Raw genomic sequence first — 57671 nt, 5'->3', positions numbered from 1 at the left:
AAGCGGTAGCCAAGGTGATAGATAAAATGCAGGAGCTATTTGATTCAGAAAAAAAACAAGTATTGATTAGCCATTTTTTTGTAATGGGAAGTGTAAAATCTGATTCGGAAACGAAAATCGAAGTAGGCGGGTTGGATTCGATCCCTGGTGAACTACTTACACCGTTTGATTATGTAGCACTAGGACATTTGCATAATCAAGCTGCTTTGAGACAGGATAATGCTCGCTATAGCGGTTCCCCATTGAAATTCTCTTTATCTGAGATCAACCAAAAAAAAGGCGTATGGATCGTTGACCTGACAACAGGCCTGGAGTTGAATTTTAGGGAGATCGAACCCCTGCATGATATTGAAGAAATAACAGCGAGTTTCAAAGAATTGCTGGATCCTGCCTTTTATCAGTCCGTCAATCGGGAGAATTACATCTATATCTATCTCACTGATAGAACGATCATCCCGAATATGATGAACCAGCTTCGGCAAATATATCCTCGTATTTTGGGGATTGAACGGGCAAACGGTCGAGCAGAACAAACAAAGCGCAAACGAAAAGTACTAGAAATGAAAGATCCTCAAAAATTAGCAGAAGCATTTTTTAGTGAAATGACGGAAGAGCAGCTAACTGCAAACCAAGAAAAATGGCTCGGAGAAACGTTGCAAGAAATCATGGAAATGGAATGATCAAGAATGAAACCGAAAAAATTACAACTTAAAAATTTTGGTCCTTTTATCAATGAGACCGTAGATTTTTCACGTTTGACAGAAGCACCGCTTTTTTTGATCAGCGGGAAGACAGGAGCTGGCAAAACGACGATTTTTGATGGGATCACCTTCGCACTTTTTGGTGAAACTTCCGGAAGACTTCGCTCTGGAAAAGAGATGCGTTCTTTGTTTGCTACACCAGACGAAGAAACAAGCGTGACTTTTTCTTTTGAACATCAGCAGATGAGCTATGAAATCGAACGAAAACCAGAACAAGTTTTAGCAAAACGAAAAGGAAACGGAACAAAAAAACAGGCAGCCAAAGTAACGTTGACCATTTTTGATGGGAAAGGAAAAGAAATAAAACAAATCACAAAACGTACAGAAGCAGATCAGTTGATCAGAGAACTGATGAATCTCGATGCGAAACAGTTTTCTCAAATCGTTTTACTACCCCAAGGAGAATTCCGTAATTTTTTGGTTTCATCAAGCAGTGATAAAGAGACTGTTTTACGTCATTTATTCGGTACTCAATTTTTCCAACAGTTCAATGAGCGATTAAAAGAAAAAGCAAAACAACAGCAACAAAAATTGGATCATTTAGAGCAAGAGCTGCATCTTCTGCAAAAAAGGTTTGTTTTAGTCAAAGAAGAGGAACCAGCAGCAGGGTTTGAAGCCGTTTTAGCCCAATGGACAAACCATCAGGCAATACTCGAAAAACAAATCACGGAAGAAAAAGAAGCTCTAACGGAACTTCAGGAAAAACAAAAGCAACTAGAAAATTCCTACTATCGTTTTGAAAGCTTGAAAAAAAGTTATGAAGAAAAAACGATATTAATAAACAAGCAAAAGGAATTAGCTGCTCAAAAAGACGAAATAGAGGAAAAGAAACGATGGATTGGGTATTATGAATTTACGCAACGATTAGTCGAACCAATCCAGCGCCTACAAGAAATAAAAGTTGAAAAAATAGAACTGTCACAAAAAAGTAGTGAGCAAACAAAGAAACTAGCGATGACTACGCAGAATTATGAAGAGTGGCAAAAAAATGAAGCAAACCGCGTACGCCGACAAACAAAAATCAAAGAAGCTGCTCAAAAACTGCAAAACAAACAGATGATGGTGCCAATTGTCGAATCCTTACGTAGTAAAAAACAAGACGCAGAACAATTAACAATTTCATTGGATAAAGAAGAATTGAATGCCGAGAAGCTGTATCAAAATCTCGCTATCTATCAGGAAAGAACTCGAATTCTTCAAGAAAATTTACTGGATCAGGAAAAACTGCAAGAAGATCGTCTTGCTTTTGGACAGTTAAAATATCTAGATGAAAAGCAGCAAGAAATAGAAAAACAAAAAGCAAAAGACACTGGGTCGCTCGCACAGATAAGAGAAGAACTCAAAAAAGCAACTGAAGAAATAACAAAAAATAGTCAGCTATTGAAAGAACAGACAGAACAAGCAGAACAGCTGAAAAGCCAATGGGCAAAGCAGCAAATTGCTCGTCTTCAGCTTTTTTTGCGTCCAGGGGAGCCATGTCTTGTTTGTGGATCAACGGAACACCCCATACAACAATTAAAACACGAACAGCCAAATAAGGAAGATATCTTAAAAGTAGAACAACAACTGGCAGAAGCTGAGTCTGCTGTAGAAAGAACTCAGCAAATCATTGCCAAAAGTGAAGCACATGAAAATAATCTTCAACAACAATTATCAGATTTAGAACAAAAAATCATGGCAACGAATATACAATTGGCTGAACAAGAAGAACACTTGCAACAGGCTTTGAAAAAGGCATTTCCTGAGATAACAGAACAAAAAACAAAAACAACTCTTGTAGTAATCGAACAATCTTTAGATAGACGAAAAAGCAAGATGGCCAATGCAAGAATAGAGCTGGAAGAAATAAGACAACAAGCAGAAAAGCTCGAACAACAATTAGCTGTCTACAAACAGCAGCAGACAGAAAAAAATAATCAGCTCCAGCAACTGCAAGGAGAAATCAAAAGTTTAGAACAACAATTGCAAGATACGGATAGTAACTGTTTAGAAGAGGAGATACGACGACTTGAAAAACAGTTAGAAGAAGACTCGAATCAACTAGCTGTTGAGCAGAAAGCAGGAGTGCAATTGTTGCAAGATCTTCATACGCTTCGGACACAGCTTGATCTTCAACATGAACAAATAGAAAAAATAGATGAAAAAATAGAAAAGGAACAAGAAAGAATAGCTAAAAAGTTAGAAAGCCAGTCGTATTTTTCAACAATTGAAGAAATCTGTGCATTTGCACAACAGCAAGCACAATATAAAGAAAACCAACGTACAGTTACTTCTTATCATGAAGAGCAATTAGTGACAGCTGACCGGCTGCGTCAATTAGAAAATATCCAGCTAACTGAGACATTCCCAGATACAGAAGAGATCAGCCAACAGTTAGAAGAAATAAGACGTATGATCGAAATAAAGCAAGAAAAGATATACGGTTTACAAGAACAAAAAATTAGTAATCAAAAAATCTACGATGAATGTCTTTCGATTTATCACACAAGCCAGACGAAATTAGATGAGCTTACGCAATTACAGCAGCTTTCGCAAACATTCAACGGAGAAAATCCTAAGAAGACTAGTTTGGAACGGTATGTGCTTCAGGTTTATCTTCAAGAAGTGTTACAAGTAGCAAATGATCATCTCCAACGTTTAACGAAAAATCGTTATCAATTTGAGCTAGCGGATACCATTGGCAGTTATCGAGGGAAAACCGGATTAGAAATCAATATCTATGATGATCAGGCAGGTATGTCTCGAAGTGCGCATACCCTGTCTGGCGGTGAGAGTTTTATTGCAGCACTTTCTTTAGCATTAGCTCTTGCCGATGTGATCCAGACACAAGCTGGTGGTGTAGCAATCGATGCATTGTTTATTGATGAAGGATTTGGGTCATTAGATGAAGAAGCTTTGGAAATGGCAATGGAAGCTTTAGAAACGATCGAAAGTGAAGGAAGAATGATCGGCATCATTAGTCATGTAAGAGAATTGAAAGAACGAGTATTACAACAAATAAGAATTGATACAGAAGGTAGCGGACAAAGCAAAATACGCTATCAACTTGGATAAAAAGGGAGATTGGTAACTATGAAATGGAGTATTCCAGAAAAAGTCATTGCACGTGGACGTCAATACTTGCAAGAAGGCCGAGTGTTATCGGTTGTCCCTGACCAAGAAGAAAACGTGTGGCATGCAGAAGTCTTGGGCAGTGAATTGTATATGGTTGATTTGGATGGTACAGCAAAAGAGATAGATTACTGCCAATGTCCCTATTGGGAGGAACATAAATATTGTAAGCATACAGTTGCTGTGGAACTTTATTTACGGTCGAAAAATCTATCTCGTATCATGAAAAAAGACCAGCCAATGCTAGAACCGGTAAAAGCAACAAGTGAGGGAGAAATCATTGCAAAAGGTTTTTCTCGTCTAAAAACACAAAACAATCCTCAAGCGGTGCAACCTTTGATTATTGAATACCAAGTAGAAACGATTGAGACTAATCAGTATCACCCAGAGCTTTCTATTTTGGCACTTTACTTGCGTATCGGTTCATTGGCATCACCGAAAAAAACATATATCGTAAAAAACATCTATGATTTTTTACAAGCTTACACAGAAAAAGAAACTTACACTGTTAATAAACAGTACCAGTTTCGTCTAGATAAACGGGCGTTTCAAAAAGAAGATCAAAAAATACTCACGCATCTTGCAGGAAGTGCTCAGACGCATCAATTATTAGGTACGAACGGCTTACAAGTCAAAGGAAAACTAGATAAAAGATATCTGCTTCTCCCAGTAGAACAAGCCCGCTTCCTGTTAGAGCAGATGAATCAGACTACACGTTTGCATCTGCAGATAAATGAACAAAACGATCAAGGAATACAATTTTCCGATCAAAACAAACCTTTATCATTCAAAGTGGAAAAATTTGGAGAAGATTATTTGCTGCAAGCATTGAATGATTTTGATTTTTTCTTTATGCATTATCAGTGGGGAGTTATCCAAGGGACATTTTATTCTCTGACGAAATATCAACAAACGGTTTATCAAACTTGGAAACAATTGATTCGCCGATTGGAGAAACCAGAAGTAGTGTTCAAGAAAAAAGAATTACCGTCTTTGTTTAAAGAGATTATCCCTCTGCTGTCAGAGATCGGCGACGTAGCTATTGCCCCTGCAGTAGAAGAGGAAGTAGCAGATATCCCCGTCGAATTTATTTTCTTTTTCCGAAAAGCAAAAGGAAAAATCCAAGCTCGAGTCGATTTCGTCTATGGTGAAGTCATCTATTCGACTGACCCGAAGCATGAGGTCTCGACAGAACAGGCTTTTCAGGTGTTACGTGACACAGTAGAAGAGAAACGAGTACTTGATCTATTCAGAATGTATCGCTACCAGAAAAATGAAACTGGTTATGAACGTCCATTGCCAAGCGGGGAAGAACTATATGCCTTTTTCCGCACAGAACTATCTGTCTTCCGTCAGTTTGGTGAAGTCAGACTTGGAAGAAAATTGCGAGAGTTGTATTTAGATGCGCATAAACATCAACCGAAAATCGAAGTAACCGAGACCGGTTCATGGCTCGATATTCGATTCGATGTGACAGGGATAGAGGAGCAAGAAATCGATCATGTCCTGCAAAGCTTGCTGAGAAATGATGCTTTTTATACATTAGAAAATGGTCAGGTTCTTTCTTTTGATTCAGAAGAATTTCAACAAACAAGCCAAGTGTTGCAACAATTACGGGAATCGATACGTACAGAAGAAGGAACGATCCATGTACCTAAAAATCAAGGATTGATCATTCAAAATCAATTGGAAAAAAGCAATGCTACTTTTAGTGAATCGTTCCAAACGATGGTACAAGATCTCATTCATCCAGAAAGATACCAGGCACAGCTTCCCAAAGGATTGAATGCAACGATGAGAGATTATCAAAAGCAAGGTTTTCGATGGTTGAAGATGTTAGGTCATTATCAGTTTGGCGGTATTTTAGCCGATGAAATGGGACTTGGGAAAACACTACAGACAATTGCCTTTTTACTTTCGGAAAAAGAAGAACGGAAAAGCTTCTCTGCTTTGATCGTAGCGCCTGCGAGCTTAATTTACAACTGGCAGGCAGAGGTGAGAAAATTCGCCCCTTCTTTAAGTATCCAAGTAATCAATGGGAATAAAAAAGAACGTGAAGAATTACTGGCTAAAGACACAGATATCCGAGTGACTTCTTATGCCAGCTTAAGACAGGATCTAGCTAATTATCAGTCGCAAAAAATTGATTATTTGATTCTTGATGAGGCACAAATGGTCAAAAATAGCAGTACGAAAACTGCACAAGCATTGAGAGAATTAGCTGTACCTCAGCGGTTTGCACTGAGTGGGACACCAATCGAGAATAATTTAGAAGAATTGTGGTCATTGTTTGCAACGATTATGCCAGGATTTTTCCCGACTAAAACAAAATTCAGGGAACTTGCCGCAGAAGAAATTGCGCAAATGATTCGACCGTTTATTTTACGGCGAGATAAACAAACTGTGTTGAAAGACTTGCCGGAAAAAACAGAGATGAATCTATATTCTGCACTTACAGAAGAACAAAAAACTGTTTATTTAGCTTACTTGCGTCAAATGCGTGAAGAAATCACATCAATGGATTCTGAAGCATTCAAGAAAAACCGGATCGGGATACTTGCTGGTCTGACAAGACTGCGACAAATTTGCTGCGATCCTCGTCTGTTTATTGAAGATTACCAAGGCGGTTCCGGCAAGCTCGAACAAGTAAAAGATCTACTGGTAGCTGCCAAAGAGAACAAACGAAGAGTTTTGCTGTTTTCTCAATTTACAGGGATGCTGACTATCTTGCAAGAAGAGTTAGCCGAGCTAGGGATCTCGACATTTTATTTAAGAGGCAGTACGAAACCACAAGATCGGTTAAGTATGGTAGACGCATTTAATGCTGGCGAAAAAGATGTTTTTCTGATTTCCTTAAAGGCTGGGGGAACTGGATTGAATCTCACGGGAGCAGATACGGTCATCTTGTATGACCTTTGGTGGAATCCTGCCATTGAAGAACAAGCTGCTGGACGTGCACATCGGATCGGACAAAAAAATGTGGTAGAAGTGTGGCGTATGATCTCTGAAGGAACGATTGAGGAACGCATGGATTCACTCCAGCAAGAAAAACGCGAACTGTTCCAAAAAGTGATCCAAGGTAATGAAGAACAGTTGACGAAACTGACTGAAGAAGACATCCGCATGATTTTAAGTGTAGGAGAAATCGAGGAGTAAGAGACTCGAAAAAGCGTTCAGTAATGGGTAAGAAAGCCTTTCTAAAGAAGCGATTGTTTATTTGATTTAAAAAATAGCAAGGAGGCTGGGATTCCATTTTATCCCAGCTTCCTTGCTATCATTTTTTTATTTCTATTTTTAAAGGTTATACAAAGATTGTCTTCATTGTCTCTAACAGCTGATCAAAAGAAGAAATCTCGATATCGCAAATTGGAGTCTGTTCAATTTTGCGTTCTCGATGGTTGAACCAAAGCGCTTGCCAGTTAGCACTTTTTGCACCTAGAACATCATTGTCGTAATTATCGCCAACGTATAAGGTCTCTTCTGGAAGCATATGAAATTCTTTCTCAGCCAGCTGAAAAATCTCTTTTTCTGGTTTTTGGAAACCTGTTGCTTGAGAAATGAGCATATTGCGGGAAGGAATCCAATTGTTCAATTGAAGTTGCTTCAGTTTTTTTGTCTGATGGTCAGTCGGCCCATTTGTGATAATTCCTAATGGGACATTCTTTTCCTTCAAGAAATCGAGGGTTTTTTTGACCTCCTCATGCAAGCAGATATTATCAAGTTCTTCCTCGTAAATTTTTTGAAATAAGAGGCCATCTTCTTCCGTAATATGAGGGTAGTCTAAATCTTTTAGTGATTGGCTGATCCGATGTGCTCGCATATATTCTAGTGTCCAATCTCCTGCCATTACTTTTGGGAAGTTTTCATCACTATGATGGCGGAACCGGATATATAGTGGATGCATATCTGCATCTGAAACAAGCGGAACGACTCTTTTGACCGCGTTTCGAAATGGCTGCTGCTGATCATACATCGTATCATCAACATCAAACACAACTGATTTAATCAAAATTTTACACGCCTTTCGGTTTTCATTGATTTTTTCACAAATCCTTGACTATTGTAACAGAAAAAATTGTCTAAAAAAGCTGATAAATAAAGGTTTTTCTTACTATATTTCTATTTCCTTGACAGAATAAGGTTTTTATATTTCAGTTTTTTTCACTAAAAATCGTGAAACACGTCAATAAGTTTGATGAACAAATTAATCATTATGGTAGAAGTCGATTGATTTATTTTAATGCAATCTCTGTGGAATTTTCGAAAGATTTATTTTTTTAATACAGTCTCAATATAACTATTCAAACATAAAATAACGTTATTTGATTTATTTGTTTATAGTAAATTTTATTTAGTAATCATTGCTTTAAAATACTACGCTTATATAACAGAGAAAATAAGCGTTATAATAAAGAACAGTATTATTTAAAATGACAGAAAACATTACTATTAAAGAAATAAAAAACATAAAAAATCTTAAGAAATCGGTTTCATTTAGCTTTTGAGATAAAATAATAGTACAGTTTTATACGCTGTTTCATATGTTTAGAAAATTTGAATTAGATTTGAAAACTCTAATTTTTAAATGATAAAAAAAGCGAGAATGCTGGTTTTACTGTATATTAACCTTAGATAACTTTCATTTTTTTAAAAAAATTATGAAAAAAAGGTAGCTATTTAAAAGTTGATTATGTATAATAGAAACAGATGGGAGATTATTATGATCTTCTGTTACAAAAAAGTGATTCTTATCACGAAAAGGAGTGGTGCACGTTGTTAACATTATATACTTCCCCAAGTTGTACTTCCTGCAGAAAGGCTCGTGCGTGGTTGCAAGAACATCAGATTCCATTTGTTGAACGTAATATTTTTTCAGAACCATTGAACAGTTCTGAATTAAAAGCGATTTTACAAATGACAGAAGACGGAACAGAAGAAATCATCTCGACACGTTCCAAAGTATTCCAAAAACTGAACATGGATTTAGATGATCTGCCGTTACAAGAATTATTGGAACTTGTGCAAAACAATCCTGGATTGCTTCGCCGTCCAATCATGATTGATGATAAACGTCTGCAAGTTGGTTTTAATGAAGATGAAATTCGTCGGTTCCTACCGCGCGATGTACGACAATTAGAATTACGTCAAGCACAATTGATGGCTGGATTATAGAAGGATAATACGAAACTTGGAAAAGACTATTACAAAGATAGTTTTTCCAAGTTTTTTTGTTTTTACAAAAAGTATTCTTGATTAGATGTATAAAAAGGTAGTAGAAGATGATGATTGCACGAAAAATAGAGAGGGAAAATTAGCTGAAAAGTCGGCTATATAGTATTCGTCTGCCAAAAATGTTATAGTTAAATAAGATAGCTTGAAAGGTTGAAAAATCCGCTGGTTTTATTAAATTCGCTTAACAGCGAGATTTTTTTTCTTTACATTTAAGCTGATTTCGCTACAATGAATCTATATTAAACATTGTGGCAAAGTGAGGTGTAGCAAAATGGAAATGGAACATATTAATGAAAATACGATCCGTGTACTAATTGGTCATGAAGATTTAGAGGAACGGGGCGTTTCATTTTTGGATTTACTTGGCAATCACAAAGAAATCGAAAATTTCTTTTATAGTATTTTGGAAGAAGTTGATATCGAAGAGGAGTTCCGAGGAAGCGAAGCTGTCACTTTCCAAGTTTTGCCAAAAGGAGACGGATTAGAACTGTTTATCAGTAAAAATCTTCCGGATGAAGAAATTTCTCAATCAGAAGATTCTACTGTTGATTCAGAAGATGTGAGTGACTTTCTTCGTCAGCAGATTATTGGCAGCGATCCGGAGGAAGAATTATCTGGAAGCGCCCTAGAAGAACAGGAAAGACAAGCAACTTTTGCTTTTGAAGATTTTGAACAAGTGATCCAACTTGCAACAGATGTCGAACTAGAGTCTGCTTGGACTGATTTGTATTTATTCGAAGAGCGCTATTACCTAGTCGTTCACTTCTGGATGGAAAATCTCAACCAAGTGGATGTAGAGAATCAGATTGCTCGAATTTTGGAGTTTGCTGAAAAGAGCGATCGTACACCAGAAACATTGAATGAATATGGACAATGTCTGATGGCGCGTAATGCTATCGAGCGAACGAAATTTTATTTTGTATAAATCAGCATTATAGTAAGAGACTGTGACAAAAATTGTGTCGCAGTCTTTTTTTCGTATAAATGTGTTCAAAAGCTTGCATCTGCGGTAACAAGCCCAACCAAACGAAAAATATTGGGAACTATTTTTGTTTAGCTGTTCTTATTACTTGATGCAGAATAGCTTTTTCACGCCCTCTTTTTTCGTGTAAATAAATTCTTAGACGTAAATAAGTTCAGAGGGAGAAAAATGCTGCTTGCAATGAATGAATATAATAAGTGCTGTTTTGCTAAACATGCAGAAAAAGGAAAGAAATATTATTGTCGTGGCTGTCGAAAAAGAGTGATTTTGAAAAAGGGAAAGAAAAAATGTGCTCATTTTGCCCATCAAAAATCAGATAACTGTTCGGTCTTTAGTGAAAGAGAATCAAAAGAGCACTTACAGTTAAAGGAATGCTTCATGGATTGGCTGGGACAGTCAGTAGAACCAGTATTTTTGGAAGCCTATTTGCCGAGGTTGCGGCAAAGGCCGGATATTTTGTTGGCGAATCTAGCAATAGAAATCCAATGTTCTAGACTGTCTCACCAGAGATTTATTGAAAGAACCCAAAATTATTTGAATAACAGTTACCAAGTATGGTGGATACTTGGTAATTCTTTTCTTGGACAATCGCAATTCTCATTGATAGAAAAAAGTTGCTGCTACTATAATAGAAAAAGAGGAGTGCATTGCTGGAAAGCTGATCTCAAGAAACAAAAGCTTTATTTGTATCATCATATTACAGAGACTGTATCAGGGCATATTTCCTTTTGCAGTAGCTGCTGGACTTTTTCTAGTAGGGACCTTAAAGAAATATTCACTAGTAACGAAATTAAAATGAACCAAATGAAAAAAATAGAAAAAGTGAGTGAAGATGGGAAGAAATGGCTGACACGCCAACTTATTCACAAGCAAAAGAATACAGTATCCATACAAGAACAATGCTACTTGCGTCATAAACATCTTTTGCATCTATCATCGTGGATCTATCAAAAAAGTCGGTTTTTCTTTTATTTACAAGAACAGGTTTTTCTTTATCGAATGTTGTACGAAGAAGCCTTGGAAAACCAGAAAGTTCCTGATTTCAACTCATGGCTTTGCCAAATAAAAGAACATAAAAGGGAATGGCTTTTTCCTATGATTGATGAAGAGATGGTCTATCAGCAGTTTTTTAACGAATGCATACACTTGTCTTCTTTGAAAAAATAGTAAGTATAAAAATAGGCTAGGAATCGGTTTTCTATGTAAAACAAGATTTAGTTATGCTAAAATTGATGGAAGCAGACACATGAATGAGTAGAAAAGTTAGATGCTGTGACATGTGGATGTTAGACTATGATCTATTTTGATAGATAGAGCTAAGGGAAGAAAAGGAGTGGATTTCATGGAAGTAAAGCAGTTGCCAAAACGAGAAGAATTGCCTGAAAATTTAACTTGGGACTTGACCAAGATCTTTTCAAGCGACCAAGAGTTTGATGAGAAATATTTGGAATTATCAGAAGAGTTAAAACAATCTGAAAAACACAAAGGAACACTTGATCAAGGCGCTTCTCAATTTTTAAATGCGATTGAATTCGTATTGAGGGTTTATCGCCAAACTGAAGTCATTTATGTATATGCGCACCTTAAAAACGATCAAGACACTGGAAATACAGATTACCAAGCGCTTTATGCAAGAGCAAGCAGTCTGTTTTCGAAAGTTAGTGAAGCCGTTTCCTGGTTTGAACCAGAAATATTGCAATTGTCAGATGACCAGATTTGGCAATATTTCAAAGAAGAACCAAAATTGGAAGTCTATCGCCATTATATCCAGCAAATAGTAGATAATCGAGCCCATGTCTTATCTGCTGAGCAGGAATCTCTTCTTGCTGGAGCAGGTGAAATCTTTGATGCTTCAAGTGATACATTTGCTGTTTTGAATAATGCAGATCTAGTTTTTCCAACGATTGAAGGAGAAAATGGTGAAATAGTCCAATTATCTCATGGCGTGTATGGTCAGTTGCTAGAAAGCACGGATCGAAGGGTGCGCGAAGCAGCATTTAAGGGATTGTACAGTGTTTACGAACAATTTAGAAATACATTTGCTTCTACTTTAGGCACACATATAAAAGGACATAATTTTAAAGCGAAAGTCCGTAATTACAGCTCTGCCAGAGAAGCGTCTTTGAGCAATAATCATATTCCTGAAAGTGTATACGATACTTTGGTAGACGTGGTAAACAAGCATTTGCCTTTGTTACATCGATACATGGAATTACGGAAACGTTTATTAGAAGTGGAAAAACTGCACATGTATGATCTTTATACACCGGTCTTAGGGGAAGCTCCAATTACCTTTACGTACGAAGAAGCAAAAGAAAAAGCTTTAGAAGCACTGAAACCAATGGGTGAAGAATACATGGCCATCGTAGAAAAAGCATTCTCTGAACGTTGGATCGATGTTGTCGAAAATAAAGGGAAACGAAGCGGTGCTTATTCTTCGGGAAGCTATGACACAAATCCATATATTTTATTGAATTGGCATGATACGCTGGATCAGCTATTTACGCTTGTCCACGAAATGGGACATAGTGTTCATAGTTATTTCACTCGTTCGAACCAGCCTTATGTGTACGGCGACTACTCCATCTTTTTAGCAGAAATTGCTTCGACAACGAATGAAAATATCCTAACGGAGTATTTATTGGAAACAGAAAAAGACCCTCGTGTACGGGCTTATGTACTCAACCATTACTTGGATGGGTTTAAAGGAACAGTTTTCCGCCAGACACAATTCGCTGAATTCGAGCATTTCATGCATACGGAAGATGAAAAAGGTGTGCCATTGACTAGTGAATACCTAAGTGATAGTTATGGTAAATTGAATGCAAAATATTATGGTCCAGCAGTCGAAGAAGACCCAGAAATTAAATTCGAATGGTCACGGATACCGCATTTTTATTATAATTACTATGTTTTCCAATACTCGACTGGCTTTTCTGCTGCTTCAGCACTGGCGAAGAAAATACTAAACCAGGAACCAGAGGCACTAGAGAACTACTTGGCTTACCTAAAAGCAGGTAACAGCGATTATCCTGTGGAAGTAATGAAAAAAGCAGGAGTTGATATGACACAGGCTGCATATATTGAAGATGCAATGTCGATGTTTGAACAACGTCTAAATGAATTAGAAGAATTGATCGATCGTTTATAAGGCTTTCTATTTTTGATTTTCTCGAATAGAAACGAAAAAAATACGTCGGCTCTCTTGTAAGGGAGTCGACGTATTTTTTTAATTAGAAAGCAAGTGTAAATGGCTAGTTCTTGAATGGAACTGAGAATCATTTGTATGTAAATGTTCACCATTAAAAACTTGATATGAGTTATCTGTTGTTTTACACAGCTCTGTGATTCTCCAAAGGCTACTTGTACCTTTTACTTCTACTAAAACACCAAAATCACGGTCGCAGGCATAATTGTAAACGACTGCAGAAGGGTGTTTTGTGATGCCCATTTCCCGAGCAATTTTTTGATCAGAAAAGAATACTTCTTTAACGAAGTCAGACTGACGATCTTCTTTAAACATATTCAAATCGCCGCCGATTTCTTCAAATATGGATTCAGCAAGTTCTTGAGAATATGGTATGTCATTACAGCCGACTGCTTCTTGCAATTTGATCAAAAAACGGCGGCCTTTTTTCTTTCCTTGAAACTGCGCCGCTTTGCAGTCCAATGCTGCAGAATAAGTCATTGAGAATAAGTGATTACGTTCCTCAAGATTGTTCTGAGAAATTCCTTTTTGTTGCATGACATCCCCAATTGTCTGCAAATTGACCAAAGGAAGAAAGCGAAATTGCATCTTTTCTTTTGATGGTGTCCCGTACTCTTCTTCGATAAATTGTAATAACTGTTGTTCCATTTCGAAACAGTATTCCCCTAAAGGATTAACAAATAAATAGATTTCGATCATATGAATCTCCCCCAAAATAGATTCTATACAACTAGTGACTAGATTCTTTCACATCCTATAACTTAACAGAAAAAAGTAAAAAAATGAACTCAAGTGCCTTGTGAAAATGAAAGGTTTCTAATTTTTAGCTTCAAGCATACGTTGGATCTTGTTCTTAGCAGGACGATAAGGTAAAGAAAAACGTTTTAAAAAATTTATAAAAGCAATTTTTCCCACAGATGCATCCCCTACCTCTAGTTCCAGTTCAAAATCGTGTAGATTGTCTCCCCAGCTTTCATCAATAGCTAAAAGTCCTTCTTCAATAGGGAATTCAGCCCGTTTTGTTGTAAGCTTTCCGGTTTGGATTAATGAAGCAGGATCGATATTCAAATCAGAAAGTTTTTGAAAAACTGCGCCTGAACGAGGCAGACGTTTTTCGAAGATAAATGCTTCTGCTTCTTCTGTTATAAAGGTATCCGTTGTTTCGAGACGCCCTTTTTCAGCAGGTGTTTTTAATGTATATTCAGCTTGATGACCAACGAAACGGATCCGTAGGCCACAATTTTGTTTCTTCAGCTGTTCATCAACGGTATCGAAATAAATATTAGTCTGTACACGGAAATCTTTATCTGTTAATTGATAGTGAGCGATGAATATCTCGTACTCTTGCTTTGTCAGCATAGATTTATATTCGATTTCAAGCATTTGTGTCATTTGATCGACTCCTTTTTGTCTATTTTGCCTAATTTTCTTTTTTTGGTCAATGCATAAATCAAGAGTACGAAAAAACTTTGCATATATGGTAGAATAAACAATGAATGTTAATGAAGTAGAGGTATCAGCTATGGAACGAGATTGGGAAGCATTTTTAGCACCATATGAACAAACTGTATCAGAATTGAAAGTGAAACTGCGGGGGATCCGCAAACAGTTCCGTGAACAAAATCGACATGTCCCGATTGAATTTGTCACTGGGAGAGTCAAGCCAGTCGATAGTATTGTAACAAAATCACAATTACGGCATATTCCAATGGGACGTTTAGAAGAAGAAATGTCTGATATTGCCGGGTTAAGGATCATGTGTCAGTTTGTAGAAGATATCCATCAAGTTGTTGAGATCATCCGTAAAAGAAAAGACATGAAAGTTCTCCAAGAACGAGATTACATCACAAATAAAAAAGCAAGTGGCTACCGTTCTTATCATCTGGTGATCGAGTATCCTGTACAGCTGATCAGCGGTGAGAAGAAAATTTTGGCGGAAATCCAGATTCGGACTCTTGCGATGAATTTCTGGGCAACGATTGAGCATTCGCTGAATTATAAATATCAAGGCGTTTTTCCAGAAGAAATGAGTGAACGACTTCAGCGTGCGGCAGAAGCTGCCTATCAGTTGGATGAAGAGATGTCCAGTATCCGTGAAGAAATCCAAGAAGCACAGCGGTTATTCTCCCATGGAAGAGGAAAATCAGATGATGTCTACTATCGAACGCTTTTGAAGAAAGAAAGCGAAAGAGAGGAGGCAGGGGATGAAAGTAGCGATCGTTCATAATAAAGAAGCAAAGACTATAGAAGTGACAGAACGTTTGAACGCACTTTTAGAACAAGCAGGGATTCAACGAGATGATCATGAGCCAGAATTGGTCATCTCAGTCGGCGGAGACGGCACATTATTGTCGGCGTTCCATCACTACAGTCATTGTCTGAATGATGTGCGTTTCTTGGGCGTGCATACAGGTCATTTAGGGTTTTACACGGATTGGCGGGATTACGAGCTGGAAGAACTAGTAGACAGCTTACGAACGAACCGGGAACAAAGTGTTAGTTATCCCTTGCTGGATGTTCGGATCAGTTATTTGGATGAAACACCGGACCAGCATTTTTTAGCACTGAATGAATCAACGATTAAACGGGCCAATCGTACGATGGTAGCCGATGTATACATCAAAAACGAGCTGTTTGAAAGTTTTAGAGGAGATGGATTGACGATTTCTACGCCTACTGGTTCGACAGCATATAATAAAAGTGTCGGCGGTGCTGTGATCCATCCTAGTATCAATGCCTTTCAGTTGGCAGAGATTGCTTCACTGAATAATCGAGTGTTTCGTACTTTGGGTTCTCCGATCGTGATTGCCCATGATGAATGGCTAGAAATAAAATTGGAAAATACAGAAGATTATCTTGTAACGGTTGATCAATTGAATGTCGCAAAAGCAAATATCCGCTCAATTTATTATCGAATAGCAGAAGAACGGATCCATTTTGCTTCTTATCGACATATGCATTTTTGGCATCGTGTGAAAGATGCCTTTATTAGTGAGGATTGATATGCAGTTTACATGGGATTATGAGAAAGATCATTCTCAGCAAGTAAAATATTTTTTAAAAGAAAAAGGGATCTCAAAGGGTCTGTTAGCGAAAATAAAATTTCAAGGCGGTCAAATCAAAGTTAATGATCAAGTAGAAAATGTCTTGTTTTCTCTAGCTAAGGATGATAAGGTAACCATTGTGATTCCTGCTGAAGGAGAACATGAAACCGTACTTTTGGATGAAACACCGATCGATATCGTGTATGAAGATGAACACGTTCTGGTAGTAAATAAACCAGCAGGCGTTTCGTCTATTCCTGCCCAATACCATCCAAATGGGACAATGGCTAATCGTGTAAAGGCTTATTATAAAAAACAAGGTTACGAAAACCAAGTAATCCATGTGGTGACGCGACTAGATCGGGATACATCTGGTTTGATGCTTTTTGCAAAGCATGGATTTGCGCACGCAAAATTAGATATGCAACTTCGTGAAAAGAAGTTTGTGAAAAAATATCAGGCCTTAGTCAGTGGAAGGCTTTCAGATTTATCGGCACATGGACATATCGATTTGCCGATCGCCCGAGATTATTCTTCGCTATTGAAGCGAATGGTCTCTGATGAAGGACGTTCGGCACAGACTGAGTACTGGATAGAGAAGCGACTAACAGAAATCGCGTTAGTTGATATCCAGCTGCATACAGGAAGGACACATCAAATAAGAGTTCATTTTTCCGCAATTGGCTGTGCCCTGCTCGGTGATGATATGTATGGCGGGCGAATGGATCTGGGAATAAAAAGACAAGCCCTTCATTGTTATGATCTGCGTTTTTACCATCCATTTACAGAAGAGTTGCTGGAGTTCAAGCAGCCTTTAGCCGCAGACATGGAGGCAGTTGTGAGACGGTTTGAAGAATAAGGCGAGGTGAGATTGGTTTGGATGAAAATCAAGAATTAGAGGAAAGATTTGCCCAGTTGACTCAAGATTTAAGGGAAAATAATATTCAGGCATTCAGAAACAGTTTTTTAGAGATGCATATCTATGAGCAGGGGCAATTCTACCAATCTCTTACAGAAGAGAACAGGCAGCTGATCTATTCCTATCTGTCGCCTAAAGAATTAGCGGATATGTTCGATGTGATTGAAGAAGACAACGAACATATGAAAGAATACCTAGATGAAATGCGTCCTAGCTATGCAGCTGATATGCTTTCTGAGATGTATACAGATAATGCTGTTGACTTGCTTAATACGCTGGATAAAAAGCAAATTGCTAAATATTTAAGTTTGATGTCGGCAGACGATGCCAGTGAAATCAAGGAACTTCTCCATTACGAGGATGAAACGGCTGGCGCGATCATGACAACTGAATTTGTTTCGATCGTAGCCAATCAAACTGTTCGCTCTGCGATGTACGTGCTGAAGAACGAAGCAGATGTAGCTGAAACAATCTATTACATCTATGTCGTTAATCAAGAAGGTCAGCTAGTAGGGGTTATTTCTCTGCGCGACCTAATCGTGAATGATGACGACGCAATGATTTCTGATCTGATGAGCGAACGAGTGCTTTCAGTTCATGTAGGCGACGACCAAGAAGATGTGGCACAAACATTTAGAGATTATGACTTCTTAGCTCTTCCTGTTACCGATTATGATGATCATTTGTTAGGAATCGTCACAGTCGATGATATCATCGACGTTATTGATGATGAAGCTGCTAGCGATTATTCAGGACTTGCCGGGGTCAATGTGGAAGAAATTAATGAAAATCCAGTAAAGGCAGCGTCTCGACGTTTGCCTTGGCTGATCACTCTGTTGTTTTTAGGTATGTCGACCGCTTCTTTAATCAGTCACTATGAAGACTTGGTAAGTGAAGCGAGTATTTTAGCAGTCTTCATTTCGCTGATTACAGGAACTGCCGGTAATGCTGGAACCCAGTCGCTAGCTGTGGCTGTTCGTCGACTTGCGATTTCTGATGAGAAAGATCATGGATTTGTTCGACTTGTTTTGGCTGAAGTCTTGACCGGCGTTGTCACAGGAGCTGTTACGGGGATCACGATTTTTCTAATCGTAGGTTTTTGGAAACATAATTTTATCTTGGGGTTTGTCATAGGGATGGCTATGCTATTTGCAATCACAGTGGCGAATCTTGCAGGTAGTTTAATCCCGATGCTAATGGATCGTCTAGGATTTGATCCAGCAGTAGCAAGCGGTCCCTTTATCACGACTTTGAGCGATTTGACGAGTGTACTGATTTATTTCAATATTGCTTCTTTATTTATGGGCTATTTTATGTAAAAAAACAAAAACATTTGCAATAAGCATTATGCCTGTTGCAAATGTTTTTTTGTTTATAAGATTATAACTGAAGATCCACGATTTTGGTTCCGTGTACTTCGCTTACGTTCAATTCTTTAGCTACATGTGCTGCATTCTCTGCAGTGACACCACCACCAGGCAAAATGATTAAGCGGCCATCTGTATAGGCAATCAATTCTTTAAGCCGTGGGAAATTTTCTACAATAGTTTTGTCAGCAGGACCGCCATGAGTCAAGATACGGTCAACACCATGTTCTACCAGCCAATCGATTGCTTCGAATTGCCGATCTTCAGGAATACTGTCAAAAGCCATATGGAAGGTGATCTGCAACCCTTCTGCTGTTTCGATCAATAGTTCTAAGGCCTCTTCGTCTAGCCAGCCTGAAGGAGTAAGACAACCAAATACTACGCCATCCGTCCCTAATTTCTTTGCTTCAATCAAATCAGTATGCATGATTTTCAATTCGATATCGTTATAGACGAAGTCGCCCCCTCTAGGACGAATAATCGTCATTACGGGGATATCTTTTTCCCCAGCATAACTTAACGTTTCTTCGATCACACCAGTACTCGGGGTTGTGCCACCGACCGCTAAGTTGTCACACAATTCGATCCGATCGGCTCCTCTAGCAATTGCTAGAGGAATAGATGTGTAGTTTTCAGCGCAAAATTCTTTGATCATCTAATCTTCTCCTTTATCTTTCACTTTCTTCTAGGCATTGTATCATATTTTTAGCAGTTGCCAAAGTGAGCATCTAACGGTAAGATAAAACAGAAATGAGGGGGAACTATGTTAAAAAAAATTGACCGAGGACGCCAGTTTTTGGCAGAAAATCATCAGCTGTTCCGCTGTCCGGTTTGCCAAGAAGAAGTAAAAAAGTCTGATAATGGCTTGATATGCAAAAATAATCACCGTTTTGACCTTTCCAAAAAAGGAACACTTTATTTTTTATCCCATGCGGTTAAAACAGAATACGATCAAGGAATGTTCGTTCCAAGGCGTAGAATGATCCAATCTGGCATGTATCAGCCCGTTATTGAGACTATTGCGCAGCATTTACCTGAAGAAGTCTCGCTATTAGATGTTGGCTGCGGAGAAGGTAGCTTCTTGAATGAACTTTCAAAATTGAAAAAGATTCAAAATGCTGTTGGATTTGATATTTCAAAAGAAGGAGTCTACGCAGCTACAGAACAATCTGCCGAAGCATTTTGGTGTGTAGCTGATTTGACCAATTTGCCGTTTGCTGATCAAACATTCAACGCGGTTTTAAATATCTTTTCGCCTTCTCATTACCAAGAATTCCAACGTGTACTCTCAGAAGATGGAGAAGTGTTGAAGGTGGTGCCACAAGAAAATTATTTAAAGGAACTACGTCAGGCTTTTTATCCGAATCAACCTGAAAAACAGAGTTATTCCAATGAACGTGTAGTAGCCAAGTTTGCTGAAGCAATGAAATTAACTGAACGTCAGCGTGTAACCTATGAATTTGAGATACCAGAGGAAAATCAAAAAGATCTTTTGGCCATGTCACCTTTAGAATGGCAGGTAGAAGAGCGAATCAAAGCAGACTTATATAAGAATCCTTTGAAGAAGATTACAATTGACATAGAATTATTAAAAGGAACTAAGAGAAAACGTTTTTCTAGCAGTTTTTAATGAGTAGAGGTTGCAAAAAAAAGTTGAGGGTGTTATATTAGCAACAAGTTGTTTTTTCATTGGTTTTTATCAGGTTCCTGTTCTGATAAAAGTTAGTGAGAAGAGCTTCACTAACGTAACGACTCGCAGTGACTGACACCGAGTTGATACGTTTTTTTTTATGCAAAAATCAAATTGTCAGAAAATAGAAACGAACATAAATATGAGAGGAATGATCCTGATGAATCATATCGTTTTATTTGAACCATTAATCCCTGCAAACACTGGAAATATTGCCCGTACGTGTGCAGCCACGAATACTCCGCTTCATTTAATCGAGCCACTAGGTTTTTCAACTGATGACAAACATCTAAAACGGGCAGGGTTGGATTATTGGAATGATGTAAATATTACTTACCACAGTAATTTAGAAGCTTTTTTAACATTTTTAGGTAATCGTAAACTACATTTGATCTCAAAATTTGCCCATAAAGTATATAGTGACGAAAATTTTGCTGATGGAGAAGAGCACTTCTTTTTATTTGGAAAAGAAACAACCGGTTTGCCAGAAACATTTATGCGTGAAAACGAAGAAAAGTGTTTACGCATCCCTATGAATGATGAGCATGTCCGCTCATTGAATTTATCGAATACAGCTGCAATGATAGTGTATGAAGCACTTCGCCAGCAAGGATTCCCTAATTTAGAATTGACGCATCACTATGAAAATGACAAGCTGGATTAGACAGTTTATTATAGAGTAAAATAAAAGAAAGACAGGAGTTTGCTGCGTATGGAACTATATTTTACCCGACATGGGAAGACACAATGGAATCAGGAAAGACGTTTTCAAGGGAGCAATGGCGATTCTCCGCTTTTGCCACAAAGTTACGAAGAAATCAAAGCATTTGGGAAAAAGGTAAAATATGTTCCTTTTAAAGCAATTTATTCCAGTACAGCAAAGCGAGCACGTGATACAGCAGAAGGTATCAACAAAGAGCTTGCTCGTCCGGTAGAGATTTTTTATACAGATAAGCTAAGAGAACTAGGGCTGGGTACTTTAGAAGGTCAGTCGATCGATGAAATGTACCAGAAATATCCGGATAATCTGCCGAATTTGCGTAATCATTTAGATCTGTATGATCCTTCTCCTTTTCACGGAGAAACGATTGAATCGGCAATCACACGTATCGAAACTGTTGTAGCAGATGCGGTTGCCCAACATAAAGATGGCCCACTTTTATTCGTAGGACATGGAGCTTCTTTAACTGCAGCCATTCAATGGATGACAGGAAAAGAGCTAAGTGAGTTGCGTGAAATGGGTGGATTGTTCAATAGTAGTTTGACGATTTTAGAGACTGAAGAGCCTTGCAGATTATTGCCATATGAACTGAAAGTATGGAACCAAACAGATTTTTTAGGAACTGAAACAGCACCAGAACCTTTACTATAGAAGAAGGAGGCGGCTTCCGATGCAGCCAGAAGAAATGCCTTATTTCGTTGGTACAGTTGCCGCGATTTTTTTTCAAAATCCTAGTAATTTTTACAAAGTGCTTTTGGTACACATCAGTGAAACCACAGCTGATTACCGTGAAAAAGAGATTGTAGTCACCGGAAGTTTCGGCGATATTCAAGAAAATGAGACTTATCGTTTTTATGGAGAATTAGTGGATCATCCTAAATACGGAAGGCAGCTTAAACTCGAAAGATATGAGCAAGAAAAGCCAACAACTGCAAATGGGATCGTAGCGTATCTTTCCAGCGAAAAATTCCCAGGAATCGGGAAGAAAACAGCAGAAAAAATTGTAGAATTGCTGGGAGAAGATGCTATCGAAAAAATCATTGCTGATCCTTCGGTATTAAAACAAATCTCCGGTTTGACGAAGCCAAAAAGAGAAATGCTTGCTGAGACGATTCGGCTAAACCACGGGATGGATCAAGTGATCATGGGACTGAATCGTTACGGGTTCGGTAGTCAGTTAGCTTTCAGTATCTACCAGGCCTATAAGAACGAGTCTTTGGATATCATCGAAGAAAATCCGTACCAGCTAGTCGAAGACATAGAAGGAATCGGGTTCAAACGTGCAGATAATCTAGCCGAACAAATCGGTATTGCAGCAGATTCACCGAGAAGAATTCGAGCAGCTATCTTGCATCAGATTTTTCAGCATGCAGTTCAAACAGGAGATACATACGTACCGGCGGAGACATTGCTTCAGCAAACGATCCGTATTTTAGAAACAAGTCGCCCAATTGAAATCCAGCCTGATCAGGTTGCTACTGTAATTATCCAACTTGTTGAAGAAGGAAAGATACAACAAGAAGAGACTAATCTTTACGAAAACAGTTTGTACTTTTCTGAATGGGGGATCGGTAATTCGATCCAGCGCCTTCTCAGTCGTAAAAAAGAAATCCATTATCCTGAAAAAGAAGTGCAGAAGAATATTCGGCGTATCGAAAAAATATTCGGCATACAGTATGGACCTTCGCAAGAACAAGCTATCGCTGAAGCAATCCGTTCCCCTCTATTTATTTTAACAGGAGGACCAGGTACGGGGAAAACTACTGTGATCAACGGAATCGTCAATCTTTTTGCAGAGTTGAACGGACTGGAATTGGATCCTTCAAAATATACCCAAGAAATTTTTCCTATTCTACTTGCAGCACCAACTGGCCGAGCAGCTAAACGAATGAACGAAACGACAGGTCTGCCTGCCAGTACGATCCATCGTCTTCTGGGGCTGAATGGACGGGAAAAAACACCTTCAGTCAGTACGAAAGAATTAGAAGGCGGACTTTTGATTGTTGATGAGATGTCTATGGTCGATACATGGCTGGCTAACACATTATTCAAAGCGATTCCGACGAATATGCAAGTTATCTTAGTAGGAGACAAAGATCAGCTTCCCTCTGTCGGTCCTGGTCAAGTACTCCATGATCTTTTGGAAATCGAACAAATTCCCAAAATGGAACTCAATCAGATTTATCGGCAAGGTGATGGTTCTAGTATTATTCCTCTTGCCCATGAGATCAAAGAAGGACGTCTGCCAAAAGATTTCACAAAGAATCAAAAAGATCGTTCCTATTTCCGAAGTGATGCTTATCAAATTGAACCCTTGATCTCTAAAATTGTGGAAAAAGCGAAAAATAAGGGATTCCGTGCACAAGATATCCAAGTATTAGCACCAATGTATCGGGGACCTGCAGGGATCGATGCGTTAAATAAAATGATGCAGGAGATATTCAATCCAGGGAAACCTGGAAAAAAGGAAGTACATTGGAACGACACCGTTTATCGGATAGGAGACAAAGTCCTCCAATTAGTCAATACTCCCGAATTGAATGTATTCAATGGAGATATGGGAGAAATCACGGGTATCATCTTGGCAAAAGATTCTGAAGATAAAGTGGATGAATTAGTTATCCAGTTTGATGCAAATGAGGTCACTTATAAAAGAAACGAATGGAATAAAATCACTCTTTCTTATTGTTGCTCAATCCATAAATCACAAGGCAGTGAATTCAAGATGGTTATTTTGCCCATGGTCCATCAATATCAGCGGATGCTTCAGCGTAATTTGCTCTACACGGCAGTGACTCGCAGTAAGGAACTGTTGATTTTGTTAGGGGAAGAGCAAGCCTATGTCACTTGTGTAGCGAATGAATCAGCAAGCCGGATGACTACGTTGAAATCAAGGATCATGGATAATGATAAAATGAATATCACTCTCCGGACCAAACTAGCAGCTTATGAAGATTCTTTGGTCGGAAATGATCCATTTGAAGATGGGAACTATACAAAAGAGCCACGGGTTGTAAAAGAAAAGCTACCTGTAGAAGATGACAGTGGGACGAATGAAACGAAAAACCAAGTAATGGAAACAGTGGAACCAGATCTGTTTTCTTCATTTGTTGGAGAAGAAAAGAAAGAAGAGGTAGAACCTGCTGTTTCTAAAGATTTCGTTCTTACAGCAGAAGTGATCGATAACCAGTTAGTAGATCCGATGATTGGTATGGAAAACAGTTCTCCCTACGATTTTATACCGGCAAAAAATGCTTGATTTTAAAGATGAGAAATAGCTAAAAATGATCGTTGGTTAGCGTTTTCTTTTGTTTTTTCAGTGTGATATGCTAAGCTGAAATCAAAAGGGGGGCGTTACTTTATGGCTAAAGAAACCGAAGATAAATTAGCGAAATTAGCAAAAGAATCTGGCAATGACTTTAAAAAGTTAGATGAGATGGAAAAAGAATTCAAATTGAATGAAAGTCCTGATGTAGAACGAGACGATCGTGAAGAATCAAAACTAGAAAAAACGTTAGACAAGGCGCCTATTTTTCCGCCTAACACGCCGAACAATCCAACGAATCCTGGCAGCCCTGCGAATCCTTGATTCTTTCAATCGTGAGGAAATGGTTTGCGGGACAATTGAATAGAAGATGTGAAAAAAACCTGAATGATGCGAAGGAGCATCATTCAGGTTTTTTTGTGTTAGATAAGACTTATTGCAAATGCTGATAAAAATAGATAGCCAATTGCGTGCGATCCCGTAAATCTAGCTTTTCTAGTAATTGGCTGATGTAATTGCGAACAGTGCCGTCACTCAAGTACAAGGCATCTGCAATTTCTTTATTGTTTTTCCCGGCAGCTACTTCTTTGATGATTGCAAGCTCACGTTCACTAAAAGAAGCATAAGCATGACTATCAATCGTCGGTTTATTCTTCATCATTTGAGTGAAAGTCTCGATGATTTCATTACCAAATACGGCCTGTCCATTATAAGCGGATTTGACAGAAGGAATAATCGCTTGCAAGTTCTGTTTGATTAAATACCCTTTGACACCGATGGAAAATGCTTCGCGGATGTATTCTTCATCTTTGAATGTCGTCAAAAGCAAAAGGATGGCTTTGGGAAATTTAGCCAAAATTTCTTTGGCAGCATCGATGCCCGTTTGTTTAGGCATGCGGATGTCCGTCAGCAAAACATCGGGACGATGGGTTTCGTATAAGACTAGCGCATCCTTGGCACAATGACCAATGCCTAACACACGGATCTCTTTCGTGCTTTCTAAAATGGTTTGTAACGATTTCGTCACAAATGGATCATCATCAATAATGACTACTGTTATCATTGGTGTCCCTCCCTTGGTAAAATGATCGTTAACTGAAATTGCTGGTTTTCTTGGAAAATATGGACTTGTCCCTTTTGTTCTTGAACACGTTGACGCATCGTTTTCAAACCAATACCGGGAGCAGAATTTTTTTGTGGGCTGGTGCCATCATTCGTGATTTGCAAGCGATAAAAGGCCGGCAACGTTCGAAAATGTAAAACAACGGTTTTGGCATGACTATGTTTGATACTGTTGGTTAAGGCTTCTTTGATGACCATTAAGAAGCAGTTTTGCTGCGTTTCATTCAATCCTTCAAACAAGTTTCCTTCAATCGTAACAGAAGAAGGAAAATCAGCGATCAGAAACTCTAAGGAGTGTTGAAAAGAGATCGATGTCTCATGGAGGTCATGGACACTTTGACGAATCCGATCCATCCCAGTGTGAACGGTGGCACTTAAATTTTCTAATGGTTCTTTTAGTTTTGGTTCTTGATTGATCATTTCAAGCGCACCAATTTGTAAAATCGCACTTGACAGCAGATGACCGACATTGTCATGGATGTCTCGGGCAATTCGGTTCCGTTCTTCCACAATTTGCAAGGCTAATTGTGTTTCTTGTGACAGGGCCAATGCTTTATTTTGTTCCGATAACTCTTGTTGTTTTTCCCAATGAGTATCTTTGGAGACAATGTACTTTTTCTCAAGATCGGTCGTTCGTTGATCTTTTTTTCGTAAGTAAAAGGAAAAAAACAGCAAAATTACGACAAAGGCGACCTTGATGGGGGGATGATTACCAACCGTCGAAATCAACAAAAAACCTAACAAAAACAAGTAATCAAGGTGGCTTTCTTCAGGGGCGATCACTCGCATCGTCGCTGGCAGAAACAGGACAAGATCAGGTAAAAAGGCACATAAAAGAAATAGAATAACTTGGAAAATCCAATTTGGCTTTGTAGGCAGTAAATAACTGACACCAGTGAATAAAACGGCGATCAATAAATAGATAACTTGCATAGCAACGAATCCTTGACTTACCAGCAAAAGCAATGAGATAACCAGTAGAAAGCTAGTTTCGTTGAGTAGCCGAGATTTATGCATAGCAGACTCCTTCATTGTGACAAATGTCATGTGTGGTTTAGCCAATCGTCACTAGTTTCTTTTCTTGCACTTTATTATAGTCAGATCAACAAGAAATTTGGAAGGAGTTTTTCATGATGATTATCGAAATTGATAAATTAGTCAAACGCTATGGAGATTTTGTAGCATTGAATCATTTTGATCTGCAAGTACAAGAAGGAGAAGTCTTAGGTCTGTTAGGACCAAACGGCAGTGGGAAATCGACTGCCATCAACTGTATGCTTTCTTTGTTAAATTATGACAAAGGAACCATTAAATTGTTCGGGACAACAATGACTCCTGAAAATTATGCTGTCAAGGCAATGATTGGGGTCGTTCCTCAAGACGTTGCGGTCTTTGACGAACTAAGTGTGCAAGAAAATATCGATTATTTTTGCGGTTTATATGTTTCCGAAAAAGAGAAAAGGAAAGCCTTGATTGAAGAGGTGATTCAATTAGTGGGATTAGAAAAATATGTTTCGTTTCGTCCAGGAGAACTTAGTGGTGGCTTGAAACGTCGGTTGAACATCGCATGTGGGATTGCCCACAAGCCGCGGTTAATTTTTTTAGATGAGCCGACAGTAGCTGTAGACCCCCAAAGTCGGAATAAAATTTTAGAAAGTATCAAGGAGCTGAATCGACAAGGAGCAACCATTGTCTATACAACACATTACATGGAAGAAGTAGAAATTCTTTGCGACCAGATCGTGATCATGGATCAAGGACAGGTGATTGCTAAAGGAACCAAAGAATCTCTAAAAGATATGGTACGGACGGCGGATCGTTTGACGATCGACATCCCATTACTCCCAGAAAACGTGTTGTCAGCGATTCAGCGAACAATAGCTTCTGATGGAATCGCTTATAAAAAAGGTCAGCTCCAAGTAACAACTACTGAACTAAATACAGTATTGTTGCCGATTCTTACAATCTTACAAGAAGAAAAGATCAGTTACGGAAAAATAGCAACCAAAGAAGCGTCCTTGAATGATGTCTTTTTAGAGATTACTGGCAAGGATTTGAGAGACTAGAGGAGGGGAAATAATGTTTTGGCATTTTTATAAATATCGCACAAAAATACTGCTGCGAAATAAATCCATGTTGTTTTGGACATTGGCCTTTCCAATTCTTTTAGGATTGATGTTTATGGCGGCCTTTGGCGAGATTGATCAAGGTGGCAATCTCGAAACGATTAATACTGGAATTGTAATCAAAGCGGATCAAACAGCGCTTTCGGAAAATTTTACCACAGTCTTAGAACAAGTCGAAGTCAATGATAAACCATTATTTGAAGTACAGGAACTATCGGAAGTAGAAGCGAATGAAAAGCTAAATGCAGATGATTTGGCTGGTTTTTATCTCATTGATGGTTCATCTGTTTCGCTCCATGTGGGTCAAGCAGGAATGAGTCAGACGTTGATGAAAAACGTCATGGATCAATTTTTACAGCGTATTGGTATAATTTCGAGTAAAGTGGCAGAAGTGGAGAACGTTGATCTCGCGCCCATCATGACTGTTTTTGAACAAGAAGTATCTTTTCAAGAAGTTCATGCAGGTCGTAATATGAGTTTCAAAAGTTTTTATTTCTTCACTCTGATTGGAATGGCGATTCTCTACGGGACGATGTGGGGGGTCCGCAATGTACAGGATCAGCAAGCAAATCAATCGTCAAATGGTATTCGCTTGTCCTTGATTCCTAGAAAGCAATCGTTAGTTTCAATCGCTAATTTGGCAGCAAGCTTTACGATTGTTTTGACAGAGATTTATATTATGTTAGCTGTCTTTCGTTTTATCTATCAAGTAGACTTTGGTGAACGTTGGCAATGGTTGATGATTGTTACCGCTCTGGGGTCGTTGTGTGCGATTTTGTTAGGTACATTGGTTGGTAATTTGATACCAAAAATGAATCTGGTGCAAAAGGATAGCATCTTGATTTCAGTGACGATTGCGATGAGCTTTTTTGCTGGTATGATGGGGTCGGAACAAGTGAAGTATTGGATTGATCTTCATATTCCGATTGTTGGTCAATTAAATCTCGTCAACTTGATCAGCGAAAGTTTGTATAAACTTTATTTCTACACTGATTTGGCTAGTTTTTATACCAATCTTCTATGGTTGATCGGATTTATTTTCCTTTTTGCGTTAGGAAATGCTTGGATGGAAAGAGGGGTGCGTTATGACGCTTTATAAAACGATTTGGACATTGCTTAAAGCAAATAAATCGAATTTACTGATAGGTGTAATTATCACTGTTGTTGCCACATTCTTTTTTGCGCAAAATATTGATGTTGAAAATACCTCTCTGCAAGATGCGAAAATCGCCTTGATTAGTGAAGAAGAGTCGCCTGTAGTCGATGGCCTTCGTAAATATTTGAATGACAAGGAAACAGTCGTTACATTGGATGGAACCTCACAAAAAGAAATCGATGATGCTCTTTATTTTAATCGTGTAAACATTATCTTACATCTGCCTGCAGACTTTACCGAACAAGTCGAAGTAGGAAAGATGCCGACGATCAAGATACAGAGTCGCCCAGATGCCTTTTCTAAAACAGTTGTTACACAGCAAGTGAACACCTTTTTGCAAACACTGATTCTGTTTCAAGAAGAAGATAAAACAATCGATGCAGCTATGGAACAGACACAAATGGCACTCTCGGTTACTGGAGAAGTTGAGCTAAGTGCGGGATATAGTCAGCGGATGAAAAAGCTGTTGACGGGCACAACCTTTAATTTCTTGTCTTATGGGTTGTTTCTATCCATTTTTAGCGGTTTCAGCGTCATCAATCTAGCGTTTAATCGCAAAGAGATCAGTAAACGAAACCAGAGTGCGCCCATTACCAAACGAAACTTGAATCGCAAAGTAACCTTTAGTTTGATTAGTTACTCGCTGCTGTTGTTCAGTGGCTTCTTACTTCTAATGGTTCTGTTAGTGATCCACACCTCGTGGGATATAACGGTATGGTATCATATTTTAAATACTTTCTTGTTTTTATTGCCGATCATTAGCTTTTCGGCTTGTATCACTTCATTGGTAAAAAACTCAGAAACCAGCGGTGGGATCAAAGATATTTTTATCACAGGCAGTTGCTTTATCGGTGGGGTGTTTGTACCAGCAGAATACTTGCCAGAAATGGTTAGCAAAATAGCGGCATTCACACCAACATATTGGTTTGTTCAAAATAATAACTTGATCAGTGAAACACTCAGTTACAATCAAACATTTGCAGAATCTTTTTGGTTCAATGGTTGTGTCTTAGTTGCTTTTGCTGCGGTGTTTTCAATGATCCAATTTATTTTGGGTAAAGAAAGAAACTATCGATGGCAACCCAATTGGGCAAAGAATTAACTGCATAGTAAAAAAAGGACTGTGACAAAAGTCGTGTCACAGTCCTTTTTTCCGAATAAACGGTGTTCCAGATGTAGCTTCTGACAAAACCTCTTTTATTAACACCAAAACAACTGTTTAGTTGTGGTTATTGTGATATCAAAAGGTCGTTTTTCCATTTCTTCTCCATCTTCTTGACCATGTTGCGGTGTTGTTGAAACGATACGTAATCTGTTTGTTGTGTAGTGATGGAAATATTTCGATTTCAATTGTTTTTTCTGTATAAGTAAAAGAATGAGCCACAAGATTTTAAAGAAATTGATTCGTTCGACCACGACAAAATCAATGACTGGTTTAGACGCATCAGCAGTTGGAACAATCGCGATTCCTCCGCCAAAAAAAGGATGCTTCGTTGCTGTACATAAAAATGCGTTTGAAAAACTTAATTGTTTTCCTCCTGCATCTACCAGAATTGGAAATCCTTTTTGAGTGAATAAAGCACGGAGAATAGAGAATAAATACGAAAATGATCCTAAGTTGTATTTGTTCAATCGCTTTTTTGTGGAAGAATGATTTGTCGCATGGACGATAGCTGCATCTAATCCTATACCGAAATTATTAACAGCTATTCCTTTTTTTTCACTTATTTTTTCTTCATAAGCCATTATGTGGACTTTTTCTGGTGATTGAGCTGCTAAAATCAGCTGAAGTCCTTTTTTGGGATTTTTTGGAAGGCCTGCCCCTCGAGCAAAATCATCTCCAGAACCTGCTGGAATATAAGCAACTGGGAATTCTACTTCCATCTGATAGAAAGTATCAAGTACCTGATGTAAGGTGCCGTCACCTCCTACGATGATCAAAAGGGGGAAAGTATCGATTGTTTTCTGTTCTTCTTCTATCCAAGGAATCAATGTTTCTTTTGCCAAAGTTTCAGCAATCTCAGCATCGTGTCCTTTGTATTCACTATAATGAAGTGTATAGTCAATATGCTTATTTTTTAATACCGGTAAAATTCTTTCTGCTACTTTATAGCCATTTCCGCTGCCTGCCGATGGATTGATCAATATATGATAATGGAATTTCATGATTTCCTCCTGCTATTCAATAAAACAAGATATTTTAATACTCCTGTTTGCTGGTTAACCAATAATTAGCAAGCTTTTTCTATTTTTTGAATGAAAGAAACTTGTTTTTTCAAAAAAATCTGTTACAAAATTAATTCTTGGTTATTATAGCAGAAGTCTAGGAAAATGAAAAAGGTCCGAAGACCGAAAAACACAAAAAAGCCTAGCAAGCGCATGATCCATTACTTACGTAAGGAGAAGTTCCAAGGTTCGGCATGTCCACTTAGATCTTCAGCTGCTTGCTAGACCGTTCTCTAGTAAGAGGTTGCTCAAATTCCCACATCCTTTTTTATTTATTTAAGTTTCACAACAATTCTGTTCTTGCAGATCCTACTTCGTCTGCTTTACTGGGAATTCTTATGACCCCTTACACTTACTTTATACCATATCCCACGATTTTTAGCAAACGTTTACATTGTTTAAGCTTTTGCTTTTTTAAAAGCAGATAAGACGGATTGAAATAAATGAAAAGTCTGTTATAATTATTGTTTGTTTCACATAACCGCGGTTCATCAACCATCCCGCGTTAAAAAAACTAGGAGAAAAGAGGAGAGAAAATGCAAAAAACGAAAAGCAGACAACGGTTATCCGTAATCGTTGTAAATGGCATCATCATGGCTCTTTATCTAGCGTTAACTATTTTAGTTGCGCCTGTATCCTCAGGGCCGATCCAGTTTCGTATTTCAGAAAGTTTGAATCATTTAGTTGTCTTTAACCGTAAATTGCTTTGGGGAGTTTTAGGCGGGGTCATCGTCTATAATGCCTTCTTTGGTTTTGGTATCATGGATGTGGTTTTTGGTGGCGGCCAAACATTGCTTTCTTTAGGCCTGACAGCTTTATTGCAAAACAAAGTGAAAAATGTAAAGATGCGTTTAGTATTGAACACGATCTTCTTTACCATCAGCATGGGACTGATTGCTTATATGTTAGTTCCAACAGGTGGCCAAGCATTTTGGACAACCTATGGCACGCTTGCATTAAGTGAGTTTATCGTCATGGCTGTTTCAGCACCATTGATGTATTATTTAGATCGCGCGCTTGATTTTGAAAAGCGTGTCTAATTATAAAAAGCGAAAAAAGAAAGCAGATTAGCTGTTTTCTTTTTTCGCTTTTTGATTATGCTTCTTGGTTTTGCAAATTTTCAATTTCTACCACTTTATAATTCTTTTTCTCTAAGTGGTTGACGATCGTTTCACATACTTTCGCTTCAGTGTTAGCCGGTAGCGTGATCAATGTACGTCGAATGTATTCGTCTTTTTCGATATCAAGAGTAATACAGCTGGCAATGCTGCTGTGTTTTGAAATGATTTTTGCAATAGCAGCCAAATCTCCTTGCTTTCCTGTGGAAGCAATTGTCAGTACATAGCTTCCTTGTTCTACGCTCCAAGATTGAGAGAGCATATTAAGCAACGTACTATGTGTCAAAATACCATAAAAATGATTTTCACTGTCAAGGACAGCAATATAAGGAAGCTCTTTGATCGTAAAGAATACTTTGAAGAAAGAAGTATCCAGGTAAATGAACTTTGTAGCGTTTTTCAAAAGATGAGTGACAGGAAGCGTCATATCACCGCCATTTGCTTTATGACGATAGATATGCATTTTGTAAATGTTTCCACGGAAAATATTACCTGAAGAATCTAAGATCGGCACACAACGGTATCCGGAAGTTTCTAAAATTTTTAATGCTTCTTCTAATGTACTAGTCTCTGTAACGGTTGTCAGATCTTTTTTCTTATATACAAGTGTTTTTAATAGCATCGCTATACCTCCAATTGTCTCATTTTAGCTTAATTTCAAATTAATCATATCATAATTTTATCCAAAACAATAGATAGTTTATTTCACAAATTGACAAGTAAAAAGTTACGTGATACTGTTATGAAGTATAAGTCTGATTCTCAGCAAGGGGGCAGAAGTAAATGGCAAAGAAAAAAGCAGCACTCGCTTGTTCCGTTTGTGGGTCTCGCAACTACACAAAATCAGTCAGTGAAGGAAAAAGCGGCGAACGTTTGGAAATCAATAAGTTTTGTAAATATTGTAATCAATATACATTACATAAAGAAACGAAATAAACAGTAGCAAGGGAGGTTGTCTCATGAAATTTCTAAAAAGCGTAAAAGATGAAATCAAACAAGTAACTTGGCCAAGCAGAAAACAACTCCGTAAAGATACGTTAGTAGTCATCGAAACTTCTATTATTTTCGGATTGATGTTTTACGTAATGGATACAGCCATCCAAAGCTTATTTGGCTGGATTTTAAAATAACTCGCTAGCCACAACGTACTTTTAGTGCTATAATGAAGCGAAAGAAAAACTTCGGGTGTACTGAGGTTTTTTTATTTTACAATGAAATGAGGAGCCTTCAATGGAATCTTTTGAAAAAAACTGGTATGTCTTGCATACATATTCAGGATATGAAAACAAAGTAAAAGCAAATATCGAATCTCGTGCGCAAAGTATGAAAATGGCCGACTTTATTTTCCGTGTCGTTGTTCCTGAAGAAAAAGAAACTGAAGTCAAAAATGGGAAAGAAAAAGAAATCGTTCATAAAACATTCCCAGGATACGTACTTGTTGAAATGATCATGACAGACGCTTCATGGTATGTTGTCCGCAACACACCTGGTGTGACAGGATTCGTTGGTTCACACGGAGCCGGAAGCAAACCAGCACCATTACTTCCAGAAGAAGTCAATCATATCTTGCGTTCTATCGGTATGAGCCTGCGACAAAATGATCTAGAAGTAGAAGTTGGCGAAGTCGTGAAAATCATCGAAGGCGCATTTGCTGGATTAGAAGGACAAGTAACAGAAGTTGACGGAGAAAAAGAAAAATTGAAAGTCAACATCGATATGTTTGGACGTGAAACCAGTACAGAACTTGATTTCGATCAAGTAGATAAAATCGATTAATAAAGAGACTTGAAATGTCGATCATATGATTGGCCTTTCAAGTCTTTCTTTTTTCTATATGGAAAGGAAGAGGTGTATGACAGAACCAATCAAAAATTTATGCAAACGTGCAACTGCAGCAGCTTTAGTCCTTATCAGTTTGTTTGCGTTAAGTGGTTGCCAGACGACGAAGATAAATACTACTGAAGTTTCTGATAAAGAAAAAACGGCAGAATCCAGTAAAGTGATAGAAAAAACCACTATTCCAACACTTTTTTTCCACGGCTACAGCGGGACAGAAAATTCCTTTAAAGGGATGTTGCGGCGTTTGGAAAAAAATCAGCAAGCAGTAAAAGAATTGGTTTTAACAGTAGGAACAGATGGACAAATACAAGCAACAGGAGATTTGTCTGGAAAAGCAGACAATCCGATGGTCCAAGTATTGTTTGAAGATAATAAAAATAACGAGTGGAATCAAGCAGAATGGATCAAAACTTGTCTTTTGTATCTGAAAGAAAACTACGGCATAGATAAAGTCAACATAGTGGGGCATTCCATGGGAGGAGTTAGTGCACTACGCTATTTAGGAACGTATGGACAGGATACGTCATTGCCACAAGTTCAGACATTAACAGCAATTGGCGCGCCTTTTAATGATTTTGTCGATGATAGTGCGCAGTCTCTGACAGATGAGTTAGCAAAGGGGCCTGCTGTCGTTTCTAACCGCTATCAAGATTACCAGCAAATGATCGGTAATATTCCTATAACCACTCGATTTTTCTTGATTGCTGGTCAACTAGATGAAACAGACTTGAGTGATGGAACAGTACCGTTAAACAGTGCATTAGCGGTCTATGCGTTGTTGAAGCAACGCGGAAATGAAATAGAGGAAAAAGTAGTGACAGGTGAAAATGCCTCTCATAGTATGCTTCATGAAAACCAAGAAGTAGATCAGCTTGTAAGTCGATTTATTTGGAAAGAATAGCGATAAAAGTATCTGAGAGTAAATGTTTGCTTACTTTTTGTAAGTTTAGTATGATTTATATGTAATCAAGAAGATGAAAGAAGGATCTACTATGACTTATCATACAAGTAATGAAGAACATCCAATCGATATTGTAAACATTGCCTAACTAGAAGGTCGTGTAAAAGAGCGCATGGAAGCAGGAGCTTTTGGCTATATTCGCGGTGGTTCTGAAGATGAGTGGACGATGAAAGAAAATACGACTTCTTTTAATACAAAGAAAATCATGCCACGGATATTACGCGGAATCGACTCAGCCGATTTGCATACATCTGTTTTCGGAATTGAATTAGATACACCGATTATCCAAGCGCCATCAGCGGCCCAAGGATTGGCACATGAAAAAGGGGAAGCTGATACAGCTAAAGGAGTAGCTGCTGCTGGATCAATCTTTTCCATCAGCACTTATGCAAATACGACAATCAAAGACGCAGCCGATGCAGCGCCAGGCGCACCGCAGTTTTTCCAATTATATATGAGTAAAGACGACAGATTCAATGAGTTCATTTTGAACAAAGCAGTAGAAGCAGGGGCTAAAGCTATCATTTTAACGGCAGATTCAACGCTCGGTGGTTACCGTGAAGAAGACGTCATCAATCAATTCCAATTTCCATTACCAATGCCTAACTTAGCTGCGTATAGCGAACAAAGTGCAAGTGGTAATGGCGAAGGAAAAGGAATCGCAGAAATTTATGCAGCTGCAAAACAAGGCTTGACACCAGATGACATCAAAACAATCAAAGAAATCACCCATCTTCCAGTTATCGTAAAAGGAATACAATCGCCAGAAGATGCAGTAATCGCTATCTCTGCAGGGGCAGATGGTATCTGGGTATCCAATCATGGTGGACGTCAACTAGATGGAGGTCCTGCGTCCTTTGAAGTATTGCCAAAAATTGCCGAAGTAGTCAACAAACGTGTACCAGTGATTTTCGACTCTGGTGTCCGTCGAGGAGAGCATGTCTTCAAAGCTCTGGCAAGTGGTGCTGACTTAGTTGCGATTGGCCGACCAGTGATTTATGGGTTGAATCTAGGTGGGGCAGAAGGAGTAACATCTGTTTTTGAACACCTGAACAAAGAATTGTCGATCACGATGCAACTTGCAGGAACAAAAACGATCGATGAAGTAAAAAATACGAAATTGATGGATTAATAAAAAACGAAGAGAAGGGCAATTAGTCCTCTCTTCGTTTTTTGTTATGAAGATAACTAATCTCTTAATACTCGAAATTAAGGAGCTTTATCACGCCCTCTTATTTAAAATCTCTTCCGCAAGTCGTTTAGCAGTTGGCGTAACAGCTAAGCCACCTTCTGCTGTTTCTTTGAAAATCGACGGCATTTGACGTCCGACTTGGTACATTGCAGCAACGACTTCATCCGGCGGAATGACACTTTCGATACCCGCTAATGCCATATCAGCAGAGATAAAAGCTTGAGAAGAGCCTAAAGCATTACGTTTGACACACGGGACTTCAACTAAGCCTGCAACGGGATCGCAAATCAGTCCCATCATATTTTTCAATGTAATGGCTACTGCTTGTGCTGCTTGATGAGGAGTCCCATTTTTTGCACAAACCAAAGCTGCTGCTGCCATTGCACTTGCAGAACCAACTTCTGCTTGACATCCCCCTTCTGCACCACTGATAGAAGCGTTGTTTGCGATGACTAACCCGAAAGCGCCAGCGGTAAATAAGAATTCCAATTGCTGTTCATGTGTCAAATCAAGCCGATCTCGGACAGCCATCAGCACACCAGGAACAACACCCGCGCTTCCGGCAGTCGGTGTAGCACAAATCAACCCCATTTTTGCATTGACTTCATTAACAGCTACAGCATTGCGTACAGCTTTTAAGATTGTTTCTCCACTTAAAAAGTCTGCCTCATTTAAATAATCATCTAATTTTTTTGCATCACCACCGGTAATTCCTGTGACGGAGGTAACACCTTCTTTTCCCTCGTTGATTGATTGTTCCATTACTGAGAGGTTTTTTTCCATGATCTCGATGATGTGACTACGGGAACGGCCACTCATTTCCATTTCAACTGCAATCATCAATTCTGCTACACTTGGATAAGCTTTTGCTTGATCTACTAATTCTTCAATCGATAAAAACATTTTTTTAGCTCCTTAATCGAAATAATTTACGCTGTCGATATTTGGCAGCTGTTTGAGTCTTTTTACCGTTTCTTCTACTTGAGGATCATCTACTTCAATTATCATAATGGCATTTTCACCTTTTGATTCCCGTGTCACTGTCATAGTGCCGATATTCGTATTGGTCTCAGAAAGTATACTAGTCACTTTAGCAATCATACCTGGAACATCTTGGTGGACAACGATCAAGGTAGGAGTACCCATGCTTAAAGAAATTTTGAATCCATTCAATTCAGAAATCTGGATATTGCCACCGCCGATCGAAATGCCAGTGACTGAAAGCTTTCGTGTTCCTTTTTTTAGAAGCATCTTTACAGAGTTTGGATGTTCGGCTTTTTCACTCTTAGGAACAAACAAGACTTCCATACCGGCTTCATATGCCAATTTCAAAGAATCAGCTAAACGTTCATCATCGGGTTCCATCCCTAACAGGCCGCCAACTAATGCAATATCTGTTCCGTGCCCCCGATAGGTTTTTGCAAATGATTCATATAGATAAATATCTACAGAATCAGGCTGTTCGCCAAATATACTACGTATGATTTTCCCGATTCTAGCAGCTCCGGCAGTGTGAGAGCTACTTGGACCAATCATCACAGGTCCAATAATATCAAAGACACTTCTATACCTTAAATCTTTCATTTTCTCCACCTCATTTTGTTATGTAGGAATCTTTGTACAAGGGTCTAAAAAACCGTGTTATTGTTTGCTTTCATCTGTTGAACCATGCTAGCGCAAGTGTAACATAAAAGAAGAAATGAGAACGAAAAATTGTTGTTTTTTTAGAATAAATTTAGCGTTTATTCAAGCAAAATGTAAAAATAGCAGAAAAAAATCTTGAAAAAACAAATAAATTTGCTATACTGTACCAGTGTGCATTGTTTTGCACATTATTTGTCTGGATTTTTTCAGATCAGATAAAACGTGGGAGGAGAAATATGCATCTCCAATTAACCACATCACGGACTTAAGGAGGTATGTCTCGTGGCAAAGAAAGTAGAAAAAATCGTTAAATTGCAAATTCCTGCAGGTAAAGCAACTCCAGCTCCACCAGTAGGTCCTGCACTAGGTCAAGCGGGTATCAATATCATGGGATTCACAAAAGAATTCAACGCTCGTACAGCTGATCAAGCAGGTTTGATCATTCCGGTTGTTATTTCTGTATACGAAGACCGTTCATTCACATTCGTTACAAAAACACCGCCAGCTGCTGTTCTATTGAAAAAAGCAGCTAAAATCGAAAAAGGTTCAGGCGAACCAAACAAAAATAAAGTTGCGAAAGTTTCTAGCGATCAAGTAAGAGAAATCGCTGAATTAAAAATGGAAGACCTAAACGCAGCTAACGTTGAAGCAGCAATGCGCATGGTTGAAGGAACTGCACGAAGCATGGGGATCACTGTAGAATAATCTATACACCCTAAGACAGCAGCTTCTCAGTTGGCTCTATATTGAAAGATATAGAACACGTGGGAGGTACAACCGTTATAACCACAATCAAGGAGGAACCAAAATGGCTAAAAAGAGCAAAAAAATGCAAGATGCATTAAAAAAAGTTGATTCAAGTAAAGTTTATCCTGTTGCCGAAGCAGTAGCTTTAGCAAAAGAAACAAACATTGCAAAATTTGATGCAACAGTTGAAGTTGCATACCGTTTGAACGTAGACCCTAAAAAAGCAGACCAACAAATCCGTGGTGCTGTTGTATTACCAAACGGAACTGGTAAAACACAAACTGTTTTAGTTTTTGCTAAAGGAGACAAAGCAAAAGAAGCTGAAGCAGCTGGTGCAGATTTCGTAGGTGACGACGACATGGTTCAAAAAATCCAAAACGGATGGTTTGACTTTGATGTAGTTGTTGCAACACCTGATATGATGGCTACTGTAGGTCGTCTAGGACGAGTATTAGGACCAAAAGGCTTAATGCCAAACCCTAAAACTGGTACAGTTACAATGGACGTAACAAAAGCAGTAAACGAAGTGAAAGCTGGTAAAGTAACTTACCGTGTGGACAAAGCTGGAAATATCCATGTACCAATCGGAAAAGTTTCATTTGACGATGAAAAATTAGTTGAAAACTTTGCAGCAATCCATGATGTATTGCTAAAAGCTAAACCATCAGCAGCTAAAGGTCAATACATGAAAAATGTAACGATCACAACAACATTTGGACCTGGTATCCATGTTGACCAAGCTTCTTTCTAATTAAATATTAGAATGTTGATTGATCCAACTGAAAAATAATTCTTGACTCAACTAGTTTAGCATGCTAAGCTAGTTGAGGTTAATAATTAACTTGTACCGAAGACAGTAGGTGGCATCAAGCCTTAATTTCCTACCGAGGACGTTTATTGAATATATTCAATAGTCCCTCTATGTCTGCGGTGGCATAGAGTTTTTTATTGTGAATCACTATGAACGAAGTGAAGAGATGATGAACAATACTGGTTGAGCAAAGCGAAAGGAGTTTCCTTTCGAGCAAAGCGAGTAGAATCACTATGAACGAAGTGAATAGGTGATGAATAATACTGGTTGAGCAAAGTAACTATAAAAGTGACTTGCCTTTTCAGTGCAAAAAACTCTTCCATCAAAATTCAGGAGGTGAAACTCAAAAATGAGTGAAGCAATTATCGCAAAAAAAGCAGCAATCGTTGATGAAGTAAGCGAAAAATTTACAGCAGCTGCATCAGTAGTAGTCGTTGACTACCGCGGATTAACAGTTGATGAAGTAACACGTTTACGTAAACAACTTCGTGATGCTAACGTAGAAATGAAAGTTATCAAAAATTCTATTCTTTCACGTGCAGCTAAAAAAGCTGGCCTTGAAGGCATGGACGAAGTATTCACTGGACCTACAGCTGTTGCATTCAGTAACGAAGATGTAGTCGCACCAGCGAAAATCATGGACGAATTTGCTAAAGAAGCAAAAGCATTAGAAATCAAAGGCGGTATCATCGAAGGTAAAGTCTCTTCATTGGAAGAAATCACAGCATTGGCAAAATTGCCAAATCGCGAAGGACTTCTATCTATGTTGCTATCTGTACTACAAGCGCCAGTCCGCAACGTGGCTTACGCTGTCAAAGCAGTGGCAGACAAAGAAGATGGAGATGCAGCTTAATTGCCGCATAAAGCATTAAATAAAAAAGAACAATTAAACGGAGGAAATTATAATGGCATTGAACATTGAAAACATCGTTGCTGAGTTAAAAGAAGCAACTATCCTAGAACTTAACGACCTAGTTAAAGCTATTGAAGAAGAATTTGGCGTATCTGCTGCTGCTCCTGTAGCTGTAGCTGCTGCTGGTGGCGCTGCTGCTGCTGAAGAACAAACAGAATTCACTGTAGAATTAACTGCAGCTGGAGACCAAAAAGTTAAAGTTATCAAAGCAGTTCGTGAAGCAACTGGTTTAGGCTTGAAAGAAGCTAAAGCTGTAGTTGATGGCGCTCCTGCACCAGTTAAAGAAGGCGTATCTAAAGAAGAAGCTGAAGAATTGAAAGCTAAACTTGAAGAAGTTGGCGCATCTGTAACTGTTAAATAATTTTTACTATTTAAAAGCACTGAGATCCTATGTTGGATTTCGGTGCTTTTTTGTTTTTATGTTAAACTATTATTTAATGAATATAGATTTTTTTCAGGAGGAAATATGAAAAAGAAAATAATCCGATTGATATTGATCTCGTTGGGAATCATTCTGATACTGGTAGTGGGCTATCGGTTGTATTTAGAATATCAGACAGACATCCAATTATTTTTAAATCCGAGAGCGAGTAAGGCAGAGCTACTCGCACATATTCGTTCGCATGGGACTTTTGCATCGATACTCTTGATCGTATTGACAGCGGTGATGTGTGCTGTTCCAGGTATTCCTACTTCAGTAGTTGGAGTCATTGCTGGTTTGAGCTTTGGACCACTGACAGGTGCGATCATCAACATTTTGGGTAATGCTCTTGGTAACATCACTGCAATTTTCCTTATGCATCGCTTAAAATTTTTAGATAAGAAAACCGAAACGAATCATTGGGTGCAAGCAATCCGACAAATGAAACATCCAAAAATAGGTGTAATGTTAGGCTATATGATACCGGTTATTCCATCTTCTATGGTCAATTTTGCTGCAGATGCGATGAAATTGCCTCTACAGCAAATCATATTGTCGATCGTGATTGGAGTCATCCCTTCGTCTGTGTTGTATGCGTGTGGTGGAGAAGCTCTGTTTCACGGATATAACAAAACTGCAGTCACGTTGGTTGCAAGTGTTACTGTGCTAGTAGGGTTAGTTGTCTTCATTTATAAAGATCGCAAGAAAAAACAAGGAAAACAAAAGCACAAATAATAAGTGTGGCGAATAGTTGTATTTTTCTATTTCCAATCTTTTCCATAAGTTGTAAACTAAGATAGGAAATGGGGGAAATCAATGAAGAGTAATGAAAAAAAACCTTTAACAACTTCGCTTATTTTACTATTATCAATCACTTGTGGCGTTGTTGTTGCCAATATGTATTACATCCAGCCGATTGGAACAAAAGTAGCAGCTAGTTTATCTGTTAGCACAAGTGCAGTCGGGATATTGACGATGTTGACCCAATTAGGCTATGCGTTAGGGTTACTGTTTTTAGTTCCTTTAGGGGACGTGGTGGATCGTCCAAAATTGATCATTCGAATGGCAGCGTTATCTGCCGTCTCTCTGTTGGCCGCTTTTTTTGCGCCTTCGTTTACGTTATTTGCATGCGCTTCTTTTTTAATAGGATTACTTTCGATCGTGCCGCAAATCATCATTCCTTACGGTGCGGTACTAGCGGGACCAAAAGCAAGAGGGAAGGTCATGGGTACATTGCTTAGCGGTTTACTCGTGGGGATTTTGCTTTCTCGGACGGTATCTGGTATTGTTGCCAGTCTTTTTTCTTGGCGGATGATCTATTTATTTGCTTTATGTGCAGTCGGAATTCTTACACTTCTGCTTTACTGGAAAATGCCGCGTTCTGTCCAGCAAAGTAGTACAGCTGTTTCATACCTTGATTCACTTAAAAGTTTGCCGCATTTAGTTGCTTCTCAACGTCTATTAAGAGAAGCGGCAGTCAGTGGATTTTTCATGTTTGGAACATTTTCGATCTTTTGGTCTACGTTGATTTTTTATATCAGCAGTCCCGCCTACAATTGGGGAACATTCGAAGCAGGGATATTAGCGATTTTTGGTTTGTCTGGAGCAGTTGCTGCACCTATCGTGGGACGACTGGCAGATTCTTATTCTGAAAGAAAAATCGTGTATATGGGACTTGTTATGCAAACAATAAGCTTTATTGCTTTATTGGTTGGCGGAAGCCATTTGGCCATTTTGCTTTTAGCTATTATTTTATTAGACGTCGGGAATCAATTTGGTCAAGTCGCCAATCAAACACGAGTACAAGGGCTAGGTGAAGCAGCAAGCAACCGAAATAATACTGTATTTATGTTTATGTACTTTATTGGAGGTGCGGCTGGTTCATTGCTAGGGACGACAATGTGGCAGCAGTATGGCTGGTTAGGTGTAACGGTTAGCGGGCTTGTTTTTCAAGGATGTGCGTTCTTCTTTCAAACAGTTGTTTTTAAAGGAAAGAGAAATCTCGAAAATAAAAAATAGACGAAAAGAGGTTGTGAAAAGCTGTTCTGCATCAAGTAATAAGAATAGCCAAATAAAAATAGCTCCTCATATTTTGCCGTTTTTTGAGCTAATACCGAAGGTCAGCTAATTGGCCACCATTTATTCAGAAGAAGGAGTTGTGACAAAACTTTTGTCACAGCTCCTTTTTTTCAACTATTCAATCAAACGTTTATTTTGGTTCAATCTCAATGACTCGTTGCACAAGATCTTGATAAAATTCTTGTTCATGAGAGACGATGATTACTGTTCCTGGAAATTTCTGTATCCCGTCTTGTAAGCTTTCTTTCGTTTCTTGATCGATATGGTTCGTCGGTTCATCGAGAATCAGTAAATTACCTTGGTTCATTGTCAACTGTGCAAGTTTCACCTTAGTTTGTTCCCCACCACTTAATGTAGTGAGAGGTTCACTTGCTAATTGATTAACTAACCCTGCTTTAGCTAGTTGGCGACGTAATTCTTTGATAGTCGCTTTTGGAAATTGACTGCTTAAATATTGTAGTGGTGTTTCTAATGGATTTTCCCAGTACAGATCTTGTGAAAAGTAATTGATTTTTGTGTTATCTGGGAAGTGGAAATCGCCACTTATTTTTTCAATCTCACCGATCAGTGTTTTTAATAAAGTAGATTTTCCAATCCCGTTGAAGCCTCGAATGGCAATATTTTCACCAAAGCGGATGGTCAAATTGATGGGTGCAAGTAGCGGTCGATCATATCCGATGACTAAATCAGTTGTTTCCACTGCTAATGTCGTGACAATAGGCGAGAATGGAAAATCAAAGACAGCTTTACTTGCTGAAGCTGGAGGCGTCAGCCGTTCGATTTTATCTAATTGTTTTTGTCGGCTTTTTGCCATCGTTGATCGGGAACCGGCTTTGTATTTTCGAATATAAGCTTCGGTCTTTTCGATTTGTTTTTGTTGAGCATGATATTGGCGCAAATAGCTTTCGCGATTTTGTTCCTTTTGTTTCAATGCTTGTTTTAGATGGCCAGTATACTTAGTAATCTTTCCAAACTCGATGTCTGCGATATGGGTGGTGATCTGATCAAGAAATTCTTGGTCATGGGAAATCACGATATACGCACCGTCAAAATCCTGAAGAAACTGCGTCAGCCATTGGATATGCTGATCATCTAAGTGATTGGTTGGTTCATCTAAGATCAGAACATCTGGGTTTTCTAAAAGTAGTTTTGCTAAAATCACCTTTGAACGTTGTCCACCACTTAGATTTTTCAACAGTGAATCTAAACCTAAGACATCGATCCCCAACCCGCTGCTCATCTCAGCAACTAAGGTGTCGATTTGATAAAACACTCCTTGGTCTAATTCCGTTTGGAGTTTCCCAGCTTTTTCCAGCAAGGAATCATCGAAGGTCTCGCTATATGTTTGGTAAAGAAAAGCAATTTTTTCTTCCTTTTCGTATTCTTTTGCGTACGCAGTTTTTAGAAATTCTTCGATTGTTAATGTTTCATCGACTTCCACATATTGATCGAGGTAACCTTTGTGAATATTTTTTTGCCAATGGATCTGTCCGTCATCTGGTAAGATCTCACCAGTGATGATTTTAATCAATGTACTTTTACCGGCTCCGTTTTGTCCAATCAGCCCAAGATGTTCGCCAGCATTTAATTGCAGATCGACACCTTCATAGAGGATTTTGTCGCCAAATTGCTGGGTAATGTTGTTTAATGTCAGTATACTCATAATAACTCCTTTTTCATAAAAAAACTGCAGACATAAAGCGTCCACAGTGAATCACTTGCTTGGTTTTCATGCAACATGGATTGTTTGATTGAACCATCTTATGAAACCTAACACGGATTCCTATTTATTGTCAAGAAAATGAAAAAAATGCAATTTGGTCTATACTAATTATTGTAAAAAGAAAAAAAGAATGCTATAATTGGGCTATACCAAAATATAAAGGAGCAATCACTATGGAAATCATTCGTGTAAAAAACGCTGAAGAAGGCGGAAAAAAAGCATTTGAAATCATCAAAGAAGGTATGAACAAAGGTGCAAAAGTATTAGGATTGGCAACAGGAAGCACACCAGTTACTTTATATAAAGAAATGACTTCAAGCGATTTGGATTTCAGTGAAATGACTTCTGTAAACTTAGATGAGTACGTTGGACTAGGCGGTTCAGATGAACAAAGCTACCGTCATTTCATGGATGTCCAATTATTTGATAAAAAACCATTCAAAGAAACGTTTGTACCAGATGGAAAAGCAGAAGATCTGGAAGCAGCATGCAAAAAGTATGATCAAATCATCGATGCACATCCAATCGATATCCAAATCTTAGGAATCGGGCAAAATGGACATATCGGTTTCAATGAACCTGGTGCTTCATTTGACGGAACGACTTCAGTAGTTGACTTAACAGAATCAACAATCAATGCAAACAAACGATTCTTCGATAAAGCAGAAGATGTACCAACAAAAGCTGTTTCAATGGGAATCGGTTCAATTATGAAAAGTAAAGAAATCGTCTTGATGGCATTTGGCGAAAGCAAAGCTGATGCAATCAAAGGGATGATTGAAGGACCTGTAACGAATCATTTGCCAGCAAGTGTATTGCAAAATCACGACAATGTTGTTGTGATCATCGATGAAGAAGCAGCAAGTAAGTTGTAATTTTCAATAGTAGGCTAAAGAGGTTGTGAAATCAGCGTTTTGACCTGAGTATTAGAGAAGACAAAGGAAAAATAGCTCCCCATATTTTGCCGTTTGTTGAGTAATACCGAGGGTCAGCTGATTGAACACCGTTTATTCATAAAAAGGACTATGACAAAAATTTTGTCACAGTCCTTTTTTCGTAAGAGGTAAAAATTGCACTTTTTTTGTCTGCTCCTTTCAGACATGATATATTGGACTGGAGGGTGTTTAGATGAATGATATGGTATTGACAATTCCAGAGATTATTTTACGTTTAGGGATCGCTATGCTATTTGGCGGAGCAATCGGTTTTGAACGACAATATAAAAATCGTCCAGCAGGTATGCGTACGCATATTTTAGTTTGTATGGGAGCATGTATCATTGCATTGATCCAAGTTGAGATCGCTAGTGGTGCATTAAGAGATGCTTTAGAGTATCCACAGCTTGCTGGAACGATTCGTTCAGATGAAGCAAGGCTGATTGCTCAAGTGGTGAGTGGTGTCGGTTTCTTAGGCGCGGGAACGATCATCGTCACGAAACAATCGGTGACGGGACTTACGACTGCCGCTTCTTTATGGGCAATTGCTGGATTAGGGATCGCCATCGGCATGGGTTACTATTCCATTGCGATCATCAGTTTTATCGGGATTGCTATTGCACTCACAGTAGTGAAACGCGTGATCCATGTACCTACGACTAAAAAGTTAGAAATCCAATTTATCCATAGAAAAGAAACCAAAGATTTTCTTACCGATTATTTTGAAGAGAAAAATATCGTAATCGAAGATGTGAATTTTGACGTAAAATTCGTTGATGACTACCGAGTGTACAAAAATATCTATACGATTGATCTTCCAAAAGGGCTCACTTATGCCGATGTGATCGAGGAGTTGTCCGTACACAAAAATATCACAAAGTTGCATTTAGTCAGTATTGCGCAATAAATGATCTGAGGTTGTAAAATAGATGTCCTACATCAAGTAATAAGCCCAGCCAAATAAAAATAGTTCCTTATATTTTTCGTTTGGCTGGGCTTATTACGAAGATGCAAGCTTTTGAACACCGTTTATTTGGAAAAAGGGACTGCAGTATAATTTTTGTCACTACTCCAAACCGTGTTTTTGTTTAAGTACTCGTCTACTCATTAAAATATGTTTATTTTTTTTGTTTTTTTTAAGCAAATGAAAATCTCAGCGCGTAACTCTTTGTTAAATGATAGAATAGAAGTATCAAAGGACCTTGGAGGAGATGTATGCAATCACGTTTTAAACAATCAAAATTATTTTTCTGGACAGTGGAGCTAGTACTCACGATCATCGGCGTGTACTTTATTTTACAAATGCCGAATATTTTTAGTCCAATATTGAAAATGCTTTCGGCAGTTTTTTTACCATTGCTTGTTGCTGGTTTTATCTATTATATGTTCGATCCAATCGTTGTTTTTCTCGAAAAGCATCGGATCCCGAGAGTGTTCGGTTTTTTATTGACGTTTTTGGTCGTAATCATTTTAGTTGTTTTAACTGTCATGAATGTAGTGCCTCAGTTAATGGAACAGACAATTCAATTGACCCAGAGCTTGCCAATGTATGCAGATGAAACAAGCAAATGGTTAAATGAATTGGCGCAGCGGGAAGAGTTTAAAAATTTCAATTTGGAAGAACAATTAGCATCAGCAAATTTATCTCTTAGTAATTTGTTCAATATCATATTAGTCAGTTTATCTGCAAGTGTCTCAAAAATCATTTCATTTATGATGCAATTTTTTATTTTGTTATTTACCGTTCCATTTATTTTGCTATTTATGTTCAAGGATGGGCACAAATTTATTGATGCGTTGTCTCACTTCTTTCCGAAAGCGATTCGTAAAGAGTTACGCCAAACGGTAAAAGAATTAAACGAAACATTATCTGCCTATATCAGCAGTACGATCTTAGATGCTTTGATTATTGGTGTAATGAGCTTTTTGGCAATGAGAATATTCGATCAGCCTTATAGCTTGTTGCTTGCGGTCATTTGCGGAATCACGAATATTATCCCGTATGTCGGCCCTTTTATTGGAGCGGTACCAGCAATCATTGTCGGTTTGTTTATCTCTCCATTTCAAGCTTTGTATATGGCGTTGTCGATTTTAGTGATCCAACAATTAGATGGAAATTTGATCAAGCCGTTGTTATTTGGGAAATCAATGAATATCCATCCTTTGACGATCATCTTGGTATTGATTGGAGCAGGAAGTGTCGCAGGAATATTAGGCATGCTGATTTGCATACCTGTCTATGCAGTGATTAAGACGATAATATTAAATATCCGGAAAATCTATTTATTGAGAAGAATGGAACATGTTTCGGAAAAGTTAGACAGTCCAAAAGTGCTGGAAGAAACAAGTGAATAAGCATAAAAAAGAGTTCAGTGTACATTTAAAATATCTGTACGCTAAACTCTTTTTATTTTTCGAAAAATTTTTGAATTAAAATAAATCCTTATTCCAATCCAATCAAATAATCGTCGTCTTTCATCGCTTCTACATGACCTAACAAATAGCCGTTTCCGACTTGTGAGAAGAAGTCATGGTTGCTTGTGCCTGTTGAAATCCCGTTCATTACGATTGGGTTGACATCATTGGCAGTATCTGGAAAGAGTGGATCCATCCCTAGGTTCATCAATGCTTTGTTGGCATTATAGCGTAGGAATGTCTTGACTTCTTCTGTCCAGCCGATTGGATCGTATAATTCTTCTGTATAACGTTCTTCGTTTTCGTAAAGCTCATAAAGAAGATTGTACATCCAGTCTTTTAACGTTTCTTGTTCTGCTTCAGGTAACTCGTTGAATCCTAATTGGAATTTGTAACCGATGTAGGTTCCATGTACAGATTCATCTCGGATGATTAGTTTGATGATCTCTGCTACGTTAGCCAATTTGTTGTTTCCTAAATAATAAAGAGGAGTATAAAAACCTGAATAGAACAAGAATGTTTCTAAAAAGACGCTGGCAATTTTCTTTTCTAGCGGTGTACCGTGTTTGTAGATTTCATTGATACGCTCAGCTTTTTTTTGCAGATAAGGATTCGTATTTGTCCAGTCAAAAATTTCTTCGATTTCTTTTTTCGTATTCAGTGTACTAAAAATAGAAGAATAACTTTTGGCATGAACGGATTCCATGAATTGAATATTGTTCAAAACGGCTTCTTCATGGGGAGTGCGGACATCTTTACGCAACTGATCCATGCCACTTTCAGATTGGACAGTATCTAGCAGTGTCAAACCGCCAAATACATGTCCTACTGTATCTTTTTCCAATTGAGACAATGTACGCCAATCATCTAGGTCATTTGAAAGTGGGATACGTGTATCTAGCCAAAATTGCTCTGTCAGCTTCTCCCAAGTGGATTTATCAATGATATCTTCAATTTCATTCCAGTTTATTGCTTCATAATATGTTTCTGACATGAGAATGCTCCTTTAATTAAAATATGAATAAGCGAATCTATCTATGATATTAGATCACGCAGCTTTCACATTGATTGCTTCCGATTTCTTCTGCATCATCAGTAAAGGTACGTACGTAATAAATGGATTTGATTCCTTTGTGGAAAGCGTAATGTCTTAAAATATTCAAATCACGTGTCGTTTGCTTCGTTGTTGTCTTCCATTCATAAATGCCTTCTGGGATTTCAGAACGCATGAATAAAGTCAAACTCATGCCTTGATCGACGTGTTGTTGTGCCGTTGCATAAACATCGATTACTTTACGCATGTCCATATCATAAGCAGAAGTGTAATACGGAATCGTCTCATTGGATAGATAAGGCGCTGGGTAATAAATTTTACCGATTTTCTTCTCTTGGCGTTCTTCGATCATGCGAGTGATAGGATGAATACTTGCACTCGTATCGTTGATATATGAAATTGAGCCATTTGGTGCTACTGCCAAGCGATTTTGATGATACAGTCCATCTTTCATTACTGCTTGTTTCAAAGCATTCCAATCTTCAGCAGTTGGGATAAAAATGCCTTCAAACAATGCTTTGACTTTTTCTGATTTTGGCTGGAATTCTCCAGTTACGTATTTTTCGAAATAAGTGCCGTCAGCATAAGCTGATTTTTCAAAATTATGGAAAACTTGTTTTCTTTCACGAGCGATATTGTTGCTTTCAACAAGTGTCCAATAATTCAACAGCATGAAGTAAATATTTGTAAAGTCTAATGAATCCTCTGAGCCATATTCCATTTGTTCTTTTGCAAGATAAGTGTGTAAGCCCATGGCACCTAATCCAATCGTATGATTCAGCTTATTTCCGTTTTGGATCGGTGGTACGACATCGATATCAGATGCATCTGTAATAAATGTCAATGCACGAGTCATCGTACGCACAGATTGACCAAAGTTAGGGCTTTGCATCAAATTCACGATATTTGTCGAGCCTAAGTTACATGAGATATCCGTTCCTAATACTTCATATTCCTGTTTGCCGTTAATCACAGAAGGCGTTTGAACTTGTAAAATCTCTGAACATAAATTACTCATGATGATCTTGCCATCGATTGGATTCTCGCGGTTCGCTGTATCAATATTGATTACGTAAGGATAGCCAGATTCTTGTTGTAATTTTGAGATTTCATTTTCAAGATCACGCGCTTTGATTTTTTGTTTGCGAATGTTTGGATTTGCAACTAGATGATCATACTCAGCTGTAATATTTACATAAGAGAATGGGACACCATATTCTTTTTCGACACTATATGGACTAAATAAATACATATCTTCGTTTTTACGTGTCAATTCATAAAATTTATCAGGTACGATCACGCCAAGAGAAAGAGTTTTTACGCGAATCTTTTCATCTGCATTTTCTTTTTTTGCTGAAAGGAAAGCAATAATGTCTGGATGGAAAACGTTCAAATAAACCACGCCAGCTCCTTGACGCTGACCTAATTGATTAGAATAGCTGAAACTATCTTCGAATAATTTCATGACTGGAACGACACCACTTGCAGCACCCTCATATCCTTTGATAGGAGCGCCGGCTTCACGAAGATTTGATAAAGTAATCCCTACGCCGCCACCAATACGGGACAATTGCAAAGCAGAGTTGATTGAGCGCCCGATAGAGTTCATATCGTCAGTGACTTGAGTCAAGAAACAAGACACCAATTCGCCCCGACGTTTACGTCCAGCATTCAAGAAAGAAGGTGTAGCTGGCTGATATCGTTGATGGATCATTTCGTCTGCAAGAGCAAGTGCTAATTCTTCATCCCCGTTCGCAAAGTAAAGCGCATTGAAGGCTACTCGATCTTCATAAGTTTCCAGATAAGCGGAACCGTCGTTGGTTTTCAACGCATATTGAGAATAAAATTTGTAAGCAGCCATAAAAGATTTGAAAGAAAAATGTTGCTCGTCCAAAAATTGATATAGCTTTTCAATAAATGATGGTGAATACAATTGAATGAATTCTGCTTCTATATATTCTTGATCGATCAAGTAATTGATTTTTTCCATAATAGATAGAAAAGTCATCGTATTTGGTTTGACATTTTCCTCAAAAAAGGCAACTAAAGCTTCTTTATCCTTATTCAAAGGGATTTGACCATTGACTGGCCGATTGATTTCATTATTCAGCTTGAAATAACTGACATCTTGTAAATTTTTAAGACTCATACGTACGCCCAACCTTCATTTCGTATTTGATGATGCTTGATTGCAAATCATTGCATTGTTTTTAAGCTTTAAAAAAGGATTTGGAAGTTTGCGACAAAAACTGGTGCTGTCTCAAGCCCTTCAAATCCATGTATCACGTTTTGATTCTTTTAGTCATGTTAGCTGGCAAGTTTACGCAACTGATCAGGACGGAATCCGATAACTGTTTCTGCATCAGAAGTAATGACAGGAACACTTTGGAATCCTTGTGCTTTCAACCAGTCTACTGCTTCAGGCTGTTCATCGATATTGACTTCTTCAAAAGCAATTTGATTTTCTGTTAAAAACCGTTTGACCATCTTACATTGCATACAATTATTTTTAGAAAAGATTTTTACGTTCATGGTGAGTGCCTCCTCTAACACATTCTTATTATCTATAATAGATAGTATAAAACTCTTAGTAAAAAAGTCAAACAACAAACACTACATATTGTGTTGTGGAAACTGTGGAATACTAAGTTTTGTGTTTTTGAAAAAAGAGCTGAAAACAAGTATCGTGTGGGAAAATAGCAAATTTAATAGAGAAAAAATTGTGGAAAACTATGAAGAAATATTTTTTTCTCATTTTTATCTATCAATACTAAAGATTCGCTCATAATATCACAAGTATAATTGACATTCTCAATTACCGAGAGTATTCTATGTGAGAATGATTCTCATTTATTTGCGTAACACGTAAGAAAATTAGAACATATAATGAATGATTTTAATACATGATTTATTTCACAAGAGAGGAATCAATATGCAGACCTTAGCGCAGGCAAAGCAGAATTTCGTTTATCAAGTCGAACGAATCGAAACAGAAGAAAAAACAAAACGCCATTTGCAAAATATCGGGATCGTTGCCGGAAGTAAAATCGTCGTCGTCAATTTATCAGGCAACAATGCCATTTTACTGGTAAAAAGTCATCGAGTGGCAGTAAGTCGGGAAATACTAGGTCAAATCTTTGTCAATAAAAAGACTGCTTCCTCTGAAAGCTGGACTTCTCTTGATCAATTAAAAGCAGGAGAGACTGGGATCGTCGTAGCAATCCACGGACAAGGCGCAGTGAAGCGACGGTTAATGGATATGGGATTGACGCGAAATGTAAAAATAGTTATCCGAAAACTAGCCCCTCTGGGAGATCCAATCGAACTGACAGTGCGAGGGTATGAACTGACGTTACGAAAGTCAGAGGCCGAACTAATCTTGATACAAAGGGAGGAAAAAGAATGAATATCGCGTTAGTCGGAAATCCAAACAGCGGGAAAACTAGCTTGTTCAATCTCTTGACTGGTTCGAATCAATATGTAGGGAATTGGCCGGGCGTAACAGTAGAAAAAAAAGAAGGATCGTTGAAAAAAAATCCGAACATTCATATTCAGGACCTACCCGGCATCTATTCTTTGTCTCCTTATACACCAGAAGAAGTGATTGCAAGAGATTATTTGGTTCAGGAACAGCCTGAACTGATCATCAACATTATTGATGCTACCAATTTAGAACGAAATCTTTATTTAACTACGCAGTTATTGGATTTAGACATTCCTATGATCATTGGTCTGAATATGATGGATGTCATCAAAAAAGAAGGAAAAAAAATCAATCTAGAAAAGCTTTCCTATGGTCTTGGTGTACCAGTTTTACCAATCAGCGTATTGAAAAAGCAAGGAATCGAAAAACTAATCGAAAAGATTCAGGAGTCTGCAAAAAAGCGGCCTTCTATTCCTGTTCCCTGTACATATGATCCACGTTTAGAAGCAGCTTTACATGAAATTGAAGATGTACTAGGAGAACAAAGCGGCAAGAAACGCTGGTATGCAATGAAATATTTTGAACGAGATCAGAAGGTAAGAGAGGATTACGAGATAGCAGTTTCTCAGCAAAAAGAGATCGAGCAACTGATCCAGTTAACAGAGAAACTATTGGACGACGATAGTGAGACGATTCTGGTCAATGAACGTTATGAATTTATTACCCAACTATGTACACTCTGTGTTGTGTCAAATGATTCTTTCCAATTATCGATGAGTGACAAAATCGATCAGATTGCAACGAATCGTTGGTTAGCCTTGCCGATCTTCGCATTTGTGATGTGGCTGATCTATTATCTGGCTATTCAAACAGTAGGAACAATGGGGACAGATTGGATCAATGACACATTGTTTGGTACATGGTTACCAGAACATGTTGGCAGATTGTTAGCTGAATGGCAAGTAGCGGGATGGATGCAGGAGCTGATCTTGAACGGCATCATCGCAGGCGTGGGAGCAGTGTTAGGATTTCTACCGCAATTGATTATATTGTTTTTATGCTTGAGCTTTCTGGAAGACTGCGGATATATGGCGAGGATCGCTTTTGTCATGGATCGACTTTTCAGGAAATTCGGTCTTTCAGGAAAATCCTTCATTCCTATGCTGATTGCTACAGGATGTGGAGTGCCAGGCGTCATGGCCAGTCGCACGATTGAAAACGAGCAAGATCGTCGTTTGACGATCATGGTCACAACCTTCATGCCTTGTTCTGCAAAGTTGCCGATTATTGCCTTAGTAGCAGGGGCCTTTTTTCCTCATCAATCTTGGGTAGCTCCTTCTGCCTATTTTCTTGGTATGACTGCAATTATTTTCTCTGGAATCAGCTTGAAAAAAACACGTTTGTTTGCTGGAGATACAGCTCCTTTTATCATGGAATTGCCCGCATATCATTTTCCTCAATGGTCAGCGGTCCTAAGACAAACCTATGACCGCAGCAAGTCTTTTGTTAAAAAAGCAGGAACGATTATCTTTGTTTCTAGTATCGTGATCTGGTTCAGCTCTTCTTATAATTTTTATGCTCAACCTGTTTCTGAAGACCAAAGTATCTTAGCCTTTTTCGGGCGAATCCTGGCAGTTGTTTTTCAGCCGCTTGGTTGGGGAAACTGGCAAGGAACAGTCGCAGCGATTACAGGATTGGTCGCTAAAGAAAATATTATTGGCACATTTGGTATTTTGTTTGGTCATGCGGAAGTATCCGAAAATGGCAGAGAAATCTGGCAAGTGCTACAACACACATATACTCCCGCAGCAGCTTATTCATTGTTAGCCTTCAATTTACTTTGTGCGCCTTGTTTTGCGGCAATTGGGGCTATCCATCGGGAAATGAATGCCAAGAAATGGACTTGGATCGCCATAGGCTATCAATGCGGTTTAGCTTATTTAGTTAGTTTTGTGATTTATCAGTTGGGACACTTATTGGAGGGTGGACAGGTAGCGTTAGGGACGTATCTTGCTATTTTACTGATGATAGGACTCGTTTATGTTTTGTTCCGTCAGCCAAAATCCAAGAACCAGTTTTATACTATATTGTCATTAGAAGGAGAGGAATAGGATGGCGACATTCTTATTAAGTGTGTTAATCTTTGGAAGTGCAGGCGCAATTGTCTATACTCGTTTAAAATCCGGTAAGAATTGTGATGACTGTCAAACAGCTTGCCCAGTAAAAAAGGAACAGATCAAGCGATGATCAGTCGTTGCAAGAGGCTATTCTCCCCTTTTTTGCTTATTTTGCTAGAGCATAGTAAGATGAGGGAAAGTAAAAAAAGAAAGAGGAAAGAAAATGTCTGGAAAGAAAAAAATCGTCCGCCCGCGCTACCAGCAGATTGCTGTTGATTTAGCCGAACGTATCGTTGAAAACCGATATAAAGTGGGTGAGAAGATCCATGCCCGCTCAACACTTGCCAGTACGTACAATGCTTCTCCTGAGACTACCCGCAAGGCTATCAATGTGCTGGTAGATCTTGGAATCATGGAAGTACGGCATGGAAGTGGGGCATTTGTTGCTTCGAAGGAAAAAGCAAAAGATTTCCTATTGCAATATCAAGATGTACAATCCATCCAAGATACAAAAGCAGAAATCATGGCAAGTGTGGAGAAGCAACAAGATGAGCTGAATCATTTTTCTCAATTATTGGATCAGCTGGTCAATCAAACGAAGCGAATACATAAGATGAATCCTTTACTTCCGTTTGAATTATCTTTATCAGAAAAAGCAATGCATCTGGACCGTTCAATTAGCGAGTTGAATATCTGGCAGGCGACTGGCGCCACAGTTATCGCAATTTCTCATAATGAAGAACTGCTTGTTTCACCTGGCCCCTATGCTAAATTTACGGCAGGGGACATCGTTCATTTTATTGGAAATGAATATACACTACAGCGTATGACAAACTTTTTTTACCCGGAGCATCAGCTTGCAGAATGATTGTGTGAAATATTAAAAAAATATTAACTTGGCTAAACCTTTTATTTACAAAGATTTAGCCAAGTTTTTTTCAGTTTGGACAAGCAAATTTCTTTCATTTTTGACAAAGTGACTACATGATGTTAACATAGTGTGGTCACTTTTTTCAGAAAGAAAAATGAATTTACATAAAAAAGGAGAATTTGTTTGGTAAAAGTAGAAGTAAAACATTTAACAAAGATATTTGGTAAAAAGACACAAGCCGCTTTAGATATGATGAATGATCACCAGCCGAAAACGGAGATTTTAAAGAAAACCGGTGCAACGGTTGGTGTGTATGACGTGAATTTTGACGTAAAAGAAGGAGAAATCTTCGTGATCATGGGGCTTTCCGGGAGTGGGAAATCCACATTGATCCGTCTATTGAATCGTCTGATTGAGCCAACTTCGGGCAGTATCTATATTGATGGAGAAGATGTATCGAAGTTAAGCAAAGAAGAATTGCGAGAAGTCCGTCGTCATAAAATCAATATGGTTTTCCAAAACTTCGGTCTGTTTCCACATCGAACGATCTTGGAAAATACAGAATACGGGTTAGAAGTCCGTGGTGTACCTAAAGAAGAACGACAAGAAAAAGCAGAAAAAGCATTAGAAAATTCTAGTTTGCTTTCATTTAAAGACCAATATCCTAGTCAGTTATCTGGTGGGATGCAACAACGGGTTGGCCTAGCCAGAGCTTTAGCAAATGATCCTGAGATCTTGCTGATGGACGAAGCGTTCTCGGCTCTTGATCCGCTGATCCGGCGAGAAATGCAAGACGAATTACTGGACCTGCAAGCCAATGTTCAAAAAACGATTATTTTCATTACCCATGATTTGAATGAAGCTTTACGGATTGGGGACAGAATCGCCTTGATGAAAGACGGCGAAATCATGCAGATCGGAACAGGTGAAGAAATATTGACCAATCCAGCAAATGATTATGTACGTGAATTTGTGGAAGAAGTCGATCGTTCCAAAGTGCTTACGGCTCAAAACATCATGGTACCTGCATTGACGACGAATATCGAATCTGATGGACCAAACGTTGCATTGACAAGGATGCGTAATGAAGAAGTCAGCATGCTGATGGCTGTTGACAGAAAGAGACACCTGAAAGGGATCATCACTGCAGATCAAGCGTTAGAAGCTAGGAAGCAAAAACGTCCATTGATCGACTTCCTAGATGAAAATGTGACGGTGATTGGGAAAGACATGGTGGTAAGTGATATTTTCAATATTATTTATGACTCACCGACTCCACTTGCAGTTGTAGAGGATGGAAAATTAAAAGGTGTCGTCATCCGAGGTAGTGTGATTGAAGCATTAGCAGAAACAAGCGAGGTGAGTGAACATGAATAATCTATTGAACTATCAATTACCAGTGGCAAACTGGGTAGAAAATATCACAGAATGGTTTACGACAACTTTTTCTGGCCTATTTTCATTTTTACAAACGATTGGACAGGCAGTGATGTCGGGGATTACAAATTTACTGTTAGTGATTCCAGCTCCTTTGTTTATCTTGTTATTGACGGTAGCAGCTTTCTTTATTTCTAAGAAACGTCCAGGACTTACGTTGTTCACATTAATCGGTCTATGGTTTATTTATAACCAAGGTCTATGGAATGATTTGATGAATACTGTCACACTTGTTCTTTTATCTAGTGTGATCTCGATCATCATTGGGGTACCATTAGGGATCTTGATGGCAAAAAGCAGTAAAGCCCAAAGTATTATCAAACCGATCCTTGACTTTATGCAGACAATGCCAGGATTCGTTTATTTGATTCCAGCAGTTGCATTTTTCGGTATCGGGATGGTTCCAGGGGTATTTGCCTCAGTCATCTTTGCTCTGCCACCAACCGTTCGTTTTACGAATTTAGGGATTCGACAAGTTCCTAAAGAATTAGTAGAAGCTTCTGATTCATTCGGGAGCACAAGTCGTCAAAAACTATTCAAACTAGAATTGCCTTTAGCTAAAAGTACGATCATGGCAGGGATCAATCAAACAACAATGCTGTCACTTTCAATGGTCGTTATTGCCTCTATGATCGGTGCACCCGGCTTAGGACGCGGCGTATTATCAGCATTGCAAAGAGCACAAGTCGGGAATGGATTTGTCAACGGGGTTGCATTAGTTATCTTAGCAATCATCATTGACCGTTTTACACAGCATTTGAACCAGCCAAACAATAAAAAAGCTGCAGGAGCAACAACACAGAAAAGTAAAAAACGTCAAGGACTGATCATTGGTGCTGTAGTAGTAGTGATCTTAGGTGCGATTGGTATAGGGAGTTTTTCATCTGCCAAAGAAACAAAACGTATCAACTTATCTTATGTTGAATGGGATACAGAAGTTGCTTCAACAAATGTAGTCGGTGAAGTATTGAAACAAATGGGCTATGATGTAACGATGACGCCATTAGATAATTCAATCATGTGGAAATCTGTTTCAAATG

The 57671-nt window shown here is 38.4% G+C and carries 53 protein-coding genes, 1 pseudogene, 1 riboswitch and 1 other annotated feature (2 of these 56 running past the window's edge); of the genes and pseudogenes, 40 read left to right on the top strand and 14 right to left on the bottom strand.

Annotated elements, in window-relative coordinates:
* The 3 genes in view from PYW34_RS10730 to PYW34_RS10720 are tightly spaced (at most 18 nt apart) and all read left to right on the top strand, a layout consistent with a single transcriptional unit that may run on beyond the window.
* A protein-coding gene (locus PYW34_RS10730; protein WP_002288955.1) for an exonuclease SbcCD subunit D crosses the window boundary here: on the top strand, positions 1-680 show its 3' portion. The gene continues 442 nt to the left of window position 1, outside the view; the window shows 680 of its 1122 coding nt (coding positions 443-1122); the start codon falls outside the window, past its left edge; its stop codon occupies positions 678-680.
* A gap of 6 nt (positions 681-686) precedes the next feature.
* Positions 687-3815, top strand: a complete 3129-nt coding sequence (locus PYW34_RS10725; RefSeq protein ID WP_002288954.1) for an AAA family ATPase — start codon at positions 687-689, stop codon at positions 3813-3815.
* Positions 3816-3833: 18 nt separating this feature from the next.
* On the top strand, positions 3834-7028 hold the full coding sequence (locus PYW34_RS10720) for a DEAD/DEAH box helicase (RefSeq protein WP_002288952.1): 3195 nt from the start codon (positions 3834-3836) through the stop codon (positions 7026-7028).
* Positions 7029-7173: 145 nt separating this feature from the next.
* On the opposite strand, the gene PYW34_RS10715 is transcribed toward PYW34_RS10720, so the two are convergent.
* The gene (locus PYW34_RS10715; RefSeq protein WP_002294563.1) at positions 7174-7881 is read right to left on the bottom strand and encodes an HAD family hydrolase; all 708 of its coding nucleotides are present in this window, start codon (positions 7879-7881) and stop codon (positions 7174-7176) included.
* Between the two features lie 764 nt (positions 7882-8645).
* Between PYW34_RS10715 and spxA the strand changes: the two genes are divergently transcribed.
* From spxA to pepF, 4 genes are all read left to right on the top strand, one after another.
* Positions 8646-9044 carry a transcriptional regulator SpxA gene (spxA, locus tag PYW34_RS10710; protein WP_002296384.1) on the top strand — a complete coding sequence of 133 codons (399 nt, stop codon included), beginning with the start codon at positions 8646-8648 and terminating at the stop codon, positions 9042-9044.
* 331 nt (positions 9045-9375) lie between these two features.
* Positions 9376-10029, top strand: a complete 654-nt coding sequence (locus tag PYW34_RS10705; protein ID WP_002334553.1) for an adaptor protein MecA — start codon at positions 9376-9378, stop codon at positions 10027-10029.
* A 225-nt stretch (positions 10030-10254) separates the two neighbouring features.
* Positions 10255-11253, top strand: a complete 999-nt coding sequence (locus PYW34_RS10700; protein WP_002288958.1) for a competence protein CoiA — start codon at positions 10255-10257, stop codon at positions 11251-11253.
* A 175-nt stretch (positions 11254-11428) separates the two neighbouring features.
* Positions 11429-13237, top strand: coding sequence for an oligoendopeptidase F (gene pepF / locus PYW34_RS10695; RefSeq protein WP_002288947.1), 1809 nt, complete (start codon positions 11429-11431; stop codon positions 13235-13237).
* A 78-nt stretch (positions 13238-13315) separates the two neighbouring features.
* Here pepF and PYW34_RS10690 read toward each other — a convergent pair whose 3' ends face one another.
* Both PYW34_RS10690 and PYW34_RS10685 read right to left on the bottom strand, forming a co-directional pair.
* Complete coding sequence (locus tag PYW34_RS10690; protein ID WP_002289850.1) at positions 13316-13993, bottom strand: ClpXP adapter SpxH family protein; 678 nt, start codon at positions 13991-13993, stop codon at positions 13316-13318.
* Between the two features lie 117 nt (positions 13994-14110).
* Positions 14111-14686: a CYTH domain-containing protein gene (locus PYW34_RS10685; RefSeq protein WP_002289849.1), complete on the bottom strand. Its 576-nt coding sequence runs from the start codon at positions 14684-14686 to the stop codon at positions 14111-14113.
* Between the two features lie 130 nt (positions 14687-14816).
* Here PYW34_RS10685 and PYW34_RS10680 point away from each other — a divergent pair, with 130 nt between their 5' ends.
* Genes PYW34_RS10680 through mgtE form a run of 4 tightly spaced genes read left to right on the top strand, consistent with a single transcriptional unit; the run spans position 14817 to position 18576 of the window.
* Positions 14817-15521 carry a GTP pyrophosphokinase gene (locus PYW34_RS10680; RefSeq protein WP_002289848.1) on the top strand — a complete coding sequence of 235 codons (705 nt, stop codon included), beginning with the start codon at positions 14817-14819 and terminating at the stop codon, positions 15519-15521.
* Complete coding sequence (locus PYW34_RS10675) at positions 15499-16296, top strand: NAD kinase (RefSeq protein WP_002289847.1); 798 nt, start codon at positions 15499-15501, stop codon at positions 16294-16296. Before PYW34_RS10680 ends, PYW34_RS10675 begins: the two co-directional genes overlap by 23 nt.
* Before the next feature lies 1 nt (position 16297).
* A complete protein-coding gene (locus PYW34_RS10670; RefSeq protein WP_002294562.1) occupies positions 16298-17197 on the top strand; it encodes an RluA family pseudouridine synthase in 900 nt (299 codons plus the stop codon).
* 17 nt (positions 17198-17214) lie between these two features.
* On the top strand, positions 17215-18576 hold the full coding sequence (mgtE, locus tag PYW34_RS10665; RefSeq protein WP_002294561.1) for a magnesium transporter: 1362 nt from the start codon (positions 17215-17217) through the stop codon (positions 18574-18576).
* Between the two features lie 61 nt (positions 18577-18637).
* On the opposite strand, the gene PYW34_RS10660 is transcribed toward mgtE, so the two are convergent.
* Complete coding sequence (locus PYW34_RS10660) at positions 18638-19279, bottom strand: copper homeostasis protein CutC (RefSeq protein ID WP_002294560.1); 642 nt, start codon at positions 19277-19279, stop codon at positions 18638-18640.
* A 108-nt stretch (positions 19280-19387) separates the two neighbouring features.
* Here PYW34_RS10660 and PYW34_RS10655 point away from each other — a divergent pair, with 108 nt between their 5' ends.
* The 5 genes from PYW34_RS10655 to PYW34_RS10635 all read left to right on the top strand — a co-directional run bounded on the left by PYW34_RS10655 (position 19388) and on the right by PYW34_RS10635 (position 24624).
* Complete coding sequence (locus PYW34_RS10655) at positions 19388-20254, top strand: methyltransferase domain-containing protein (RefSeq protein ID WP_002294559.1); 867 nt, start codon at positions 19388-19390, stop codon at positions 20252-20254.
* 220 nt (positions 20255-20474) lie between these two features.
* On the top strand, positions 20475-20978 hold the full coding sequence (gene trmL / locus PYW34_RS10650; RefSeq protein WP_002289592.1) for a tRNA (uridine(34)/cytosine(34)/5-carboxymethylaminomethyluridine(34)-2'-O)-methyltransferase TrmL: 504 nt from the start codon (positions 20475-20477) through the stop codon (positions 20976-20978).
* Between the two features lie 48 nt (positions 20979-21026).
* Positions 21027-21686 carry a histidine phosphatase family protein gene (locus PYW34_RS10645; RefSeq protein ID WP_002294557.1) on the top strand — a complete coding sequence of 220 codons (660 nt, stop codon included), beginning with the start codon at positions 21027-21029 and terminating at the stop codon, positions 21684-21686.
* Positions 21687-21705: 19 nt separating this feature from the next.
* On the top strand, positions 21706-24294 hold the full coding sequence (locus tag PYW34_RS10640) for an SF1B family DNA helicase RecD2 (RefSeq protein WP_002289594.1): 2589 nt from the start codon (positions 21706-21708) through the stop codon (positions 24292-24294).
* A 102-nt stretch (positions 24295-24396) separates the two neighbouring features.
* Positions 24397-24624, top strand: a complete 228-nt coding sequence (locus tag PYW34_RS10635) for a hypothetical protein (protein WP_002289596.1) — start codon at positions 24397-24399, stop codon at positions 24622-24624.
* A gap of 109 nt (positions 24625-24733) precedes the next feature.
* Here PYW34_RS10635 and PYW34_RS10630 read toward each other — a convergent pair whose 3' ends face one another.
* The gene (locus PYW34_RS10630; RefSeq protein WP_002289597.1) at positions 24734-25363 is read right to left on the bottom strand and encodes a response regulator; all 630 of its coding nucleotides are present in this window, start codon (positions 25361-25363) and stop codon (positions 24734-24736) included.
* Positions 25360-26469, bottom strand: a complete 1110-nt coding sequence (locus PYW34_RS10625) for a sensor histidine kinase (RefSeq protein ID WP_002317394.1) — start codon at positions 26467-26469, stop codon at positions 25360-25362. The genes PYW34_RS10630 and PYW34_RS10625 overlap by 4 nt, the downstream gene beginning before the upstream one ends.
* An 86-nt stretch (positions 26470-26555) precedes the next feature.
* Between PYW34_RS10625 and PYW34_RS10620 the strand changes: the two genes are divergently transcribed.
* Genes PYW34_RS10620 through PYW34_RS10610 form a run of 3 tightly spaced genes read left to right on the top strand, consistent with a single transcriptional unit; the run spans position 26556 to position 29806 of the window.
* Complete coding sequence (locus tag PYW34_RS10620) at positions 26556-27488, top strand: ABC transporter ATP-binding protein (protein WP_002324227.1); 933 nt, start codon at positions 26556-26558, stop codon at positions 27486-27488.
* Positions 27489-27501: 13 nt separating this feature from the next.
* Positions 27502-28647, top strand: coding sequence for an ABC transporter permease (locus PYW34_RS10615; protein ID WP_002294551.1), 1146 nt, complete (start codon positions 27502-27504; stop codon positions 28645-28647).
* Entirely contained in the window at positions 28634-29806 is a 1173-nt protein-coding gene (locus PYW34_RS10610; protein ID WP_002303131.1) for an ABC transporter permease, read from the top strand. The genes PYW34_RS10615 and PYW34_RS10610 overlap by 14 nt, the downstream gene beginning before the upstream one ends.
* 98 nt (positions 29807-29904) lie before the next feature.
* On the opposite strand, the gene PYW34_RS10605 is transcribed toward PYW34_RS10610, so the two are convergent.
* Positions 29905-30870, bottom strand: coding sequence for a diacylglycerol/lipid kinase family protein (locus tag PYW34_RS10605; RefSeq protein WP_002303130.1), 966 nt, complete (start codon positions 30868-30870; stop codon positions 29905-29907).
* 537 nt (positions 30871-31407) lie between these two features.
* Positions 31408-31454: riboswitch (PreQ1 riboswitch) on the top strand.
* Positions 31455-31466: 12 nt separating this feature from the next.
* Here PYW34_RS10605 and PYW34_RS10600 point away from each other — a divergent pair.
* On the top strand, positions 31467-31970 hold the full coding sequence (locus PYW34_RS10600) for a QueT transporter family protein (protein ID WP_002294548.1): 504 nt from the start codon (positions 31467-31469) through the stop codon (positions 31968-31970).
* 55 nt (positions 31971-32025) lie between these two features.
* On the opposite strand, the gene cbpA is transcribed toward PYW34_RS10600, so the two are convergent.
* A complete protein-coding gene (gene cbpA, locus PYW34_RS10595) occupies positions 32026-32670 on the bottom strand; it encodes a cyclic di-AMP binding protein CbpA (protein WP_002294577.1) in 645 nt (214 codons plus the stop codon).
* A 161-nt stretch (positions 32671-32831) separates the two neighbouring features.
* Here cbpA and rpmG point away from each other — a divergent pair, with 161 nt between their 5' ends.
* The 5 genes and pseudogenes from rpmG (at position 32832) to PYW34_RS10570 (ending at position 35980) form a co-directional block, all read left to right on the top strand.
* On the top strand, positions 32832-32984 hold the full coding sequence (gene rpmG / locus PYW34_RS10590; protein WP_002294578.1) for a 50S ribosomal protein L33: 153 nt from the start codon (positions 32832-32834) through the stop codon (positions 32982-32984).
* Positions 32985-33007: 23 nt separating this feature from the next.
* Positions 33008-33178 carry a preprotein translocase subunit SecE gene (gene secE / locus PYW34_RS10585; RefSeq protein ID WP_002294579.1) on the top strand — a complete coding sequence of 57 codons (171 nt, stop codon included), beginning with the start codon at positions 33008-33010 and terminating at the stop codon, positions 33176-33178.
* Positions 33179-33278: 100 nt separating this feature from the next.
* Positions 33279-33824, top strand: a complete 546-nt coding sequence (gene nusG, locus PYW34_RS10580; RefSeq protein WP_002294580.1) for a transcription termination/antitermination protein NusG — start codon at positions 33279-33281, stop codon at positions 33822-33824.
* A gap of 76 nt (positions 33825-33900) precedes the next feature.
* On the top strand, positions 33901-34788 hold the full coding sequence (locus PYW34_RS10575) for an alpha/beta fold hydrolase (RefSeq protein WP_002294581.1): 888 nt from the start codon (positions 33901-33903) through the stop codon (positions 34786-34788).
* A 91-nt stretch (positions 34789-34879) separates the two neighbouring features.
* Positions 34880-35980: pseudogene (locus tag PYW34_RS10570) on the top strand (lactate oxidase).
* 90 nt (positions 35981-36070) lie between these two features.
* On the opposite strand, the gene sdaAA reads toward PYW34_RS10570, so the two are convergent.
* Positions 36071-36943 (bottom strand): L-serine ammonia-lyase, iron-sulfur-dependent, subunit alpha, encoded by an 873-nt coding sequence (gene sdaAA, locus PYW34_RS10565; RefSeq protein ID WP_002294584.1) that lies wholly within the window; start codon positions 36941-36943, stop codon positions 36071-36073.
* Positions 36944-36955: 12 nt separating this feature from the next.
* Positions 36956-37624 carry an L-serine ammonia-lyase, iron-sulfur-dependent subunit beta gene (gene sdaAB, locus PYW34_RS10560; protein WP_002294585.1) on the bottom strand — a complete coding sequence of 223 codons (669 nt, stop codon included), beginning with the start codon at positions 37622-37624 and terminating at the stop codon, positions 36956-36958.
* Positions 37625-37966: 342 nt separating this feature from the next.
* Between sdaAB and rplK the strand changes: the two genes are divergently transcribed.
* The 6 genes from rplK (at position 37967) to PYW34_RS10530 (ending at position 42595) form a co-directional block, all read left to right on the top strand.
* Positions 37967-38389 carry a 50S ribosomal protein L11 gene (gene rplK, locus PYW34_RS10555; RefSeq protein WP_002291638.1) on the top strand — a complete coding sequence of 141 codons (423 nt, stop codon included), beginning with the start codon at positions 37967-37969 and terminating at the stop codon, positions 38387-38389.
* A gap of 103 nt (positions 38390-38492) precedes the next feature.
* Positions 38493-39182, top strand: a complete 690-nt coding sequence (gene rplA / locus PYW34_RS10550; RefSeq protein WP_002294587.1) for a 50S ribosomal protein L1 — start codon at positions 38493-38495, stop codon at positions 39180-39182.
* Between the two features lie 78 nt (positions 39183-39260).
* Positions 39261-39388: a sequence feature (ribosomal protein L10 leader region), on the top strand.
* Between the two features lie 203 nt (positions 39389-39591).
* Positions 39592-40095 (top strand): 50S ribosomal protein L10, encoded by a 504-nt coding sequence (gene rplJ, locus PYW34_RS10545; protein WP_002291634.1) that lies wholly within the window; start codon positions 39592-39594, stop codon positions 40093-40095.
* 52 nt (positions 40096-40147) lie between these two features.
* Positions 40148-40516 carry a 50S ribosomal protein L7/L12 gene (rplL, locus tag PYW34_RS10540; RefSeq protein ID WP_002294588.1) on the top strand — a complete coding sequence of 123 codons (369 nt, stop codon included), beginning with the start codon at positions 40148-40150 and terminating at the stop codon, positions 40514-40516.
* A gap of 105 nt (positions 40517-40621) precedes the next feature.
* Positions 40622-41311, top strand: coding sequence for a TVP38/TMEM64 family protein (locus PYW34_RS10535; RefSeq protein ID WP_002294589.1), 690 nt, complete (start codon positions 40622-40624; stop codon positions 41309-41311).
* A gap of 81 nt (positions 41312-41392) precedes the next feature.
* Complete coding sequence (locus PYW34_RS10530) at positions 41393-42595, top strand: MFS transporter (RefSeq protein ID WP_002303471.1); 1203 nt, start codon at positions 41393-41395, stop codon at positions 42593-42595.
* A gap of 190 nt (positions 42596-42785) precedes the next feature.
* Here the strand turns inward: PYW34_RS10530 and PYW34_RS10525 are convergent, their stop codons facing one another.
* Positions 42786-44318 carry an ABC-F family ATP-binding cassette domain-containing protein gene (locus PYW34_RS10525; protein WP_002290558.1) on the bottom strand — a complete coding sequence of 511 codons (1533 nt, stop codon included), beginning with the start codon at positions 44316-44318 and terminating at the stop codon, positions 42786-42788.
* Positions 44319-44551: 233 nt separating this feature from the next.
* On the opposite strand from PYW34_RS10525, the gene nagB reads away from it, so the two are divergent.
* The 3 genes from nagB (at position 44552) to PYW34_RS10510 (ending at position 47668) form a co-directional block, all read left to right on the top strand.
* Positions 44552-45253 carry a glucosamine-6-phosphate deaminase gene (gene nagB / locus PYW34_RS10520; RefSeq protein WP_002287787.1) on the top strand — a complete coding sequence of 234 codons (702 nt, stop codon included), beginning with the start codon at positions 44552-44554 and terminating at the stop codon, positions 45251-45253.
* Between the two features lie 253 nt (positions 45254-45506).
* Positions 45507-46220, top strand: coding sequence for an MgtC/SapB family protein (locus tag PYW34_RS10515; RefSeq protein WP_002287788.1), 714 nt, complete (start codon positions 45507-45509; stop codon positions 46218-46220).
* A 308-nt stretch (positions 46221-46528) separates the two neighbouring features.
* Positions 46529-47668 carry an AI-2E family transporter gene (locus PYW34_RS10510; RefSeq protein WP_002294593.1) on the top strand — a complete coding sequence of 380 codons (1140 nt, stop codon included), beginning with the start codon at positions 46529-46531 and terminating at the stop codon, positions 47666-47668.
* 88 nt (positions 47669-47756) lie between these two features.
* Here PYW34_RS10510 and nrdF read toward each other — a convergent pair whose 3' ends face one another.
* From nrdF to nrdH, 3 genes are all read right to left on the bottom strand, one after another.
* Positions 47757-48722, bottom strand: coding sequence for a class 1b ribonucleoside-diphosphate reductase subunit beta (gene nrdF, locus PYW34_RS10505; protein ID WP_002287792.1), 966 nt, complete (start codon positions 48720-48722; stop codon positions 47757-47759).
* Positions 48723-48771: 49 nt separating this feature from the next.
* Positions 48772-50931, bottom strand: a complete 2160-nt coding sequence (gene nrdE, locus PYW34_RS10500) for a class 1b ribonucleoside-diphosphate reductase subunit alpha (RefSeq protein WP_002333174.1) — start codon at positions 50929-50931, stop codon at positions 48772-48774.
* 158 nt (positions 50932-51089) lie between these two features.
* On the bottom strand, positions 51090-51314 hold the full coding sequence (gene nrdH / locus PYW34_RS10495) for a glutaredoxin-like protein NrdH (RefSeq protein ID WP_002287795.1): 225 nt from the start codon (positions 51312-51314) through the stop codon (positions 51090-51092).
* Between the two features lie 400 nt (positions 51315-51714).
* On the opposite strand from nrdH, the gene PYW34_RS10490 reads away from it, so the two are divergent.
* The 6 genes from PYW34_RS10490 to PYW34_RS10465 all read left to right on the top strand — a co-directional run.
* Positions 51715-52188 (top strand): FeoA family protein, encoded by a 474-nt coding sequence (locus tag PYW34_RS10490; RefSeq protein ID WP_002287797.1) that lies wholly within the window; start codon positions 51715-51717, stop codon positions 52186-52188.
* The gene (gene feoB, locus PYW34_RS10485; RefSeq protein WP_002287799.1) at positions 52185-54317 is read left to right on the top strand and encodes a ferrous iron transport protein B; all 2133 of its coding nucleotides are present in this window, start codon (positions 52185-52187) and stop codon (positions 54315-54317) included. Before PYW34_RS10490 ends, feoB begins: the two co-directional genes overlap by 4 nt.
* A 1-nt stretch (position 54318) precedes the next feature.
* On the top strand, positions 54319-54453 hold the full coding sequence (locus PYW34_RS10480) for a hypothetical protein (protein WP_002290587.1): 135 nt from the start codon (positions 54319-54321) through the stop codon (positions 54451-54453).
* Between the two features lie 93 nt (positions 54454-54546).
* Positions 54547-55191 carry a GntR family transcriptional regulator gene (locus PYW34_RS10475; RefSeq protein WP_002287801.1) on the top strand — a complete coding sequence of 215 codons (645 nt, stop codon included), beginning with the start codon at positions 54547-54549 and terminating at the stop codon, positions 55189-55191.
* Positions 55192-55377: 186 nt separating this feature from the next.
* Positions 55378-56571 carry a quaternary amine ABC transporter ATP-binding protein gene (locus tag PYW34_RS10470; protein ID WP_002287805.1) on the top strand — a complete coding sequence of 398 codons (1194 nt, stop codon included), beginning with the start codon at positions 55378-55380 and terminating at the stop codon, positions 56569-56571.
* Positions 56564-57671: the 5' portion of an ABC transporter permease/substrate binding protein gene (locus tag PYW34_RS10465; RefSeq protein WP_002287807.1), read on the top strand. Its footprint extends 620 nt past the window's final position; 1108 of the gene's 1728 nt are visible here — the first part of the coding sequence; its start codon is at positions 56564-56566; its stop codon lies off the right edge, out of view. The genes PYW34_RS10470 and PYW34_RS10465 overlap by 8 nt, the downstream gene beginning before the upstream one ends.

It is taken from the genome of Enterococcus faecium (genome assembly GCF_029023785.1).
GTDB lineage: Bacteria > Bacillota > Bacilli > Lactobacillales > Enterococcaceae > Enterococcus_B > Enterococcus_B faecium.
The sequence above is the reverse complement of the archived record's forward strand: the minus strand, read 5'-3'. Positions and strand labels throughout refer to the sequence as shown.

What these genes read in the sequence shown, in the direction of transcription:
- PYW34_RS10725 (WP_002288954.1), top strand. Translation starts at nt 687, where the DNA reads ATGAAACCGAAAAAATTACAACTTAAAAATTTTGGTCCTTTTATCAAT.
- PYW34_RS10720 (WP_002288952.1), top strand. Translation starts at nt 3,834, where the DNA reads ATGAAATGGAGTATTCCAGAAAAAGTCATTGCACGTGGACGTCAATAC.
- PYW34_RS10705 (WP_002334553.1), top strand. Translation starts at nt 9,376, where the DNA reads ATGGAAATGGAACATATTAATGAAAATACGATCCGTGTACTAATTGGT.
- PYW34_RS10700 (WP_002288958.1), top strand. Translation starts at nt 10,255, where the DNA reads ATGCTGCTTGCAATGAATGAATATAATAAGTGCTGTTTTGCTAAACAT.
- pepF (WP_002288947.1), top strand. Translation starts at nt 11,429, where the DNA reads ATGGAAGTAAAGCAGTTGCCAAAACGAGAAGAATTGCCTGAAAATTTA.
- PYW34_RS10690 (WP_002289850.1), bottom strand. Translation starts at nt 13,993, where the DNA reads ATGATCGAAATCTATTTATTTGTTAATCCTTTAGGGGAATACTGTTTC.
- PYW34_RS10685 (WP_002289849.1), bottom strand. Translation starts at nt 14,686, where the DNA reads ATGACACAAATGCTTGAAATCGAATATAAATCTATGCTGACAAAGCAA.
- PYW34_RS10680 (WP_002289848.1), top strand. Translation starts at nt 14,817, where the DNA reads ATGGAACGAGATTGGGAAGCATTTTTAGCACCATATGAACAAACTGTA.
- PYW34_RS10675 (WP_002289847.1), top strand. Translation starts at nt 15,499, where the DNA reads ATGAAAGTAGCGATCGTTCATAATAAAGAAGCAAAGACTATAGAAGTG.
- PYW34_RS10670 (WP_002294562.1), top strand. Translation starts at nt 16,298, where the DNA reads ATGCAGTTTACATGGGATTATGAGAAAGATCATTCTCAGCAAGTAAAA.
- PYW34_RS10660 (WP_002294560.1), bottom strand. Translation starts at nt 19,279, where the DNA reads ATGATCAAAGAATTTTGCGCTGAAAACTACACATCTATTCCTCTAGCA.
- PYW34_RS10655 (WP_002294559.1), top strand. Translation starts at nt 19,388, where the DNA reads ATGTTAAAAAAAATTGACCGAGGACGCCAGTTTTTGGCAGAAAATCAT.
- trmL (WP_002289592.1), top strand. Translation starts at nt 20,475, where the DNA reads ATGAATCATATCGTTTTATTTGAACCATTAATCCCTGCAAACACTGGA.
- PYW34_RS10645 (WP_002294557.1), top strand. Translation starts at nt 21,027, where the DNA reads ATGGAACTATATTTTACCCGACATGGGAAGACACAATGGAATCAGGAA.
- PYW34_RS10640 (WP_002289594.1), top strand. Translation starts at nt 21,706, where the DNA reads ATGCAGCCAGAAGAAATGCCTTATTTCGTTGGTACAGTTGCCGCGATT.
- PYW34_RS10635 (WP_002289596.1), top strand. Translation starts at nt 24,397, where the DNA reads ATGGCTAAAGAAACCGAAGATAAATTAGCGAAATTAGCAAAAGAATCT.
- PYW34_RS10630 (WP_002289597.1), bottom strand. Translation starts at nt 25,363, where the DNA reads ATGATAACAGTAGTCATTATTGATGATGATCCATTTGTGACGAAATCG.
- PYW34_RS10625 (WP_002317394.1), bottom strand. Translation starts at nt 26,469, where the DNA reads ATGACATTTGTCACAATGAAGGAGTCTGCTATGCATAAATCTCGGCTA.
- PYW34_RS10620 (WP_002324227.1), top strand. Translation starts at nt 26,556, where the DNA reads ATGATTATCGAAATTGATAAATTAGTCAAACGCTATGGAGATTTTGTA.
- PYW34_RS10615 (WP_002294551.1), top strand. Translation starts at nt 27,502, where the DNA reads ATGTTTTGGCATTTTTATAAATATCGCACAAAAATACTGCTGCGAAAT.
- PYW34_RS10610 (WP_002303131.1), top strand. Translation starts at nt 28,634, where the DNA reads ATGACGCTTTATAAAACGATTTGGACATTGCTTAAAGCAAATAAATCG.
- PYW34_RS10605 (WP_002303130.1), bottom strand. Translation starts at nt 30,870, where the DNA reads ATGAAATTCCATTATCATATATTGATCAATCCATCGGCAGGCAGCGGA.
- PYW34_RS10600 (WP_002294548.1), top strand. Translation starts at nt 31,467, where the DNA reads ATGCAAAAAACGAAAAGCAGACAACGGTTATCCGTAATCGTTGTAAAT.
- cbpA (WP_002294577.1), bottom strand. Translation starts at nt 32,670, where the DNA reads ATGCTATTAAAAACACTTGTATATAAGAAAAAAGATCTGACAACCGTT.
- rpmG (WP_002294578.1), top strand. Translation starts at nt 32,832, where the DNA reads ATGGCAAAGAAAAAAGCAGCACTCGCTTGTTCCGTTTGTGGGTCTCGC.
- secE (WP_002294579.1), top strand. Translation starts at nt 33,008, where the DNA reads ATGAAATTTCTAAAAAGCGTAAAAGATGAAATCAAACAAGTAACTTGG.
- nusG (WP_002294580.1), top strand. Translation starts at nt 33,279, where the DNA reads ATGGAATCTTTTGAAAAAAACTGGTATGTCTTGCATACATATTCAGGA.
- PYW34_RS10575 (WP_002294581.1), top strand. Translation starts at nt 33,901, where the DNA reads ATGACAGAACCAATCAAAAATTTATGCAAACGTGCAACTGCAGCAGCT.
- sdaAA (WP_002294584.1), bottom strand. Translation starts at nt 36,943, where the DNA reads ATGTTTTTATCGATTGAAGAATTAGTAGATCAAGCAAAAGCTTATCCA.
- sdaAB (WP_002294585.1), bottom strand. Translation starts at nt 37,624, where the DNA reads ATGAAAGATTTAAGGTATAGAAGTGTCTTTGATATTATTGGACCTGTG.
- rplA (WP_002294587.1), top strand. Translation starts at nt 38,493, where the DNA reads ATGGCTAAAAAGAGCAAAAAAATGCAAGATGCATTAAAAAAAGTTGAT.
- rplJ (WP_002291634.1), top strand. Translation starts at nt 39,592, where the DNA reads ATGAGTGAAGCAATTATCGCAAAAAAAGCAGCAATCGTTGATGAAGTA.
- rplL (WP_002294588.1), top strand. Translation starts at nt 40,148, where the DNA reads ATGGCATTGAACATTGAAAACATCGTTGCTGAGTTAAAAGAAGCAACT.
- PYW34_RS10535 (WP_002294589.1), top strand. Translation starts at nt 40,622, where the DNA reads ATGAAAAAGAAAATAATCCGATTGATATTGATCTCGTTGGGAATCATT.
- PYW34_RS10530 (WP_002303471.1), top strand. Translation starts at nt 41,393, where the DNA reads ATGAAGAGTAATGAAAAAAAACCTTTAACAACTTCGCTTATTTTACTA.
- PYW34_RS10525 (WP_002290558.1), bottom strand. Translation starts at nt 44,318, where the DNA reads ATGAGTATACTGACATTAAACAACATTACCCAGCAATTTGGCGACAAA.
- nagB (WP_002287787.1), top strand. Translation starts at nt 44,552, where the DNA reads ATGGAAATCATTCGTGTAAAAAACGCTGAAGAAGGCGGAAAAAAAGCA.
- PYW34_RS10515 (WP_002287788.1), top strand. Translation starts at nt 45,507, where the DNA reads ATGAATGATATGGTATTGACAATTCCAGAGATTATTTTACGTTTAGGG.
- PYW34_RS10510 (WP_002294593.1), top strand. Translation starts at nt 46,529, where the DNA reads ATGCAATCACGTTTTAAACAATCAAAATTATTTTTCTGGACAGTGGAG.
- nrdF (WP_002287792.1), bottom strand. Translation starts at nt 48,722, where the DNA reads ATGTCAGAAACATATTATGAAGCAATAAACTGGAATGAAATTGAAGAT.
- nrdE (WP_002333174.1), bottom strand. Translation starts at nt 50,931, where the DNA reads ATGAGTCTTAAAAATTTACAAGATGTCAGTTATTTCAAGCTGAATAAT.
- nrdH (WP_002287795.1), bottom strand. Translation starts at nt 51,314, where the DNA reads ATGAACGTAAAAATCTTTTCTAAAAATAATTGTATGCAATGTAAGATG.
- PYW34_RS10490 (WP_002287797.1), top strand. Translation starts at nt 51,715, where the DNA reads ATGCAGACCTTAGCGCAGGCAAAGCAGAATTTCGTTTATCAAGTCGAA.
- feoB (WP_002287799.1), top strand. Translation starts at nt 52,185, where the DNA reads ATGAATATCGCGTTAGTCGGAAATCCAAACAGCGGGAAAACTAGCTTG.
- PYW34_RS10480 (WP_002290587.1), top strand. Translation starts at nt 54,319, where the DNA reads ATGGCGACATTCTTATTAAGTGTGTTAATCTTTGGAAGTGCAGGCGCA.
- PYW34_RS10475 (WP_002287801.1), top strand. Translation starts at nt 54,547, where the DNA reads ATGTCTGGAAAGAAAAAAATCGTCCGCCCGCGCTACCAGCAGATTGCT.